Annotated in this window: 51 protein-coding genes and 1 tRNA gene (1 of these 52 running past the window's edge); 21 read left to right on the top strand and 31 right to left on the bottom strand. The window is 39.4% G+C overall.

Going from position 1 to position 57,671, the window contains the following annotated elements; translation table 11 throughout:
* The 4 genes in view from BVH02_RS18765 to BVH02_RS18750 are tightly spaced (at most 12 nt apart) and all read left to right on the top strand, a layout consistent with a single transcriptional unit that may run on beyond the window.
* Positions 1-563: the 3' end of a glycoside hydrolase family 88 protein gene (locus tag BVH02_RS18765; RefSeq protein WP_086503005.1), read on the top strand. The gene continues 817 nt to the left of window position 1, outside the view; 563 of the gene's 1,380 nt are visible here — the last part of the coding sequence; its start codon lies beyond the left edge, outside the window; it ends in the stop codon at positions 561-563.
* Positions 560-2,005 (top strand): oxidoreductase, encoded by a 1,446-nt coding sequence (locus tag BVH02_RS18760; protein WP_086503004.1) that lies wholly within the window; start codon positions 560-562, stop codon positions 2,003-2,005. The genes BVH02_RS18765 and BVH02_RS18760 overlap by 4 nt, the downstream gene beginning before the upstream one ends.
* On the top strand, positions 2,002-2,772 hold the full coding sequence (locus BVH02_RS18755) for a 3-ketoacyl-ACP reductase (protein WP_086503003.1): 771 nt from the start codon (positions 2,002-2,004) through the stop codon (positions 2,770-2,772). Before BVH02_RS18760 ends, BVH02_RS18755 begins: the two co-directional genes overlap by 4 nt.
* Before the next feature lie 12 nt (positions 2,773-2,784).
* Entirely contained in the window at positions 2,785-3,507 is a 723-nt protein-coding gene (locus tag BVH02_RS18750; RefSeq protein WP_143244251.1) for a hypothetical protein, read from the top strand.
* Positions 3,508-3,634: 127 nt separating this feature from the next.
* On the opposite strand, the gene BVH02_RS18745 is transcribed toward BVH02_RS18750, so the two are convergent.
* Complete coding sequence (locus BVH02_RS18745) at positions 3,635-3,973, bottom strand: aspartyl/asparaginyl beta-hydroxylase domain-containing protein (RefSeq protein WP_223271918.1); 339 nt, start codon at positions 3,971-3,973, stop codon at positions 3,635-3,637.
* A gap of 181 nt (positions 3,974-4,154) precedes the next feature.
* Between BVH02_RS18745 and BVH02_RS18740 the strand changes: the two genes are divergently transcribed.
* Positions 4,155-5,264 carry a Gfo/Idh/MocA family protein gene (locus tag BVH02_RS18740; RefSeq protein ID WP_086503000.1) on the top strand — a complete coding sequence of 370 codons (1,110 nt, stop codon included), beginning with the start codon at positions 4,155-4,157 and terminating at the stop codon, positions 5,262-5,264.
* A 223-nt stretch (positions 5,265-5,487) separates the two neighbouring features.
* Here BVH02_RS18740 and BVH02_RS18735 read toward each other — a convergent pair whose 3' ends face one another.
* From BVH02_RS18735 to BVH02_RS18715, 5 genes are all read right to left on the bottom strand, one after another.
* The gene (locus tag BVH02_RS18735) at positions 5,488-6,294 is read right to left on the bottom strand and encodes a 3-keto-disaccharide hydrolase (RefSeq protein WP_086502999.1); all 807 of its coding nucleotides are present in this window, start codon (positions 6,292-6,294) and stop codon (positions 5,488-5,490) included.
* A 104-nt stretch (positions 6,295-6,398) separates the two neighbouring features.
* Complete coding sequence (locus BVH02_RS18730) at positions 6,399-7,280, bottom strand: diacylglycerol/lipid kinase family protein (protein WP_086502998.1); 882 nt, start codon at positions 7,278-7,280, stop codon at positions 6,399-6,401.
* A gap of 34 nt (positions 7,281-7,314) precedes the next feature.
* Positions 7,315-8,343 (bottom strand): phosphatase domain-containing protein, encoded by a 1,029-nt coding sequence (locus tag BVH02_RS18725; protein ID WP_086502997.1) that lies wholly within the window; start codon positions 8,341-8,343, stop codon positions 7,315-7,317.
* 33 nt (positions 8,344-8,376) lie between these two features.
* On the bottom strand, positions 8,377-9,429 hold the full coding sequence (locus tag BVH02_RS18720) for a M42 family metallopeptidase (protein ID WP_086502996.1): 1,053 nt from the start codon (positions 9,427-9,429) through the stop codon (positions 8,377-8,379).
* 109 nt (positions 9,430-9,538) lie between these two features.
* Positions 9,539-11,422, bottom strand: coding sequence for an amidophosphoribosyltransferase (locus tag BVH02_RS18715; RefSeq protein ID WP_086502995.1), 1,884 nt, complete (start codon positions 11,420-11,422; stop codon positions 9,539-9,541).
* 745 nt (positions 11,423-12,167) lie between these two features.
* On the opposite strand from BVH02_RS18715, the gene BVH02_RS18710 reads away from it, so the two are divergent.
* Entirely contained in the window at positions 12,168-13,571 is a 1,404-nt protein-coding gene (locus BVH02_RS18710) for a sigma-54-dependent transcriptional regulator (protein WP_086502994.1), read from the top strand.
* On the opposite strand, the gene BVH02_RS18705 is transcribed toward BVH02_RS18710, so the two are convergent.
* The 6 genes from BVH02_RS18705 to lepA all read right to left on the bottom strand — a co-directional run bounded on the left by BVH02_RS18705 (position 13,568) and on the right by lepA (position 20,631).
* Positions 13,568-16,084 (bottom strand): hybrid sensor histidine kinase/response regulator, encoded by a 2,517-nt coding sequence (locus BVH02_RS18705; protein ID WP_086502993.1) that lies wholly within the window; start codon positions 16,082-16,084, stop codon positions 13,568-13,570. The genes BVH02_RS18710 and BVH02_RS18705 overlap by 4 nt on opposite strands.
* A 45-nt stretch (positions 16,085-16,129) precedes the next feature.
* The gene (locus BVH02_RS18700) at positions 16,130-16,672 is read right to left on the bottom strand and encodes a DsrE family protein (RefSeq protein WP_086503026.1); all 543 of its coding nucleotides are present in this window, start codon (positions 16,670-16,672) and stop codon (positions 16,130-16,132) included.
* 336 nt (positions 16,673-17,008) lie between these two features.
* Positions 17,009-17,092: transfer RNA gene (locus BVH02_RS18695), tRNA-Leu, on the bottom strand.
* 143 nt (positions 17,093-17,235) lie between these two features.
* The gene (locus BVH02_RS18690) at positions 17,236-18,117 is read right to left on the bottom strand and encodes a bifunctional 5,10-methylenetetrahydrofolate dehydrogenase/5,10-methenyltetrahydrofolate cyclohydrolase (protein WP_086502992.1); all 882 of its coding nucleotides are present in this window, start codon (positions 18,115-18,117) and stop codon (positions 17,236-17,238) included.
* Positions 18,118-18,186: 69 nt separating this feature from the next.
* Positions 18,187-18,549 (bottom strand): four helix bundle protein, encoded by a 363-nt coding sequence (locus tag BVH02_RS18685; protein WP_086502991.1) that lies wholly within the window; start codon positions 18,547-18,549, stop codon positions 18,187-18,189.
* 288 nt (positions 18,550-18,837) lie between these two features.
* Entirely contained in the window at positions 18,838-20,631 is a 1,794-nt protein-coding gene (gene lepA / locus BVH02_RS18680) for a translation elongation factor 4 (RefSeq protein ID WP_086502990.1), read from the bottom strand.
* A 456-nt stretch (positions 20,632-21,087) separates the two neighbouring features.
* On the opposite strand from lepA, the gene BVH02_RS18675 reads away from it, so the two are divergent.
* Entirely contained in the window at positions 21,088-21,627 is a 540-nt protein-coding gene (locus tag BVH02_RS18675) for a DUF4924 family protein (protein ID WP_086502989.1), read from the top strand.
* Between the two features lie 492 nt (positions 21,628-22,119).
* Positions 22,120-22,461, top strand: a complete 342-nt coding sequence (locus tag BVH02_RS21675) for an exonuclease/endonuclease/phosphatase family protein (RefSeq protein ID WP_205635759.1) — start codon at positions 22,120-22,122, stop codon at positions 22,459-22,461.
* Between the two features lie 18 nt (positions 22,462-22,479).
* On the opposite strand, the gene BVH02_RS18665 is transcribed toward BVH02_RS21675, so the two are convergent.
* Entirely contained in the window at positions 22,480-24,408 is a 1,929-nt protein-coding gene (locus BVH02_RS18665) for an AAA domain-containing protein (RefSeq protein WP_086502988.1), read from the bottom strand.
* A 62-nt stretch (positions 24,409-24,470) separates the two neighbouring features.
* On the opposite strand from BVH02_RS18665, the gene BVH02_RS18660 reads away from it, so the two are divergent.
* Positions 24,471-25,076, top strand: coding sequence for an acyl carrier protein phosphodiesterase (locus BVH02_RS18660; protein WP_086502987.1), 606 nt, complete (start codon positions 24,471-24,473; stop codon positions 25,074-25,076).
* On the top strand, positions 25,063-25,518 hold the full coding sequence (locus tag BVH02_RS18655) for a hypothetical protein (RefSeq protein WP_086502986.1): 456 nt from the start codon (positions 25,063-25,065) through the stop codon (positions 25,516-25,518). The genes BVH02_RS18660 and BVH02_RS18655 overlap by 14 nt, the downstream gene beginning before the upstream one ends.
* A gap of 252 nt (positions 25,519-25,770) precedes the next feature.
* Here BVH02_RS18655 and BVH02_RS18650 read toward each other — a convergent pair whose 3' ends face one another.
* The 5 genes from BVH02_RS18650 to BVH02_RS18630 form a co-directional block, all read right to left on the bottom strand.
* On the bottom strand, positions 25,771-26,310 hold the full coding sequence (locus BVH02_RS18650; RefSeq protein WP_086502985.1) for an inorganic diphosphatase: 540 nt from the start codon (positions 26,308-26,310) through the stop codon (positions 25,771-25,773).
* Positions 26,311-26,400: 90 nt separating this feature from the next.
* Positions 26,401-27,486: a hybrid sensor histidine kinase/response regulator gene (locus BVH02_RS18645; RefSeq protein WP_086502984.1), complete on the bottom strand. Its 1,086-nt coding sequence runs from the start codon at positions 27,484-27,486 to the stop codon at positions 26,401-26,403.
* Positions 27,479-29,572, bottom strand: a complete 2,094-nt coding sequence (locus BVH02_RS18640) for a 7TM diverse intracellular signaling domain-containing protein (protein ID WP_223271917.1) — start codon at positions 29,570-29,572, stop codon at positions 27,479-27,481. The genes BVH02_RS18645 and BVH02_RS18640 overlap by 8 nt, the downstream gene beginning before the upstream one ends.
* 53 nt (positions 29,573-29,625) lie before the next feature.
* Positions 29,626-30,324, bottom strand: a complete 699-nt coding sequence (locus tag BVH02_RS18635) for a hypothetical protein (protein WP_086502983.1) — start codon at positions 30,322-30,324, stop codon at positions 29,626-29,628.
* Positions 30,314-31,417 (bottom strand): ThiF family adenylyltransferase, encoded by a 1,104-nt coding sequence (locus BVH02_RS18630; RefSeq protein WP_086502982.1) that lies wholly within the window; start codon positions 31,415-31,417, stop codon positions 30,314-30,316. Before BVH02_RS18630 ends, BVH02_RS18635 begins: the two co-directional genes overlap by 11 nt.
* 360 nt (positions 31,418-31,777) lie before the next feature.
* Between BVH02_RS18630 and BVH02_RS18625 the strand changes: the two genes are divergently transcribed.
* Positions 31,778-32,251 carry a response regulator gene (locus BVH02_RS18625; RefSeq protein WP_086502981.1) on the top strand — a complete coding sequence of 158 codons (474 nt, stop codon included), beginning with the start codon at positions 31,778-31,780 and terminating at the stop codon, positions 32,249-32,251.
* A 1-nt stretch (position 32,252) separates the two neighbouring features.
* Here BVH02_RS18625 and BVH02_RS18620 read toward each other — a convergent pair whose 3' ends face one another.
* From BVH02_RS18620 to porX, 3 genes are read right to left on the bottom strand one after another with little or no spacing between them, the layout of a single operon-like run.
* Positions 32,253-33,464, bottom strand: a complete 1,212-nt coding sequence (locus BVH02_RS18620; protein ID WP_086502980.1) for an alanine dehydrogenase — start codon at positions 33,462-33,464, stop codon at positions 32,253-32,255.
* The gene (tsaE, locus tag BVH02_RS18615) at positions 33,454-33,885 is read right to left on the bottom strand and encodes a tRNA (adenosine(37)-N6)-threonylcarbamoyltransferase complex ATPase subunit type 1 TsaE (protein WP_086502979.1); all 432 of its coding nucleotides are present in this window, start codon (positions 33,883-33,885) and stop codon (positions 33,454-33,456) included. The genes BVH02_RS18620 and tsaE overlap by 11 nt, the downstream gene beginning before the upstream one ends.
* Positions 33,886-33,893: 8 nt before the next feature.
* Positions 33,894-35,450: a T9SS response regulator signal transducer PorX gene (gene porX / locus BVH02_RS18610; RefSeq protein WP_086502978.1), complete on the bottom strand. Its 1,557-nt coding sequence runs from the start codon at positions 35,448-35,450 to the stop codon at positions 33,894-33,896.
* 59 nt (positions 35,451-35,509) lie between these two features.
* Between porX and BVH02_RS18605 the strand changes: the two genes are divergently transcribed.
* From BVH02_RS18605 to BVH02_RS18580, 6 genes are read left to right on the top strand one after another with little or no spacing between them, the layout of a single operon-like run.
* Positions 35,510-36,742 (top strand): HD domain-containing protein, encoded by a 1,233-nt coding sequence (locus BVH02_RS18605; RefSeq protein ID WP_086503024.1) that lies wholly within the window; start codon positions 35,510-35,512, stop codon positions 36,740-36,742.
* A gap of 17 nt (positions 36,743-36,759) precedes the next feature.
* On the top strand, positions 36,760-37,782 hold the full coding sequence (gene lpxD / locus BVH02_RS18600; protein WP_086502977.1) for a UDP-3-O-(3-hydroxymyristoyl)glucosamine N-acyltransferase: 1,023 nt from the start codon (positions 36,760-36,762) through the stop codon (positions 37,780-37,782).
* 39 nt (positions 37,783-37,821) lie between these two features.
* Positions 37,822-39,216 carry a bifunctional UDP-3-O-[3-hydroxymyristoyl] N-acetylglucosamine deacetylase/3-hydroxyacyl-ACP dehydratase gene (locus BVH02_RS18595; RefSeq protein ID WP_086502976.1) on the top strand — a complete coding sequence of 465 codons (1,395 nt, stop codon included), beginning with the start codon at positions 37,822-37,824 and terminating at the stop codon, positions 39,214-39,216.
* Positions 39,213-39,992, top strand: a complete 780-nt coding sequence (gene lpxA, locus BVH02_RS18590) for an acyl-ACP--UDP-N-acetylglucosamine O-acyltransferase (RefSeq protein WP_086502975.1) — start codon at positions 39,213-39,215, stop codon at positions 39,990-39,992. Before BVH02_RS18595 ends, lpxA begins: the two co-directional genes overlap by 4 nt.
* A 2-nt stretch (positions 39,993-39,994) precedes the next feature.
* Positions 39,995-40,615: an ABC transporter ATP-binding protein gene (locus BVH02_RS18585; protein ID WP_086502974.1), complete on the top strand. Its 621-nt coding sequence runs from the start codon at positions 39,995-39,997 to the stop codon at positions 40,613-40,615.
* A gap of 59 nt (positions 40,616-40,674) precedes the next feature.
* Positions 40,675-41,160, top strand: a complete 486-nt coding sequence (locus tag BVH02_RS18580; protein WP_086502973.1) for a hypothetical protein — start codon at positions 40,675-40,677, stop codon at positions 41,158-41,160.
* A 46-nt stretch (positions 41,161-41,206) separates the two neighbouring features.
* Here the strand turns inward: BVH02_RS18580 and BVH02_RS18575 are convergent, their stop codons facing one another.
* The gene (locus BVH02_RS18575; protein ID WP_086502972.1) at positions 41,207-43,594 is read right to left on the bottom strand and encodes an endonuclease MutS2; all 2,388 of its coding nucleotides are present in this window, start codon (positions 43,592-43,594) and stop codon (positions 41,207-41,209) included.
* Positions 43,594-43,866, bottom strand: a complete 273-nt coding sequence (locus BVH02_RS18570; protein WP_240507458.1) for a DUF4296 domain-containing protein — start codon at positions 43,864-43,866, stop codon at positions 43,594-43,596. Before BVH02_RS18570 ends, BVH02_RS18575 begins: the two co-directional genes overlap by 1 nt.
* Before the next feature lie 184 nt (positions 43,867-44,050).
* Here BVH02_RS18570 and BVH02_RS18565 point away from each other — a divergent pair, with 184 nt between their 5' ends.
* The 4 genes from BVH02_RS18565 to hemN all read left to right on the top strand — a co-directional run bounded on the left by BVH02_RS18565 (position 44,051) and on the right by hemN (position 48,603).
* Entirely contained in the window at positions 44,051-44,929 is an 879-nt protein-coding gene (locus BVH02_RS18565; RefSeq protein WP_086502970.1) for a DUF58 domain-containing protein, read from the top strand.
* Positions 44,922-45,818, top strand: a complete 897-nt coding sequence (locus BVH02_RS18560; protein WP_086502969.1) for a hypothetical protein — start codon at positions 44,922-44,924, stop codon at positions 45,816-45,818. The genes BVH02_RS18565 and BVH02_RS18560 overlap by 8 nt, the downstream gene beginning before the upstream one ends.
* The gene (locus BVH02_RS18555; RefSeq protein ID WP_086502968.1) at positions 45,799-46,842 is read left to right on the top strand and encodes a vWA domain-containing protein; all 1,044 of its coding nucleotides are present in this window, start codon (positions 45,799-45,801) and stop codon (positions 46,840-46,842) included. Before BVH02_RS18560 ends, BVH02_RS18555 begins: the two co-directional genes overlap by 20 nt.
* 402 nt (positions 46,843-47,244) lie before the next feature.
* Entirely contained in the window at positions 47,245-48,603 is a 1,359-nt protein-coding gene (gene hemN / locus BVH02_RS18550; RefSeq protein ID WP_086502967.1) for an oxygen-independent coproporphyrinogen III oxidase, read from the top strand.
* Here the strand turns inward: hemN and BVH02_RS18545 are convergent.
* The 8 genes from BVH02_RS18545 to BVH02_RS18510 are packed head-to-tail and all read right to left on the bottom strand — an operon-like array spanning position 48,600 to position 57,082.
* Positions 48,600-49,301 carry a sulfite exporter TauE/SafE family protein gene (locus tag BVH02_RS18545; protein WP_086502966.1) on the bottom strand — a complete coding sequence of 234 codons (702 nt, stop codon included), beginning with the start codon at positions 49,299-49,301 and terminating at the stop codon, positions 48,600-48,602. The genes hemN and BVH02_RS18545 overlap by 4 nt on opposite strands.
* Position 49,302: 1 nt before the next feature.
* Positions 49,303-49,728, bottom strand: a complete 426-nt coding sequence (locus tag BVH02_RS18540; protein ID WP_086502965.1) for a FixH family protein — start codon at positions 49,726-49,728, stop codon at positions 49,303-49,305.
* Positions 49,729-49,752: 24 nt separating this feature from the next.
* Complete coding sequence (ccoG, locus tag BVH02_RS18535; RefSeq protein WP_086502964.1) at positions 49,753-51,165, bottom strand: cytochrome c oxidase accessory protein CcoG; 1,413 nt, start codon at positions 51,163-51,165, stop codon at positions 49,753-49,755.
* A 52-nt stretch (positions 51,166-51,217) separates the two neighbouring features.
* Positions 51,218-52,150 carry a cbb3-type cytochrome c oxidase N-terminal domain-containing protein gene (locus tag BVH02_RS18530; RefSeq protein WP_086502963.1) on the bottom strand — a complete coding sequence of 311 codons (933 nt, stop codon included), beginning with the start codon at positions 52,148-52,150 and terminating at the stop codon, positions 51,218-51,220.
* A complete protein-coding gene (locus tag BVH02_RS18525) occupies positions 52,147-52,308 on the bottom strand; it encodes a cbb3-type cytochrome c oxidase subunit 3 (protein WP_317045441.1) in 162 nt (53 codons plus the stop codon). Before BVH02_RS18525 ends, BVH02_RS18530 begins: the two co-directional genes overlap by 4 nt.
* Before the next feature lie 35 nt (positions 52,309-52,343).
* On the bottom strand, positions 52,344-54,470 hold the full coding sequence (gene ccoN / locus BVH02_RS18520) for a cytochrome-c oxidase, cbb3-type subunit I (protein WP_086502961.1): 2,127 nt from the start codon (positions 54,468-54,470) through the stop codon (positions 52,344-52,346).
* The gene (gene ccoS / locus BVH02_RS18515; protein ID WP_086502960.1) at positions 54,463-54,654 is read right to left on the bottom strand and encodes a cbb3-type cytochrome oxidase assembly protein CcoS; all 192 of its coding nucleotides are present in this window, start codon (positions 54,652-54,654) and stop codon (positions 54,463-54,465) included. Before ccoS ends, ccoN begins: the two co-directional genes overlap by 8 nt.
* A 1-nt stretch (position 54,655) precedes the next feature.
* Positions 54,656-57,082, bottom strand: coding sequence for a heavy metal translocating P-type ATPase (locus BVH02_RS18510; RefSeq protein WP_086502959.1), 2,427 nt, complete (start codon positions 57,080-57,082; stop codon positions 54,656-54,658).
* Between the last annotated feature and the right edge of the window lie 589 nt (positions 57,083-57,671).

Raw genomic sequence — 57,671 nt, 5'->3', positions numbered from 1 at the left:
TAGATCAAATCGACGAAAGCGATTATTCTGAGATCATTTCTAAAAATGACTTGATCAAAGAACTGACTGAAGCTGCAAAAGCTACAGCTGAATTTTACTTGGCAAACACTCCTACCGACGGCATTCCATATTGGGATACTGGAGCGCCAAATTTGCATAAAATGGGAGATTATCTGAACGAGAAATCTGATCCTTTCAATGCCCATGAGCCAATCGATTCTTCCGCCGCATGTATCGCTGCGCAAGGATTCATCCGAATTGGCAATTGGATGAAATCAACGGATAAAGAAGCTTCCGAGCGATATATCCAAACAGGTGTGCAGCTCGCTAACGCGTTGTTCAGCGAGCCATATTTATCCACTGATCCAAACCACCAAGGGTTGATTTTACATTCCATTTACCATCAGCCAAATGGCTGGGATCATCGCCCAGACCCTGCGAAAGCTCCATACGGAGAATCATGCATGTGGGGAGATTACCATGCGCGAGAACTAGCATTGTTGCTTCAGCGCATGCAAAAAGGAGAGAATTATTACAGCTTCTTTAACTGTGTAGGCAAATGAGCACTGGAAAATACAAACCACAATACCCACGAGTTGCCCAGCTGAAAACAGGAGAGCATCTTCGTGACCATCTTACCAAAGAAGGTATAGCGATGGGTTTTGATGAAGAGTTAAAGACTGGAGAAAACTCTCCTTTTGCGAAAGCACATACCACGCGAGCCGGCAATACCATAGGAAATGCTTTCTGTATTCTTCCAATGGAAGGATGGGATGGCACCACGGATGGCAAGCCTACCGAACTCACCAAAAGACGCTGGAAGAACTTTGCGATCAGCGGTGCCAAATTACTTTGGGGCTGCGAAGCGGTAGCGGTACAACCTTCTGGAAGAGCCAATCCTAACCAACTTATGATCAACGAGCAAAATCTCGGAGACTTTGATGAGTTGTATCAACTAGTTGAAACTGAGCACAAGGCTGCTTTTGGAAACACTGATGATCTACTCACAGGCCTGCAACTCACTCATTCAGGCAGATTTTGCAAACCGAATAGCAAAACTCAAATGGAGCCGAAGATTCTATACTCTCATCCTGTGTTGAATAAGAAATTTGGTCTGGCTGATGATTATCCACTGATGACTGATGGAGAAATATCCGAGCTGATCGACGCCTATGTGATCGCAGCAGTTCGCGCACAGAAGACGGGATACAAGTTCGTCGATATCAAGCATTGTCATGGGTACTTGGGACATGAGTTCCTGAGCGCTTACGATCGTGAAGGCATCTATGGCAAGTCACTCGAAAACAGAACCCGTTTCATCCGAGAAATAACAGCGGGAATCAGAGCAGAAGCGCCAGGATTAGAAATTGGTGTACGCATGAGCATTTTCGACTGGGTGCCATTTAAGCAAGGACCTGAAGGAACTGGAATTCCAGCTGCCGAAAGTCCTTATAAGTACGCTTTCGGAGGAAATGAATCAGGCATAGGCGAGAATCTATCGGAGTCTTTTGAGTTTCTGAAAGAACTGGAAAAACTTGATATAGAATTGCTTTGCACCACTGCAGGCAGTCCATATTACAATCCACATATTCAGCGGCCAGCACTTTTTCCTCCATCAGATGGCTACATGCCGCCAGAGGATCCTTTGCATGGAGTCGCTCGGCAGATCAATGCAGTGGCAGAAGTAAAGAAAGCATTCCCTAGTTTCTATACAGTAGGATCAGCCTATTCCTATTTGCAAGAATGGCTGCCAAATGTGGCTCAAAATGTATTAGAAACAGGAAAAGCAGATTCAATCGGCTTAGGCAGAATGGTGCTGAGCTATCCGGAATTGCCAGCGGATGTATTGGCTGGAACTCCGATGAAGCGTGCAAAAATCTGTCGCACGTTCTCCGATTGTACCACTGCTCCGAGAAACGGGATGATATCAGGCTGCTTTCCACTCGATCCTTTTTACAAAAAAATGGAAATACACGAAACACTTAAAACGATCAAAGCATCATGAGTCGAGTAGCATTAGTCACTGGCGGAAGCCGCGGAATCGGTTTGGGAATCGCAAAAAAACTCGCTGAAGAAGGCTTTAATCTGGCGATAAATGGAGTACGTGAAGAGGTGAATGTACGAGAAGCCTTGGAAGAATTGAGAGGATTTGGCGTACGGGTAGAATACCTTCAAGGGAACATTGCTTCTGCTGAGGATCGTGAGTCTATTGTTTCAGGGATGATCGCTAAGTTTGGAAAAATCGATGTACTGGTAAACAATGCGGGAGTGGCGCCGAGAACGAGATCTGATGTCTTCGATATTACTGAAGAAGATTTCGATCACTTGATGAACATCAATCAAAAGGGCACTTTCTTCCTGACTCAAGCTATCGCCAAATGGATGGCAGAACTTAAGGCAGCCACGCCTGATTCTGAAATATCAATAATCAACGTGACATCTATTTCCGCCACAGTAGCATCCAAGATCCGCGCATCTTACTGTATGTCCAAAGCTTCATTGGCTATGCTTTCTAAAGTGATGGCGGTGAAAATGGCAGAATTCGGAATCCCAGTGTATGAGATCAGACCTGGTGTGATAGAGACAGATATGATCGAGAAAGTGCGCGAAACCTACCATCAAGGAGTGAAAAACGGAATGACTCTAGAACCTAGAATGGGAGTTCCCGAGGATATCGGGAAAGTGGTTGCTGCCTTGGTGAGAGGCGATCTTCCCTACTCCACTGGACAAGTAATATGCGTGGATGGAGGAATGACTATCGCTAGGATGTAAAACTATAAGCCCATGTTGCTCAAAGCCAATTTTATAAGAAAAAAACACACCTTCTTCTTTTCGATGGCATTAATTGCGCTCATTGGAAGCATCATAGGATTTGGCAAAACTTTTTTTTACCCACTATTAGCAGGGACCTTTTCAGCTCCGATTGTAATACATCTTCATGGAGGTTTAGCTTTTCTATGGATTTTGTTTTTTGTAATGCAAAGTTTTTTGATTCGTAAGGGAAATCTTAAACTTCATAAGAATCTTGGTTTCGGAGGAATAGCACTCGCTATTCTACTATCACTTAGCATGGCGCCTGCCATCCTTCATCAAGTAACCAAAGGATTAGAAAATGGTCTTGGAGACCTGGCTTTTTCCGATATCCCAGGAACATTTACAACTACTTTGATTTTCATGAGTCTGGTTTTAGCGGGTATCAGACTACGACGTAAGTCGGAGATACACAAGCGATTACTTTTACTTGCTACACTAGTATTGATTTGGCCGGCTTGGTTTAGATTCAGACACTATTTCCCATCAGTCAGTTTCCCGGAGATTTGGTTTGCAATTGTCCTCTCAGACAGTTTTATTCTACTAGCTATTCTTAGAGATAAAATAGTACTGGGGAAAATTCATCCAGTCTATTGGCTTGGTGTAGCTATTATAATCGAGCACTGGATAGAGTATTTTTTATATACCACAATATTCTGGAATGACCTTGGAAAGTGGCTTTATAGATTCCTTTAATTCCTGGCTATTCAAATATCAAGTTAACTTAGGACGAATAAAGACTACTTGAAAAATTATGAGATTCAAAAGCCGAAATTCATTAATTACTTAATGAATGAAAATATACCTACGAAAATCTACCTATTCATTTTTCTAAATGATTTGTAGTGAGCAATTCCTGAAGCCAGTCATTCACTTTCAAGTCCATCACTAAGTGAATTCTGTCCGTTTCGCCTTCATTTATAACCCGATGCGGATCAGAAGGCCGAAGATAATAGCATTCCCCTTCCTTCATTTCCATCTTCAGATTATTCACAAAAAAGCTAACCTTTTCATTCGTAAAAATGGGTAAGTGAATCCGAACTTCTACCTCATCCAAATCATAATCCTGATGCTCTTTTATCTTTGATCCTGCCGTCAGTTTCATGAGCCGAGCAGAAACCTTATCAGTTTTGAAATTTTCAAAAAAACAGCTTGAAGGCACTATCAAATTGAAAAAGACATCATTATCCTATCTTGATTAATCATTCATAAAAAGTTTGAGTTAAGGTAATGACAGAATAAAAATAGCAGGTTAGTTTTAGAGAATAAAAAGTAAAACCCCATACTTACTTGTAAAGTCAATCCAATTTCTCGACTTTTTAGTTCTCTAACCTAACAAACCCATGAAAACCCGATTCATTATCAGTTTATTCCTTTTAGTCTTTTTAAGTACTCAATCTTTTGCGCAGCAAAAACGAACAAAAATAGGAGTCGCAGGACTTACCCACGGCCATGTAGGCTGGATTCTAAAAGCAAAGGATCGTGCAGATTTAGAGATCGTTGGCATTGCTGAACCAAATAGAGAATTAGCAAAACGCCTTACCGAGCAGCATGGTATCTCCATGGATTTGGTGTTTGACACCATGGAAGAAATGCTCGAAAAGACTAAGCCTGAAGCGCTGACAGCCTTTGGGAATATCTACGATCATCTTGCGGTAGTTAAAGCTTGCGCACCACGAGGAATACATGTGATGGTAGAAAAACCCCTAGCTGTAAGTTTAGAACATGCTCAAAAAATGAAGAAGCTAGCAGAAAAACATAACATTCACCTCATCACCAATTACGAGACAACTTGGTATCCTAGCACTTTCAAAGCTCAAGAAATTCTTCAAAGCGGCGAAGTCGGAGCTATTAGAAAAGTGATCGTTAATGATGGGCACAAAGGGCCGAAAAACATAGGAGTTAGCAAGGAGTTTCTAGATTGGCTGACTGATCCGGTGCTCAATGGCGGCGGTGCAATTATAGATTTTGGATGCTACGGTGCGAATCTGATTACTTGGTTGCAAGATGGTAAAAAACCTATTTCAGTCACCGCTGTCACCCAACAGCTTCAGCCTGAAAACAATCCTAAAGTTGATGATGAAGCAACAATTATCCTTGCTTATGATGATTCTCAGGGGATTATTCAGGCTTCATGGAATTGGCCGATTGGCAGAAAAGATATGGAGATTTTCGGAAGAACAGGCTCAATACATGCAGACAATCCATCTACAGTTCGAGTTAAAAATGGTGAGGGATATAGCGGTTATGATGAAGAGACACTTAAGCTAGAAAAGCAAAATACTCCATTCGAAGATCCATTTACGCTCTTCCTTGCGGTAATCAACGGTGACCTTGTACTCGATAAATTTGCTCTTCCATCATTAGAGAATAATATGATTGTAGTGGAAATATTATCCGCAGCGGTAGAAAGTGCGAAGACCGGAAAGACAGTTTATTTGAAGGATAGGTGAAAAAGGAAGACGGTAGACCGGAGACGGAAGTGGCCTTATATAAAGCATCCTTACAAATCAGAAGAAGATTTTATTAGTAGGTTAAAAACAGATTTTCGTAAATAAAAAAGCCGTTCGTGTCTACACGAACGGCAACAAATATTTAGCAAATTATTTTTTCTTGATTCTAGAATCTTGGCACTCGTATCTGAAATCTTGATACTTATGTCTTAATACTGGCTACTTATAAAAGCTCTTTAATCTTCAAATTCTTAAAAATCACTCCTTGCCCCTCACTTTGCAAACCAATATATCCCTGGGTTAGCGGGGTGCCATCAACTTTATATATCGGATCAAAGCCTTTTGCTACTCCTCCACCAACCTGAGGTAAGGAATATCTTAAAACTTCTACATCATTAACCATGTGAATTACCAAAGAATCACCGTAAACTATCAAATCAGCCTTTACCCATTGATCCCACTTGAAGGTCGGTGAAGTGGAATTGATGCAATGCCTGGGATCCTTTTTCCCTTCAAAATAAACATCTGTGCCTGGTGAGCACATATTACCAGTTGGACGCGCGACACCCTCTTTTTCCTCAGCCAGCATTTGCCACTCTACAGAAACTGGCCAATCCTGTTCTTTCAAAATTGTCTCTGGAGCCTGTGAGTGAAACATCACTCCGCTATTTCTATAGGTATAGCTAGCAGCATCTTTCAGCCATTGCTCAGTAAATCTATATTCCCAAGTCATGTGAAACGAAGAATACGATTGCTTATAAAACAAATGCCCATAACGATCATTAAAACCTTCATTATAATCATCGTAATTCACTTCAATGGCACCATCGACCACTCGGAATGTGTTGGCATAGTTATCACCAGATTCATGATGAAAGATCTTAGGAGTCCAATTGTCCAGATCTTTGCCGTTGAACATATCCATCCATTCAGTATTGGTGGAATCAGCGGATTGACTTACTTTCTTTTCTGAATCACAGGAAATCAAAATGCTTCCAATTATGAATGCCAGTAGAGTTTTTTTAAACATGTAATAAAAGTTGAAGTAAAAATATAAAAAGTAAGTTAAGGAAATCGGGGGTTCTATATAGCACTTTCGGATAAGTGAACTCAATTAGAGGAAGTATGGCAAGCTTAAAAGGATTTCCCTGCAAGAAACTGGAAGGCATGTTTATGAATTTTGGCAGAAATTGCTTCAGGAGAACCCATTAATTCACCGTCAATTTGAAATTCGGCACCTTCGAGATTTGAAAGCTCACACTCTTCTACGGACCAACTTTGCACACCTTCTATCTGATCCAAATCGCCTTTAATAAAAGCCATCGTCATCCGCACGTAATCTTCAGCTGTGTCTGGGTTGAAAGCGATGATTTCAAACTTTCCATCATCCATAATCCCCTGTGGATTTACAAGTGCCCCCGTACCATATCGATCACCATTGGCTAGCACAATCATTTTGGAGGTAAGATCGAAGGATTCTTCTCCTATTTTCAGGTTAAATCTCATTGCTTCAGTACCGAAGATCTCAGAAATAGAATTCTTAACGTACCCGAGCATCCCGCGTGATTCTTCCTGCTCAAACTTCTGAATGAGGTTAGCATTTATCCCAAAGTCCGCAAGATGCAAACACAACTCTCCGTTTATAACAATTGCATCGATGTTTTGTGGTTTGAATTCACGAATAGCCTCCCATGAATCCACTAAGTCATTAATTCCCATACATTTTGCCAGTCCATTTGCAGAACCTAAAGGCAAAATACACAAGGGTACATTTTTATCATTTAGGCTTTTGGCTACCTGCTTCACTGTTCCATCACCTCCACCTATCAGCACTAATTCAGGATTGCACTCTTCGTATTTTTTTGCGATTTTATCCTCGTCATTTTCGCCTGTAGTCTCCCACAGTTCTACAGCGTATTCAGGCATTCTTACCTCTGTCATTTCGAGAAGTTCGGCTTCAGTAATAGAATTATTCCCTGAAAAAGGATTAAAAATCAAGAGGCATTTTCTAGCCATATATAAGGTTGATTAAGAAGGTTGAATTAATTAATTATGGTTTTTTTTCAAGAATTTCTATTGCTTCAGTTGAAGTTTTTATAAAATGAAAATGCTCAAATCCGTGAAGCTTTTTCAATTCACTTTCTCTATCAGCATCAAGTGTACCAACAATTCTAATAAAAACATCCTTCACTCGTCCCGGATAATCCTTTATCACTTGGGCATAAATCTCTGGATCGTGCTGACCACTGTCGCCAATTAAATAAAACTGCATCTGTGGAAACATATTCATAATTAACTCAATCTTATTCGCCTTATGCGAGTGATCGCCTCCGCCAGATTTCCATATATTTCTTAGATTGATATGCTTGTCTTTCAGTAGAATTGGTCCTTCTGGTATAAGTCTAAATCTCAAAAAGTCCTGTATCAAGTCATAAAGTGACCAATCACTGCTTGAGACATAGAAAATCGGTAACCTCTTATCTTGAGTGATCTTTCTGTAAAATTCAGAAACGCCGGGCAAAGGCCTTCTTGAAAAGGCATTTTTTGAGATAGATAGCCAGAACTTTTTCCCTATGTCTGTAGAGTGAGATATGATAATCGTATCATCAATATCAGAAATAACTCCAGTTTGCCCCGAATACCTCGTCACGTCCATGTGGGCAATACTAGTTTCTTTGCTTAGTGGTTCCAAAACTTGAAAAAGGACTTGTTCTTTCTCATTTAAAATGGGCTTGGAATCCACGATATGTAACTCAAAGACCCCATCTTCATCAGTGGAAACGACATAGCTTTTATTCTGAAAAATGATTTCTACTTTGGCCAGAGGGACAGAGGATCCTGCATACCTCTTGATTGCCGAAATAATATTAGACAACCAATTTTTTCTTGAAGAAGGTCTTTGCTGGGTATAAGCCTTAATTACTCTTCCTTTGAAGAAAACTTCTGTGTTATTTCCAAAGGCTAAAAATGGCTCAACTTTTATTTTATCCTGTTTAATACTACTCATTAAGTAAACTACAAGCTGATACACCACCACAATGGCAATAATTGCGCAGCTTATTATGAGAAGCTTTTTCATATAAATACAGTATAGCTTGTTTAAATAACCGAATTAATGTTTCCAGTCATATCCATCGATTTGTTCCAGACAAGCTTTCAGCAAAGCAATCGAATCTGCTATATCTTGCTTATGCGCCATTTCGATTACTTGATGTAAATGTCTGGTAGGAATAGATATAGCTCCTGCTATTGCCCCTTGCTTCCCCATACGCTGTACTCCAGCGGTATCAGTACCTCCAGCTACGAGTATTTCCGGCTGCCAAGAAATCTTAGCTTTATCTGCAGTTTGTTTCATAAACTCCACCATTCTATAATCACAGATCGTCATGGCATCCATGATCTTGATTGCCGTTCCTTTGCCCAGTTCTGTCACTTTCTCATGTGCTTGTGCTCCTGGAACGTCAAATGCAATCGTAGTGTCCAGTGCAATGCCGAAATCAGGATTGATTCCGTGGGCAGCTACATTTGCACCTCGCAATCCTACTTCTTCCTGCACAGTAAACGTAGCATAAGTGTCGTAAGCGGGATTATCTAATTGCTTGAGTGTTTCAATGAGAATGAAAACAGCCACTCTATTATCGATAGACTTACAATTCACGCAATCACCCATTTCAATTAACTCCCTGTCTCTGGTCACTGGATCTCCTACGGTGATGTATTTGTCCACTTCCTCTTTGGACATGCCTAGATCTATGAAAAAGTCTGTTGTTTTAGGAAGCTTCGTTCGCTCCTCAGCTGACATCACATGGATAGGTTTGCTACCCATTACCCCCACGAAATCTTTTTTTCCGTGAACTATGACGCGCTGCGCAGTAAGTGTCTTCGGATCGAAGCCACCTAGTGTATGAAATCTCAGAAAACCATTCTCATCAATATGGGTGATTATAAAACCAATTTCATCCATGTGCGCCGCAATCATCACCCGCTTGCTATCTGGATTTCTCTTCCCTTTCTTGATTGCAATTACATTACCGATGTTATCTACTTTGACTTCATCCACAAGTGGAGTTACTAACTTGATTACTAAATCTCTTACTCTTTTCTCAAAACCTGGAGCTCCGGCTATTTCACAGATTTCTTTTAAGAGAGCTACGTTTATGTCCATTTTTAATATGTTTTTCTTATTAAGTGAAATTAAGAATTTGAACTTGTTTGAAAGAAAAAAGGCACAAAGAATAAATTCTCTGTGCCTTAATTAATGACTTAAAATATTATTAGTATGCTCTAACGGTTTTACCTTCCATGAAATTAGCGAAAGATTTATTTACTACTCTCATCCCACCTATAGTAGGATAATCCCCAGTGAAATACCAATCACCCAGATGCTCAGGACAGCACTTATGTAGATTCTCCACCGTCTGATAGATTATTTGTACTTCAGCTTTTATATCTTCATTGGTGACAATCTCCGATATTTTATTAGAAATTTCCTCATCCGTGAAAGCACTATAAACTCCCTTAACGAAATTCTCAGTGGAATAGGGAAGTGCTAAACATGCTTCATATACTTCATCTAAAGTATTTGAAAGTTTTCGTTCCTTCAATAATGCCAACGCCGCTCTGAAGGCAATGAAATCCTTCATCTTGGACATATCAATTCCATAGCAATCAGGATATCGAATCTGCGGCGCAGACGACACAATAATGATTCGCTTTGGATTCAACTTATCTAGGGTAGTAAGGATGCTTTTCTCAAGGGTAGTCCCTCTGACGATACTATCGTCGATCACTACAATGGTATCTATCCCTGACTTGATTACTTCGAAAGTAGTGTCATACACATTGGCTACCATGGAATCCCTAGTATCATCACTGGTAATAAAAGTTCTTAGCTTAACATCCTTACTCACGAGCTTTTCAACTCGAGGACGAAAACTTAAGAGCTCATCCAGATCACCCATAAAAGGCTTTCCATCTACAAATACTTCTCTTCGTTTTGCCGCCAAATAGTCTTCCAAACCTTCAATCATGCCCAAAAAGGCTGTTTCGGCAGTGTTTGGAATATAAGAGAATACAGTATTCTTCAGGTCAAAATCAATCGCCTTCAAAATCTGAGGGATCAACGCTCTACCTAGGTTCTTTCGCTCTTGATAGATATTTGGATCAGTTCCTCTAGAGAAATAAATACGCTCGAATGAGCACGATTTCTTTTCTCTTGCAGGCATGATTTCAGGTTCAGCATAAGAACCATCTTTGTTGATTACCAAGGCATGTCCAGGCTGGATTTCTTTGATCAAATTGAAATCAATGTTGAATGCCGATTTAATAGCTGGCTTCTCAGATGCCACTACGATCACCTCATCATCCGCATAATAAAATGCAGGACGAATACCAGTTGGATCTCTCACCACGAAGGCAGAGCCGTTTCCGACAATCCCCGCCATAGCATATCCCCCATCAAAATCTCTACAAGATCTTCTAAGGATTCTAGTCAAATCCAATTCCTCTTCAATCAACTGAGTGATCTGCTCATTGGAAAATTGGTGCTTGTATTTGTCAAAAATGCGTTGATTTTCTTCATCAAGGAAGTGACCGATTTTTTCCATCACGGTGACAGTATCGGTTTTTTCCTTTGGGTGCTGACCGATTTCTACAAGCTTACTGAATAGCTCCTCTACATTGGTCATGTTGAAGTTGCCGGCCATAACTAGGTTACGACTTCTCCAGTTATTTTGCTTCAAAAATGGATGGCAAGTCTCTATAGAGTTTTCGCCATGAGTACCATATCTAAGGTGCCCAAGCCAAACTTCTCCTGTAAAAGCAATATTCTCTTTCAACCAAGCTCCATCAGTAAGTGCATCATGCCCTCCGATTTTTTTCGCTTTTTTATATTTCCGGTTGATTTTGTCAAAGATGAAATTGACAGCTGATGGTTCCACGGATCTATATCTGCTGATATATCGTGTGCCTGGTTTCGTGTCAATTTTGACATTGGCGACACCCGCGCCATCTTGTCCTCTATTGATTTGTTTTTGCATCAGGACGTAAAGCCTGTTAGAAGCAAAAGCTGCTGTCCCGTATTTGTCAATATAATACTGGGCAGGTTTTCGCAATCTAATCATTGCTATTCCGCACTCGTGTTTGATAGCGTCACTCATAGAGTCTGGCAAATGTTATTTTGAAGATTCAAAGTTACTAGTTTTTAAAAGAGTTTTTCTTTAAAAAAGTTCGTTCTCTTGAATTAAAATTTTGTCATTGGATTCTAAACTTTCAAATCGTTTAAATAGAAGAGATAGCAGATATTTTATCTCAATTATAAATTTTATAAAAACCAAATTGAAGTTATGCCACGCTAGAATTCATTTGATTCAAATCAAAAAAACTATTAAAAAGCAGATTTCACCTATCGTGATTACACTGAGATCTATAGTTTGAGACTTCAATCAACACTATTTTGAATCTACAAGCAGGAAACTCAAGCACAGAAAAACCAATTTCGTATACCTCTACCCTAGGATTAAAAAAGACTCTAATTCTAACCCTTTAAGTCTCGGGAAAATGGAGTGAACAGCTTCATTGTATACCTGGAAATTATGTAAGTAGTCGAGCTACTTGCAAGTGGAAAGTCGAGCAGATGTCATGCGTGACTCTTTTTAAACCTCAAATCGCTTAGTGGAGATCTTTAATTTTTGCCAATTATTAAGTCTGATCAGAGCAGTCAGCTTAAGGAAAAAACACTGATTCCAACCGTCACTGTTCGGCTTAAAGAAAAAAAAACATCAAATAACATGACATATAGGAAAACTAAAGCAAAGATTAATTTATCAAAATGATGCTTTTTATACGTGATAACAGTTGTCTGGTGCTTTTTTTGTAAACTAGCTGCTTTAAAGGAAGCATTTCATGAAGAATATATTACTAGTAGAGGACGATTTGACTTATTCAAGGATTGTTAAGACATTTCTTGGGAAAAATGGATTTTCTGTTCAAACTGCCATAAAAGTCAAAGAAGCCCAGCAATTACTCAGTAACTCAACGTTTGATTTGATCATTGCAGATTTTAGACTTCCTGACGGTACTGGCATGGAGCTTCTGCAGTGGACTAAAAGCAATTATCCACAAACGCAGGTTATTTTAATCACGCATTATTCTGATATCCGAATTGCAATCAAAGCAATGAAACTAGGAGCATTCGAATACATTACCAAACCAATTAATCCAGATGAACTACTGGCTACTGTAAATGAATCTTTGTCGACCAAAGTAACTGAGACGACTTCTGCAGAAGCTACCGTGATTCGTACCGCTTCACCCAAGCAGAAGTATAAAAGCAGCTATGTCATCGGCAGCTCTACTGAGGCAGAGAAACTTGAAAAACATATTCAATTAGTAGCACCAACAGACCTGAGCGTTCTGGTCTTGGGAGAAACAGGAACAGGAAAAGAATTTGTTTCTAGAAGAATTCATGATTTATCCACTCGAAAAGACGGGCCTTTTGTAGCTATTGACTGCGGGGCTTTACCAAAAGAACTTGCCGGAAGTGAATTGTTTGGGCATGTAAAAGGGGCATTTACAGGTGCTCTGGAAAATAAAACCGGCCATTTCGAAATGGCAAATGGAGGCACCATATTCCTTGATGAAATCGGAAACCTAAGCTATGAAGTTCAAATTCAGCTTCTCCGCGCAATTCAGGAACGAACTATCAGAAGAATAGGTGGAAATAAAGAGACCCAAATTGATGTAAGGATAATAGCAGCTACAAATGACAATCTACTTTTACAGGCAGGAGATGGTCATTTCCGAGAGGATTTATATCACCGACTCAATGAGTTTACGCTAAGTGCTATTCCGCTGAGAAGAAGAAAAGAAGATTTAGAAGATTTCGCTGATCAATTTCTAGAAGAAAGTAATGAACGCCTAGACAAAAGAGTTACAGGGTTCTCACCTGAAGTTTGGGAAATCTTTCTTGGTTATGATTGGCCAGGAAATCTACGTGAACTACGAAACATTATCAAACGAGCAGTACTTCTCTCTGCAGGATCTCATGTAGAGAAAGATGCTTTGCCAGCAGATCTATACGAGCCCACTGGAAATTTAATCGGGAATAGATCTAATACATCTTCTATCTCTGGTGGCTCAGACTTGCCATCTCCGAAGGATTATAAGTCCCAATGGGTAGAACAAGAAAAGGAATTGATTCAAAAAGTATTGATGGATACAAAATTCAACAAGTCAAAAACAGCTCGTATTTTGAATATGGATCGTAAAACACTCTATAGCAAAATGGAAAAATACGGATTAGATTAATTATCTGCATTTACAGTTTTATCCATGGTCTCGGTGAGTGCTGCCAGCAAGATGCGGATTTCCTCATCTAACTGATTAAGCGTATCGCCGAGGCCATTTTTGTTTCCTATTTTCAAACTATTTTCCAGCTTCCTAGCAGTATGTCCTGCCCCACTTTTTATTTGCCCTAAGCGACTTCCTAGTTGGTGACATATTTCTAGAATTTCATCAAAATCATCATTTTTTCGGGCCCTATTTATCCTATTAAGGTCTTTTTGCGTCTCCACTACCAACTCCCGGACAATATCTTGCAAGAGCAATTCATCTCCCATACAGAATCTAGCTAAGTCTTTAAGTTGAAATAAAGAATTATCAGATTCACTCATTTTCTGATTTTGCGGAATATCTTTCACCACATGATTTGGAAAAAACTTACCTAAACACTCAATTAAAACCCGCTCTTGAAAGGGTTTGAAAATGATCTCCGTAAAGCCACTTTCGATCATTTTCTCTCGCTCTTCTACAAAAACATTTGCTGTCATAGCTAAAATAGGCATTTCGAGATATAGATCCATAGACCTCAATTTATTCACCACATCGAAACCAGAAAATTCGGGCATCTGTATGTCCAAAATCGCCAAATCAAAATCAATCGCTACGAATTCATCTCTAAAGATGGTTCCACCAGGATAGGCAATCACCGATGCTCCAAAATAACTTAAAATAGTCTCCAAATAGCGAATCCCAACCTTATCATCATCTACAAGCAGAATTTTCAATCCCGAAAGATCTAGAGACACTATTTGATCTGGATTGAACTCTACTCGTTGAGATGCAGTGGTGACCATCGGCAACTGCACCAGCATGGTAGTTCCTGCATGCTCCACGCTTGACACAAGGATCTCACCATTCATCAATGACACTAGTCGATGAACGATCGCTAATCCAAGGCCAGTTCCTCCATATTTTCTGGAAATGGATGTATCTGCCTGATCAAACTCCCGAAACACCTTATCCAGTACTTCTTGAGACATTCCAATCCCAGTGTCCTTTATTTCCACAGTTAGCAGACCATCTACCCATCGCACAACTACACAAATTGAGCCTTCTGAAGTGAATTTAAATGCATTGCTCAACAAATTATTCAAAATTTGCTTTAACCTAAGTTGATCTCCAATCAGCCAGCTATCTTCCGGAAGGTCCAATGACCATTCAAAATCAACTTTCTTTTCTGAAGCCTGCAATTCAAAGAAATTCTGCAAGGAGGAAAAAAGTGATTCCGGATCAAATGGATGTGCATCTAACTTCAATTTCCCTGCTTCCAGTTTCGAAAAGTCCAGCACTTCATCCACAATTTCCATTAATGTATCTGAAGCAAAGCCAATCATTCTTAAGTGTGATTGCTGACTGGAATCCAATTCAGATTTCTCCAAAACCGATCTATAACCTTGAATTACATGAAGTGGATTGCGAATCTCATGACTCATATTAGCCAAAAACTCTTGCTTGGACCTGGCTAACTGCTCAGATTTCTGCCTAGCAACTTCGAGGTTCTCCTGATATTTCTTGGTCACTTTGATTTCTTTCAAAATCGAGTAAACCATGATAGCAGCACCAATTACCGCCAAAACAACAATCAAAATCAAAAAGTAAGTCATGTCGTAAGTCAGTTTATAGGCAGATTCATTTTGAATGTCTGACTTCTCCAACGCACGTGCCTGAAGTGTACTCACTAGGCTTTGAATGGTATTGATAATTTTACTTTGGCTTATGGAGATATCAGCCTCCATCTTAGCAAGTTTTTGACGCTGGTTAGACTCCTCACGATTGACGCGATCAATGACGCCCTTGATATTATGTAAGACACTGTCCAAGGTCTGGCCTTCGGGCAAGTTGGTAACGCGAAGGTTTTGCTTTTGCAGATCACGTAAATACGCAATCGACTTATCATAATCCTTTGTTACTATAGTCTGCCCAACTTTAGCTTCTTGGCGTGAGGTAATTTCCTTTTGGAGATCATTAAAAAGTTGATCCTTAGGATTTACCTTCTCAATAGGCTTTTGCTCCAAACTTGCAGCTCTCCTGCGGATTCCGAGCTCCACTCTATTAAGCGCTTCTTGTGTAAAATTCCGATTGGCCAAATTGGTTTTCACCTCATACAAATTCACATAACCCACAATAAGGGTATCTAAGTTAGTTTGCACGCTATGGATATAGGAAATCTCTAATGAATCCTCCGCCAGCGAGGCCAATTCCTGCAACTTTTCCTTAAGTGAAATCGCACTAGAATCCTGAATTCTAAAGTCAGAATCTACACCAGATTGATCCATCTGGGTAATTTGGATGATATCAGACTGTACTTTATTCAGCAGGGTGAGCTTTTGACTAGGCTCAGCAAGCTCCTTCATCGTCTCTAGAAGTCGATTCTGAATATAGTAAGTCAAGCCTGCCATTCCAATCAGGAAAATAGCGGCTAGGAAAAAGCCAGTAACGACTTTGCCAGCGGTATTGGAGCTCGGGGAATTTCTTTTCATCAAAAACACATTACGCCAAGTACCAATAAGTATTCCAAGTGGGGATTAAAACTTTAAGACTGTATAGCCTTTTGGCGCGTAAGTAGTAACAGTAGTCATAGCCGAAAGTGCGACGTTAACTCCTTCGTAAAGATTTTCTTTTTTCAAATTCCTAGCTCTTAGCGATTGACCACAAACTAGTATTTCAGCGCCAGCAGCTTCTAAAGCCTTATATACGGCAATATTAGGGTTATCTACTTTAAATTGCTTCTGGTAAGCTTCATTATTCAATAAGGTAAAGATAGCTCCGCCATGTACCACCACTTTCACATGCATACGCTCCTTGGTAACACCGGCAATCCCGTGAAGATTCATCATTCGAGCGACATTATCTACCCAACGGCTAATCTCAGCATCGTCTGTAGCTGCGGTAGTCATGTCTACTAAGATATAATAATCCAAGCTTCCATCAGGCATTTCAGTTGCTTCAGGCACTTCATAAATACCTCCATACTCTTTTACGATTGGATGCTGCGCAGATTGAGCAAATGAAAACTGGGCAGTAAAAAACACAGCACAAAAGAAAGCTACTTTAACTAGTCGGTTCATATAAATCAAATTTGGCTCAAAATGTAGGGAAAAAATCGTGGAGAGAGAGGCCGTTGGTGGAAAAAAATCTTTCGCTGTTGCTGTTTCATAACTTAAACTGTATTTGTGTCCAAGCGAATATTGAAACCACAGCATCCATTTTGGTATGTGAAGATGCAAACCAAGGCGCTCGGTGATTTCCAATTCCAGCTTCTGAAGTAGCAGATCTACTTAAACTTTGCGATCTCCTCGAAAACTTTGAGTCCTCTGCAATTAAATAAACATAAAGAAATCATAGCGGTTTTGTAAACCTCTGAGGTCATAAAAAAAGCCCTGAATTACTTCAGAGCTTCTTTGTGCGCACGAGAAGATTCGAACTTCCACACTACTTAAAGCACCAGCCCCTCAAGCTGGCGTGTCTACCAGTTTCACCACGTGCGCGGTTAACAGTCTGCAAAAGTATCAGACTTGACTATTCCATGCAAACCCAATGCAAACCTTTTCCAATTATTTTCTCGGGAATTACTCTTAGCCTCTGTTCGTGCCTGCCTTGCCGGAAGGCAGGCACGAACAGAAACACATCATTACCCGTAAACTTTCTTTTCAGCCGCCAGAAGCGTATTGTAAAGCAGTGACGCAATCGTCATCGGCCCTACTCCACCCGGCACAGGTGTAATAGCGGAAGCTACTTCCGATACTTCGTCGAATTTCACATCTCCTACCAATCTAAAACCTGACTTCTTGCTAGCATCTTCGATTCTGTGAATTCCCACATCGATAACCACAGCACCTGGCTTCACCATATCCTTTGTTACGAAATGCGCTTTGCCTAAAGCGACAATTAATATGTCCGCTGATCTGGCGATTTCTTCCAAGTTCTTCGTCCGGCTATGTGTCAACGTCACGGTAGCATTTCCAGGATAGCCATTTCTAGCCATCAGGATGCTCATCGGACTTCCCACGATATGAGATCTACCGATCACCACGCAATGCTTGCCTGAGGTCTCGATCTCGTACCTTTTAAGAAGCTCTATGATCCCGTAGGGAGTAGCGGCAACGTATGCGGGCCAGTTCAAAGCCATACGACCCACGTTGGCAGGAGTAAATCCATCCACGTCTTTCTCAGGCCTAATCTTATCAGTTACTTTTTCTACGGAAATATGCTTAGGGAGCGGAAGCTGCACGATCAATCCATCAATTGCAGGATTACTGTTAATGTCCTCAACCACTTTTAAAAGTTCTTCTTCAGAGATATTGTCTTCCAACCGTACCAAAGTAGATTCAAAACCACATTCTCCACAAGACTTTACTTTCGCATTTACGTAGGTTTGACTCGCTCCATCGCTACCGACAAGAATTGCTGCGAGATGAGGGATTTTTCCTCCTTCTGCTTTTATTTCCGCTACACGAATAGCAATTTCAGATTTGATTTCAGAGGATGTTTTTTTACCGTCGATTAAGATCATGTGATTTACGAATTACGATTTTGGATTTCAAACTTCGACATTTAGACTTCGACGTTCGACATTCATTATTCAATTAATATTACGTTCAGCAGTTCCAATGCTTTTCACAAAAATGGAAATCAACTGATTACATTCATTTTGAAGACTTGCTATTTCACTAGCATCGAGATGGAGCTTGGATTTCTCTATAATTTTAATAGCCACACCACTCTCTCTCAGCTCTTTTAAGACCACTTTCATCTTATGAATAAAATCTTTTCGGGATTCACCAGATTGAGCTTCACCATAATTCAAAGCAGGAGAAGTTCCGCTACGAAGAAGCTGATTTGACATATGATTTCCAGCTTTGGTATTTATCATGGAGTCTGTAAAAGAAATAATAGCTGCAGCGAATTCAATAAGTCGCGCTTCTAGATCATATTTCCTTTCCATAAAAACCAAGTTTAATATTGAATTCTATTACTTCATTATTCGGAATTAAAACTTACAAAACTCGAAGTACGGTTGACGCCCACTTCATTATTCGAAATTCATCATTCTACATTCGATATTAATTTTGTAATGATGAATGTCCAATGCTGTATAATGAATGATGAAGTATTCGAATTCTGACAACCTCTAGAAATCCCAATATAAGATCATGTCCAAGGATATCACTGTAATGATGAATGTCCAATGATGAATGATGAATAACGAAGTTTTGGACTCCGTAATCACTTCTTAATCAAGCTTCAGCACCGCCATAAATGCCTCCTGAGGCACCTCGACGTTTCCGACTTGTCTCATTCGCTTCTTGCCTTTTTTCTGCTTTTCTAGAAGCTTTCGCTTACGGGAAATATCACCACCGTAACACTTAGCCAATACGTTTTTACGAAGGGCCTTCACTGTTTCCCTAGCAATAATCTTCTGACCAATGGCCGCCTGAATAGCAATTTCGAACATTTGACGAGGCACGAGTTCTTTCAATTTCTCACAAAGTCTTCTGCCCCAATCGTACGCTTTGTCTCTGTGAACGACTGCAGAAAGTGCATCGACAGGCTCGCCATTTAGCATTACATCAAGTCGCACCATGTGCGATACTTCGTAACCTTTCAACTCATAATCCAATGAGGCATAACCTCTGGATATGGTTTTCAATTTGTCAAAGAAGTCAAAAACAATCTCTGCCAATGGCATATCGAAAGTCAATTCTACACGCTCAGAAGTTAGGTAAACCTGATTTTTAATTTGCCCGCGCTTATCCATACAAAGCGTAATCACAGCACCCACATATTCTGCGGCAGTGATGATCGAAGCTCTCACGTAGGGTTCCTCGATATGCTTCATCTTTGTAGGATCCGGCATATCTGAAGGAGCATTGATCAACTGAACAGTATCATTTGTCAATAGCGCTTTGAACTGAACTGATGGAACTGTCGTGATCACGGTCATATTAAACTCACGCTCCAAACGCTCCTGAATAATCTCCATGTGGAGCATTCCCAAGAATCCGCAACGAAATCCAAAACCCAAAGCCATAGATGTTTCTGGTTCCCAGACAAGCGAAGCGTCATTCAACTGGAGTTTTTCCATAGAATAACGAAGCTCCTCATAGTCGGTAGTTTCTACTGGATAAATACCAGCAAAAACCATAGGTTTTACGTTTTCAAAACCTTGGATAGCTTTATCACATGGTCTTTTCACGTGCGTGATTGTATCACCCACTTTAATTTCTTTGGCGACTTTCACCCCAGAGATAAGGTAACCTACGTTACCGGCACTCATGGTTTTCTGAGGAATTTGATTCAAACCCAAAATCCCAATTTCATCCGCCTCATATTCTTTTCCAGTATTGACAAATTTGATCTTATCGCCTTTGCTGAACGTACCATTGAAAATTCTAAAAATCACTTCTACTCCTCGGAATGAATTGTACACCGAGTCAAAAATCATCGCTTGAAGTGGTGCTTCAGGATCTCCGGTCGGAGCTGGAATTCTATTGATTACAGCTTTCAGGATATCTCCAATACCAACACCTGTTTTGCCGGAGGCCAAAATAATATCTTCTCTATCGCAACCGATCAAGTCAATTACCTCATCGGCAACAGCTTCGGGATCGGCTCCAGGAAGGTCAATTTTATTGAGTACAGGAATGATTTCCAGATCGTGACCTAATGCCAAATACAAATTGGAAATCGTCTGAGCCTCGATCCCCTGGGAAGCATCCACGATCAGCAAAGCGCCTTCGCAGGCAGCAATTGATCTAGAGACTTCATAGGAAAAATCTACGTGACCAGGCGTATCAATCAGGTTGAGCGTGTATTCCTCACCCTCATGGGTGTATTTCATTTGGATTGCATGAGACTTGATCGTGATACCACGCTCCCGCTCAAGATCCATATTGTCCAACAACTGATTCTGCATGTCACGATCGGCTATCGTATCCGTTTCCTGCAGTAACCTATCCGCCAATGTACTCTTCCCATGATCAATGTGGGCGATGATACAGAAATTCCTTATATTTTTCATATTCATTTCGGGCGCAAAAATAGTAAATAACTAGCAGAAATTAGAATGTAGGATTCCGTCATTGCGAAGGAGGCACTTACAAAGCAATCTTTTTTTTTGCATTAATAGATTAATGCATAGCTCTTCTGGCACAAGTCTCTTGACTTGTACCCTAAATATTACAGTCTTCAATCTTCTGTATAGAAACCAAGTTAACTTATTGATCGTGCCATTGGCACTCATGAAAAATCGTATAATTTGTTTTACCCTGCGCTGTATTCGGGGCTGATCCCGGTCTTGCCGTTGGCAAGAGTTCACAATTTAAAATCCCTATTAGCGGATGTCTAGAATTAGCGGTTCAGAGTACGTCATTGCGATGGATCCACGTGCGAAGCAATCTCTTAGCTTTTATAGATTGCTTCCGTCACTCTTTCCTTCCAACGATTAGTATTTCTTACTTTTGCGTCAACAAACATTAATACCATGCAGTCAGTAGCCGAAAACAAGAAGTCTAATAATATTGCCGAATACATCATCTACATGTATCAAATGGAGGATTTGATCCGATCCTACCAAGGAAATCGAGAAGAAATCAAAATATTTGTGGTAGAGAAATACCCAGTTTCGGATGAAGATAAAGATAAAATAGCTGACTGGTATTTGGCTCTTTTAGATCAGATGGAAACTCAGGGTATTTTGGAAAAAGGTCATTTGAGCGAATTAAACTCTTTGGTTTACGAACTTGCTCAAATCCATTGGAACCAACTTAAAACCGATCCTAAGTATTTTATGGCTTACGGCAAAGCCAAGCCATTTATCCTAGAGGCAGTGATGCAAGCGGGTGGTCAGGATCTGGGTAATGAAATTCAAATCTGCCTGAATGGCGTGTATGGCTTATTACTTTGCAGACTGCTGGGCAGAAAAGTATCCGAAGAGCAATTGAAGTCCGCGGAAGCTTACGGCGATATTCTAAGCACGCTGAGCTATCATTATCAGGTGAAGGATTCGATTTCGAAAAACTGATGAGAATTATCAATTCTCAATGTTCAATAGTCAATATTCAAAAATCTGTGACTCCATCAATTTAATGGGAAGAATTAGGTTGAAATAACTTGTCCGCCATGGCGGATTGAAAGATTGAAAAATTTGAAGGTTGTCACATTGAATTAAAATGGCGCTTTTAGGAGAAAATTCAACTTTATAGATGAATTTGATGCTGATATCTTTGTAATTCAAGAATGCGAGGATCCCTTAGAAACTGGCCATCTAGACTATATAGAATAGGCGAAAAGTCACCTCTGGGTTGGAAATAGCAAACATAAAGGGCTTGGAATTTTCGCGAGAGGTGGCATAAAACTAGAAAAAATTGAGTGGTCTACTATTTACAAAGACCATTCAGTAAAGCATTTTTTACCCTGTCTCATAAATGAGAACACACAATTTATCGGCGTTTGGGCTCATTCTAACAAATCACCGAATTTTGGCTACATAGGTCAATTTTGGAAATTCATCCAATTGCACAAATCAAAATTCAATGAGATTGTTATTGCTGGAGATTTTAACAGCAATGTAAAATGGGATCAATGGGATCGCTGGTGGAATCATTCAGATGTTATTCGAGAACTGAAGGAGACTAACATTGAAAGTTTATATCATACCTACTTTAAAGTACTACAGGGGAGCGAATTACAACCCACATTTTTCCTTCAGAAAAATCTAAACAAACCCTACCAAATTGATTACATTTTTGGTAGTTCAGGATTCAGAAACAACCTGGAAAAAATAGAGATAGGCAAAGTTGAGGACTGGATTAGGCTGAGTGACCACCTTCCCATGATTGCCGAATTTTCAAGCTAGAATTTTTCAATTTTCAAATCATCCCAAAAACTCCCACACGCTTCTATACCCGTCCTGCGCCTCAAAGTATCTCAGCAATTCATCAAAGAAAGGGTTTTGAGTAAGTGTACCAGAATCACCTATTAGCACCAATTTACGCTTCGCCCGGGTCAGGGCTACATTCATTCGACGAGTATCAGCGAGGAAACCTATCTCCCCTTTCTCATTGGATCGCGTGAGGGAAATCATCATCAAATCCCGCTCCTGACCTTGGAAACCATCTACTGTATCGATGGTGATTTGCTCTTTTACAGACAGCAAACTTGGATAATCCTCCGAATCAAAAATCAATTGGCGCAATCTCCGCACTTGTGCTCCATAAGGTGCGATCAGACCAATCGTCCAATCATTTTGCAGGAAATTGTCTGACCCAATTCTCTCCACAAGATCATTCAGGTATTTCGCCGCGAAGTATGCTTCCTCAGGATTGAAGGTACTCAAGCTCTCCGCTTCCTTCTGATCCGAATAGCCAGCGCCCGCGGTATCTATCCATTCTATGACTGATTCTTCTGAAGGAAATACATGGGTTTTCGTACGCTCATCCGCGATCAATTTCCCCTGATAAAACTGCTCATTGGAAAAACCCATAATTACTTCAGGCATCCTGTATTGCACTTGCAGCATTTGCGCGGCATGGGGTTTACGAGCGATCACTTTCTCAAAAAGTGTCTCTGCAAGTCCATCCTTTCCTGCCTGATAGGATTTGATCGTTGGTGGGAGCTGGCAGTGATCTCCTGCAAACACCACCTTCTTACCCTTCAAAATCGGAATCCAAGTTGCTGCTTCCAATCCCTGCGCTGCTTCGTCAATAAACACCACATCAAACTCCATCCCTTTCAGGTTGTAAGAAGATGCGCCAACAAGTGTGCAGGCAAAGACTTTTGTCTTCTGATAAATATCGTATTGTATGTATTCCTCCAGCGACTTGGAAGCTTCACGAAGCCGGGAAACTTCCGCAAACATCATCTTGCGCTGGACACGCTCATTGTGCCCAAAATTACGCTTGTATTGCTTGGCAATTTTCAGCTGCTGGTCAGTTTCTTTCCGAAGCTTCTTCAGATCTCTGTAGCTGGCATGAAAAGCTGTTTTGGCATCCAAGGTTTGATTCAAAATCTTCTCCTCCACACGTGCTGGATGTCCAAATCGCAGGGTTTCTATTCCTCGATCGATCAGTTTTTCTACCAATAGATCAACAGCAGCATTACTTGGCGCACATACCAAAATCGATTCGCCAGCGATTAGCGAATCCTGGATCGCCTCGATCAGCGTAGTGGTCTTTCCAGTACCTGGAGGTCCATGTACGACTGCTACATCCTTTGCATTGGCGATCAGTTCACAGGCTTGGTTTTGGGAGAAATTGAGATTGGATTTAGAAGCAAGTTGCTTTTTAAAAATCTGAGGGGCTTTTTCGCCCAGTAGAATATCTTTCAATTCATCCACCCGCTTGTTTTCAGCCGAAATTACTTTTTTCAGCGCAAACTCCATTTCTCTATAACTCGCCTCATCAAAAAGTAAATCCACTCCTAGCTTGCTTCCATGCATCCATTCCGGCAGCTCATCCGCCTGCAAGGTGATCGTCATGGTGTTTTGCTTTACAAAATTGATCACTCCATTCACGCGATCCTCGGAAGAATTATAAGAATCATGGGTACTGAAAAATGACACGGACTTGCCAGAGTTAAATGCAGAGGCATGGTTGGAATCCGAGCGCTCCACTTCTACCAAAAGCCGCTCTCCCATCCCGATTTTGCTCTTTTTGAGTTGTACGGGATGCCAAGTGATGCCTGCTTTTTTCTTTTCGGCAAGTGAGGTATTCAGAAACTTCTGCTTGTATTGAGCGAGATCTTCCTGCCATTCAATTTTCAGCAGTTTTAATCCATTCTTTAATTCTTCCGTGATATTGGGCATCAATCCGTATTTTAGACGAAACTAATCAAAACCTCCCGAGTTTTCCCAACTCGATCACTTCTATGAACTACCTCGCGCACGCTTATCTTTCTTTTGGTCAAGACGAAGTGCTTGTGGGAAATTTTATTGGAGACTTTGTAAAGGGAAAAATGATGAACACCTTTCCGGAGGAAGTCCAGCATGGTATCAAACTCCACCGAGAAATAGACAAATTCACAGATACACATCCTTTGGTTCGTGCTGGACAGAGTTATTTGCGACCGAAGTACCGACTCTACTCTACCGTAATCACGGACATCTATTTTGACTATTTTCTTGCCAAAAATTGGGGCAGATATTCAGATATTCCTTTGGAAGAATTTATCCAAAATACTTTTAGCACATTGAAACACAACCGTCAACTGTTTCCGGAACGCTTCCTAAATATGTTTCAGTGGATGGTTCAGGAGAATTGGCTTATACAATATCGGGAGATCGAAGGAATTCATAAAACACTCTCAGGAATGTCCCGTAGAACCCGTTTTCCATCCAAGATGGAAATGGCACATCTAGACCTAATGGAAAAAGAACAGGAATTTCAAGTGATATTTTTCGCTTTCTTCGCGGATTTAGAGACTTTTGCACGAGAGAAATTACTAGAAATCCAAAACACTAATGCTGGTCATTAAACCAAAAATATCCACTTACATTTCCTTAAGTCTTGTTCTGCTCTTCCTCATTTCGGGATTGGTATTTATTCTACGAGATTTTGCCTATACAGGCAGTTTCGGGATTTATTTTTATCTGATAGCCTGTACCATCATCACGCTAGTGATTTTAATGCTTTTGGTGAAGATGCTTGCTGGATATAGATTCATAACTGCCGGTCGAGATCAGATCATCGTCAAGCTACCCTTGAGAGGTTACACCAAAACTTATCCAGTTTCTCAGATTTTAGCTTGGGAAGAGGAAATAGTCAAGGCAAACAAGAAGGAATTTCGTCAGGTGACGATTGCTTTTTCAGATCAGCAATCTATCTCCGTATCTAATCATGAGCATGAAGCCTACAAAGAGCTGGTGGTCTATTTAGCTAAAAAAGCTGGAAAGCAGCAGGTGAAGGGGAAGAAGTAAGGTGATGTCCAATGCCGATGTTGCTGAAATTGAAAATGAAGTAAGTGGTAAAAGGTGAAAAGTGGGAAGTCTTCACAAACGTTCGTATCTCACGACTGGTCATGGACAGTCCAGCTTCTGGAGAAGCAGGATAACAATTGAAGTAGGAAAACGGGTTATACTTATAAACTACGCTCTCCGCGTAACCTTTGTGTGCTTTGCGGTAAAATCATTATAAGCAAAAAAGCCTGAGATCGATCTCAGGCTTTTCTCTTATTTTCTTGTTCTAAAGTTCTGATCGTAAAGATTAACACTTTCACGGATTATGCGCATCGCATCTTCTTTGCCAAGGAAATCTTCTACTTTTACTTCCTTATTTTCGAGCTTCTTATAATCTTCAAAGAATCTATGGACTTCCTTCATCAGGTGAGGAGGAAGATCATCAATATCTTCAATGTAATTTACAGATTGATCTCCAGCAGCTACGGCGATGATCTTATCATCTGCTTCTCCTCCGTCAATCATTCTCATCACACCTATCACTTTAGCTTCTACAAGACACATAGAAGGAATATCGATTTGCGAAATAATGAGAATATCCAGTGGATCATGATCTTCGCAGAAAGTCTGTGGAATAAAGCCGTAATTGGCAGGATAATGAACCGCAGAAAAGAGTACTCGGTCTAGCATCAGCATTCCGGTCTTCTTGTCCAGTTCATACTTTCCTTTGCTACCCTTTGGTATTTCTATTACCCCCGTTACTACTTCTGGGGCGTTTTTACCGATGTTGACGTCATGCCAAGGATTAATCATAATATCTTATATTAGTTGATAAAAAGTGAAGCTTTTTCTAGAGCTCGTGCAAAGATACAGTTTAGCAGGAAAATGCCCAGAAACGATTTGTTATTTCATGCTTGGCAAGGTGACTTTAAAAGTCGCGCCTTCTCCAAACACAGATTCCAAATGAATTTTTCCTCCCATTTGCTCTACAGCTTCTTTCACCATATAAAGCCCGAGACCAGTTCCTACATTTTTTTGAGTTGCCCTCGTAAACAGGTTAAAAACATCAGGAAGATGCTTTTCTTCTATACCGATTCCATTATCCATCAAAGTGATCGTAGCCTCAGATTCTGCTACCTCCACGGTCAAGCTTATCTTATTCTCACTTTGATCTTCATTCTGAAATTGAACAGAGTTACTGAAAAGGTTATTGAGTATTACTCTAATTTTTGATTCGTCGGAGTAGAAAGAATGTTCTTGCCTGATCTGTATTGATATTTGAATGTGATTAATATCAAACTTAGAATTATAGGCTTCCAATTGCTGATCGACTATATCTCTAAAAGATATTTCGGATATTTTGTTGTCAATTTTGGTAGATCTGTAGAAGTCAAGCATTTTATAGATATAATCATCTAATTTACCTGTAGCGCTATCTATCATGTCAAAATACTCCCATGCTTCCGGATCTTTCAGCTCCATTTTAGCCAACTTTGACACACCTGAAATACTCATTAGCGGCCCACGCAATTCATGAGACAAACTGTAAACGAATTGATTCATTTCAGAATGTAGCTTTTTGAGTTTTAAACTCTTATCCTTCAATTCACGCCGCATATAATAAATATCTGCTGCATTTTTGATAGAGTTTTTAATCTGCTCAATATTCCAAGGCTTATCGATAAATCGATATACTTCACCTTTATTTATCGCATCTATTACCGAAGCAATATCTGAGTAGCCTGTAAGCAAAATTCGGATTGGATCTGGATTGAACTTCATCAGTTCTTCAAAAAACTCAGTTCCAGTCATTCCCGGCATTCTCTGATCTGCTATCACCACATGAACATCCTCTTCCCGGGCAATTTTCAGTCCTTCTTCAGCATTAATTGCTGTAAAAATTTTAAAGTCTTTCCTTAAGGTAGCTCTGAAAGATTTTAGGTTATTATCTTCATCGTCTATATAGAGGACATGAATTTTATCATTCATAGCGTTCAGTACTTTGATATATGGGAAGCGTAATTTTAAAGGTAGTTCCCTGGCTCTCTTCCGAATTTACCTCCAGCTTGCCTTTGTGATTTTCAATAATAGAATAAACTATTGAAAGTCCCAAGCCCGTGCCCTTTCCTACGGCTTTTGTAGTGAAAAAAGGTTCAAATATTCGTTGCTTAACACATTCAGGCATCCCTGGTCCATTGTCAATAATTTCGATCGTAACAGCATCTACTAAAGACTTGGTACGAATTAGAATATGAGGATCCACAATAGTATTAATATGATCAGCTAATGCATGAATAGCATTATTAATGATATTCATAAATACCTGATTGATCTTACCTGCCAGGCACTCTACCAGAGGCAACTCATCGTAATCAAGATTGACACGAATTTTGGTAGGCATGGTGCTATTTAACAAAATAAGTGTGCTGTTAATCCCATCATGAAGATCGACACTTTTCATATCCTGTTCATCTACGCGAGAGAATAGCCTTAGACCCTTCACAATTTCTACCGTTCTCCTAGCACCATCATCCATTCCTTTCAGCAGGTGCTCCACTTCATCGAGAACATAATCAAGCTCCAAATCTTCTTCTAGTTGCTTAGCTTCCTTCTGAGAATCAGGTGTAAACTCCATGGCTCCTCTACTTCTATAAAATTCGATCACCTCCATGATATCCTTAATATCTCGCTTCAACGGCATGATATTGGAACTTACGAAGTTAATTGGATTATTGATTTCATGAGCAATTCCAGCAGTCAACTGTCCAAGGGACGCCATTTTTTCCTGATTGACAAGTTGACTTTGGGTATTCTGTAGATTTCGAATTGCTTGTTCCAATTCATCAGTTCTGATTTTGACCTTATCTTCAAGCATCACATTTTGCTCTCTAACGAGATGCTCATTCTTTGCAAGGGCTATTAAACGTTCAGCCTGTTCTTTTTCCTTTTCTTTCTTAAGTAAATTGATCTTATCTGCCAAAGCAAAAGACAAGAGAAGGGCTTCAAATGCTGTACCAACCAACATGGCGAGATTAGGATAGAATCCAAGATCCAATAGTCCCTGAGTTTGCATGATATACACTAAAATTCCTATCAAGAAAAATGTCCATGCCCCGAGAAAAAAGTAAGCTGATCGTATTCCTCTACGAGCTAAAACAATGGCAGTATAAAAAACTAATATAACTACTAAAAGACCGTTAATGTCAGTAAGCATATAGCTTAGACTAACTGCACCAAACAATCTTAAAATAAAAGTCACTAAATAAGACATCATCAATAGTCCCAACAACTTATTTACTAATGGCAAACGCTCTTTTGTGTGTAGAAAAACTTTTACAAAATAAAGACCTAACAATCCCGCCAATGAAGTAAAACCAATAATGCTTAATTCAAATAGTTTCGGGTTCTGATAAAGAAAATAGTAATAGGAATGCCCCGAAATAGAAAGTTGTGCCAATGCAATAAACAGAACGTACATACTGTATGACAGATAAAGCACATCCAGTCCTGAAAAATATAAAAACAAATTATAAAAAAACAGAGCGAGCATAATACCAACATAGATATTAATAAAAATTGTTCTCTTATTGAAATTGGAGTAATAAGAAGCTTCCGATGAAATAACAGCATTAAATCTAACTGGTTCAAATGAACTAATTTTTAAAATGACATAAGGCAGCCAATCTTTTGAATCTGTAAGTTTAAAGGTAGGATTGGGATTGCCATACTTATTAGATAGCATATATTGAATCCCATCTTTTCCGAGGAAAACTACTTCTCCTTTAGCATTAACTCTAAAGATCTCAACGCTTCTAAATGAGGGATTGATAATTTCAAGAAATTTTGGATCCCCATTCAATTTCAAATAGGGGCTTATATCTAACCCTATGATTACCGTATCTTCTTGGAATCCTAAATCAATCTGACCTCCTTTTAGGTCAAATGGATTGACAAAAAGTCCTTCCTTCCAATTATTAGTTTCCCAAGAACTCTCCGTACAGATATAATAATTTGTCACCCCCTCTCTATCTTCACCTCCAAATATTCCTAGATATCGAGATAAAGGAAATATCACCAATAAAAAAATTGGAACAAAGTAAATAAAACTTACAAAAACCGATTTCTTCACTAATTTCTTGAATTAAAATTTACCTCGAAACTAATCATCATTTCTCCCTTCGGCCCTTTTTCAAGTGTTTTATTAACTTTATTACTTCTTAAATCAAAAATAAATTGTCGCTCAATATCGACTGCCGTAGGAATATTATCAAGATCGTTGATTTGCAATAGTGTTGCTATTAGTCCTTCTTTTGGATAAAAAAACGTACCGTTCTGTCCCAAACTTTCTACTATCTCCATCCCCACTTTCATAGTCAACTTAACAGTTGCTGGTGAGCAGAGTGCCATTAGTTTTTTCATTTTAAACTGCCCAGCAATAGCAACTCCTACTTTCATCAGGTATATACTTCCTATTCCATAGCCTGCAACTTCGCGACTATTCCACAATCCACAGTATTCAGCTACTTCCAAGTCATCAAATTGTTCCATATAACCTACAATAGAAGGGTCTATTTCGGCTATAGCTTCCTCCAAAGGAAGAGGGAACCCTTTGCTTCTTAACTGTATGCGTCCTCCCCCCAGAACCCTAAAATCATCCATTGATTCAAATAAGATCAGGTAAGTGTTCGGATTAGCAGTCCATGATCTGTCCGCAGATGTAACTTTAGTTACTCCGTAAGATTCAAGTACTTTCAAATGACCTGCAATATATTTTTCAGTAGCCTCAAGGTCGTCATTAACTTTTATTACCCTAACTCTAACTTCCATGGCTAAGATTTGCTATCCTTTCTAAATCAACATAATATCTATCAGAGCGAATTCCCTTTCCAAGAAGTATCATTCTTGAAAAATAACCGGATGCTCCTCCTCCCAAAATCACAGAAGAGGCCAATTGAGGCCAAGAAGTAATAGTCTTTCCAATTTCAGCAATACTTTCTTTAGCTCGAGCTGATAGTTTATTAAAGTCCAAAAGTGCCATTAAAATCTCCGTATTCTGATTCAGATTTTTTGCCAATAGGCCAGATTCTTCTCCAAACTGCTGGAGCAATCCATGAAGTATAGGACGCTCAGGTTCTAAATCAAACCTTTCTACATCGATCATACCTCTATCGCTGGTGTCCATAAGTACAGGGATTTGGAGCTGCTTAGCTTTAATTCTACTTTTGACTTTCACTTCTAAACTGTCGCACTCCTCAATTAATAAATCCAAATTACCTCCTTGGGTGAAAAAATCATCAATATTAGTATCCTGAACACCTTCGTTATAAAGCACAACTTTAAGATATGGGTCTATTTCACCTATTTCTCGAGCTGCAATTACCGACTTCTTTACCCCCAAATTATGAACACCGGACCGAATCCTATTTAGATTACTAAGCTCCAATGTATCGAAATCAGCTAGTCTAAGTTCTCCACATCCTCGCTCCAAAGCTAATGTTAAAGCTACGCTCTGACCAACTGATAGCCCTATAATCCCGACTTTTTTGCTTGCTAAGGTCATCTGTTCTTCCTCAGTGATGACATATCTATTTCTAATCGTACGAACAGCAATAAACTCAGGCTCCGGAAGTAGATGAACAAGACAATTTCTCCATGGATAATATACCCAATTCCCATAATTCGAAGGAGATTGACTTCCAAAGAATTCTACAACTGCATCATTCAATTCATCTGAACTGAATTTTATTTGAGGATTTCTTAGTTTGATTAGGTCGCCTACTTGCGTATTAATCTCATCGTATATAAGTAAAGTTGAGTCTCTTTTAAGCTTCTGTAGAGTACTTTTTGATTTTTCTTCGGAAGCACTTATTATCAATGGCCTATACACTTCCATAGAAGAAGCATCCATTATTTTTGACATCGAAATTGACCTTAAAGGTTTTTATTAGGGGGTGAGTAATAAATAACTAAAATTCAATAAATCAAGAACTTATACATGAATTAGTTTGGTATTCTTCATATAGTCATCTTTGCAATATAAGCTAGATTTCGGATTCTGATTTGCATTCGGTTTGTGGTATTTAACTTTATTTCAATAAGGTATTGCAAACAGCAAAATTAGTAATCAAAATGCTACTCCTATGATAAATTATTTAATATAATTTTTTTTTAGTATAAAAAATCATTATAATTTACTTTGGTGACAGAATTGAAACATTGACAAATTGGAAAATGAAGGATAAATCCTTTAAAATTGAAGTTTATTTTAGACTTTTGCATCATGCACGATACGCCTCAAGAAAAAATTAGAATTCTCTATGTTGATGATGAAGAAAATAACTTACAAGCTTTCAAAGCTACATTTAGACGAGATTACAAAATCTTTATAGCTATATCTGCTAGTGATGGTCGTGAGATTCTAAAGAATGAAGAAGTAGATATTGTCGTCACAGATCAAAGAATGCCTCATGAGTCTGGTGTGGAATTTCTGGAATCAATAATACCTTTACATCCAAACCCCATTCGAATTTTACTTACAGGATATACAGACATCCAAGCAGTGATAGATGCAATTAATAAAGGGCAAGTATATCATTACTTGACAAAACCTTGGGAAGAAGACTACCTTCGAACAGTCATCAAAAATGCCTATGAAATCCACCAGCTTCGAATGGAAAATGATAAACTCACAAAAGCATTGATCAAATCAAACGACCAACTTGAATTTTTGCTTCGTCAAAATTTACTTTCTTAACCTAATATCTCGCTGCTAACAATAGTTGCAATTCCTTGTGACTAATACCAAATTTTCTACCCATATACGCATTAGTCAGACTCCCCCGATAGGTATAAACTCCGCGTAAAAACCATTTGTAATTAAAAATCATTTCTTCAGCACCCCCTAGATCTGCCATTTGAAGAATTATTGGAGTGAAAATATTGCTTAACGAATACGACGCAGTTCTTGCTACTCGCGAAGCAATATTAGGCACGCAGTAATGCGTAATGTCATGCACTTTGTACACAGGCTTATCATGCGAGGTCATCCTACCAGTTTCGATACACCCTCCTTGATCGATAGCCACATCAATTATGATACTGCCATGCATCATATTTGCAACCATCTCTTCAGAGACCACAATTTTATTTCTACCCTTTTCAGCACGCAAAGCTCCGATCACCACATCAGCTTCAGAAAGCGCTTGGTTCAAGGTGAAATTATCAATGGTTGAAGTGTAAACTTGCTGTCCTAATAATTGCTTTAATCTGCGTAATTTGTAGATATGATTGTCAAAAATTTTAATATTCGCACCTAATCCCAATGCAGTTCTGGCCGCATATTCAGCTACTGTACCAGCCCCAATAATCACAACCTGAGTGGGCGGAACTCCTGTCACTCCCCCCATCATTAAGCCCTTCCCATCGTTTTCACTAGAAAGATATTCTGAAGCAATTAACATCACTGTGCTTCCTGCGATCTCTGACATCGCTCGAACTACAGGCATCCCCCCAACTTTATCCTCCAAGTATTCAAAGGCAACAGCGGTGATTTTCTTTTGATTTAATGTTTGTATAAACTCCTGACTTTGTCTTTCCAGCTGCAGTGCCGACATCAAACAGCTCCCCGTAGTCATATAGTTAAGTTCTTCCTCTGTAGGTGGATCAATCTTCAGAACTACTTCTGACTCAAAAACCTCCTTTTTTGAACTTGTGACTTTTGCGCCAGCATCAGAAAAATCTTGATCTGAGAATTTCGATTGCAAACCTGCTCCCGCTTCCACCACAACACTTATACCGTTATTTGAAAGCAAACCCACGGATTCTGGTGTGATTACTACACGCTTCTCCTGAGGAGAGACTTCTTTAGGCAATCCTATTACTAGAGAATGGTCTCTTTTTCTCACTTTTGATGGCGAGTCTTTTGGGATCAGTCCCACTGCAGTAAGTTGATCGATTTCAGCTGGCATCTTCGATGTGTTGTAAGTTCAGTGTTCGCTTTGTTTCGGAATCACTGCTGATCCGAATAAGGAAAAATTTCTCAGGCAAAAATGCAACAATTTTTTCAGCCCATTCTAACCAACAATAGTTTCCGCTATAAAAATACTCTTCTATTCCGATATCCAAAGCTTCTGTGGGATCATCCATTCTGTAAAAATCAAAGTGGTAAAAAATCTCACCACTTTGATTTTCATAATGATTTACGATCCCAAAGGTAGGGCTGCTTACTTGGTCTGTAACTGAAAACGCTTTGGACAAGGCTTTAATAAGTGTGGTTTTTCCAGCACCCATATCGCCTTGAAATACCCACACTTTTTCATTGGAAGCTGCTTCTATTACTGCCTGAGCAGCATTATCTAGCTGATTTAGCTCGTATGTAAACTGGATCAAATGCTCAATTATTTTGGTGACAAATGAACGATCGGTATAATCATTTCCTCCAAAGATACACCACCATGCTGAAAGGTATCTCTATAGAAGTTTACATAATAATTGTAATTATTGGGGTATGCAAAGAAATAATCCTCCACAGCAAACACATAGGTAGAAGATACATTCAACCTTGGCAACTTAGCATCTTCAGGTTTTTTGATCTCAAAAACTTTTCCTTGCTCAAAGTTCAAGTTTTTTCCTTGCTTATATCGAAGGTTCGTAGTCACGTTCTTATCACCAATAATCCTATAAGGTCTATTCACTCGCTTGGTGCCATGGTCTGTCGTGATAATAACTTCAGATCCAGCATCATGAATCTTTTTCAATAACTCAAATAAAGAAGAATGCTCAAACCAACTTGTAGTCAGCGATCTGTATGCCGACTCATCTGGAGCCAATTCACGGATCATTTTCATGTCCGTACGGGCATGCGACACCATATCTACAAAATTATATACTAATACATTTAAATCATTTTGAAGAAATGTATGAAACTGCTCCAATACAGCTTTTCCCTGATGTGCTTGGATGATTTTATTATAGCTGGTCTTGATTGAATGTCGGTTTTTGTCCAAGTTTATTTTCAGCCATTCTTCTTCATAATTATTTTTCCCCTCTTCGGTATCTTCATCTTCCCAAAATTGTGGATACAATCTAGCCATATCCATTGGCATCATACCGCTGAAGAGTGCATTCCGAGCAAAAGCTGTGGTGGTAGGTAGAATACTATAATAAGTATCCTTGTCTTTAATATTAAAATATGGCGCGATGATCGATTCTATATCTTCCCATTGATCTAGTCGGAAATTATCAATAACTATGAAAAACAGGGGCTTTTTTTCTTTGAGCTGGGGGAATACTTTTTTCTTCATCACCTGATGAGAAAGCAGTGGCTTAGCTGTATTTTTTTCCTGCATCCAGTCTAAGTAATTCTCCTTTATGAATTTACAAAAATTGGCATTAGCTTCTATTTTCTGCGATTCCAGTACAGGAAGCATGTTTTTATTTTCCGTATCATCGATCTGCATTTCCCAATACGTCAGCTTTCTATAAATATCAGCCCAGTCTTGGTGATCTTCTGCATCGCCAAAAGCCATGCTGATATTCATGAAATCCTGTTGATAACTTTGGGTTGTTCGCTCGTCGATCAGCTGCTTATTTTGTAGGAGCTTTTTCACCGATAGCCATATTTGACTAGGGTTAATTGGCTTGATAAGATAATCTGCGATTTTCCCTCCAATCGCATCATCCATAATATGCTCTTCCTCACTTTTGGTGATCATCACCACTGGCACCTGAGGTTTTATCTGTTTGATTTGCTGAAGTGTTTCCAAACCAGTCATTCCCGGCATCATTTCATCAAGGAATATAACATCAAAGTTTTTTTGCTCTACCTCTTCGATTGCATCCACGCCTGAGTTGACAGTGGTAATAGCACATCCTTTTTGTTCAAGAAAAAGAATGTGGGGCTTAAGCAGATCGATTTCATCGTCTGCCCAGAGTATGTTGAATTTTTGAGACATTTCAGGTTCCGTTTCTTTTAAAATTATAATTACTTTTGAGTCAAACAAAAAAGGCCTCCTTGAAAAGCCAGAAGATACTTAACGACCCGGTTTACGGATTTATCACGATCCCTAGCGAGTTGATTTTTACAATTATCGACCATCCCTATTTCCAACGATTGCGGAGAATAAAACAACTGGGTCTGACTGATTTTGTCTATCCCGGAGCGCTACACACCCGATTTCATCACGCAATTGGGGCAATGCACTTAATGAGCATTACGCTAGACAATCTACGCATAAAAGGCACTGAAATCACAGATGAGGAATATGAGGCTGCACTTATTGCTATTCTTTTACATGACATTGGACATGGACCTTTTTCACATGCCTTAGAATACAGCTTACTCAAGGGCATACCCCATGAAGAGCTATCTCTTATGACTATTGAACTCCTCAATCAGGAGTTTGGAGGCAAATTGGACCTAGCTTTAAGAATATTTAAGAATCAATACGGGCGAAAATTCTTTCATCAGCTGGTTTCCAGTCAGTTGGACATAGATAGATTAGACTACCTTCAGCGCGATTGTTTTTTTACAGGCGTATCAGAAGGAACTATCGGAGCAGACCGTATCATAAAAATGATGGATGTGAAAAACGATCAGGTAGTCATCGAGGAAAAAGGAATTTATTCTATCGAAAATTTCCTTAGTGCACGTCGGTTGATGTATTGGCAGGTTTATCTCCACAAAACGACCGTTAGTGCAGAGAAAATGCTTATAAAGCTTATTGATCGTGCAAGATTTCTACGACAATCGGGAACTAATTTCACCATAACTCAGGAGTTTGATTTCTTTCTGAACCAGAATTTATCATTAGCAGACTTCCAGACTGATCCTGATTACCTACGCATGTTCTTAGAAATGGACGATTTTGATATCTGGGGAGCTGTGAAGCTTTGGAAAAATCATCCTGATTATGTGCTGCGAAATATATCTCAGATGTTTTTGACACGTAACCTCTACAAAATCTCACTAACTAATGAGCCATTTTCAGATGAGGAAATAAAACAACTGAAAGAGAAAACAATCAAGAAACTCAAAATACCTAGAGAAGATTTGGACTATTTCTTTTCCCAAGGAGCAGTGAGTAACTATGGCTATTTGGTAAAGGACAGAATTAATATTCTCACCAAAAAGGGAAAGGTAATTGATGTAGCCCAAGCGGCTGACTTACCAAATATAAAAGTGATGAGTAAAATCGTAGAGAAATACTACGTATGTAAGGCCAAAAGCTTAAATTTAAATTATTAACTCCGTTTATATTGTTTATGGAATTCACCCTCGGACAAGTAGCTGCCATTCTTAATGGAAAAGTAGTAGGCGACGAAAACCAAAAAGTATCCCGTCTGGACAAAATTCAGGAAGGGAAGCGAGGTGGCATTAGTTTTTTGTCAAATGAAAAATACACCTCATTTATCTACGAAACTGAAGCTACAGCAGTCATTGTATCAAATAATTTCACTCCCATAAAGGAAGTAAAAACCAATCTAATTCGTGTTGAAGACGCTTACACTGGCTTTACTCAACTTTTAGAGGCTTACGCCATGATGATGAAAAACAGCATGGTGGGAATAGAAGAACCTTCCTACATAGACGCGAGTTCTCAGATAGGTGAGCAAGCCTACCGTGGAGCTTTTTCTTATATCGGCAAAAATTGCAAAATTGGAGAAGCTGTCAAAATCTACAGTCATGCTCATATCGGAAATCGTGTGCAAATTGGCAATAATGTCATCATCCATACCGGAGCGAAGATTTGCGCTGATACGGTGATTGGAAATAACTGCGAAATCCACCCTGGAGCTGTTATCGGATCGGATGGATTTGGTTTTGCTCCTCAGCCAGATGGCACTTACAAGACGATACCACAAATCGGAAATGTAATTTTAGAAGACAATGTAAGTGTAGGAGCTAATAGTACGATTGATTGTGCGACTATGGGATCTACCATAATTAAAAAAGGCGCTAAAATAGACAACATGGTGCAGATTGCCCATAATGTGATCATTGGTGAGAATACAGTAATCGCTTCGCAAACTGGCATTTCCGGCTCTACAGAGATAGGTAAAAACTGTGTTATTGCGGGTAAAGCAGGAATTGTAGGCCACATAAAAATAGCCGATAATACTACTATTGGTGCAAATACAGGCATAAGCAAGTCAATACTAAAATCAGGTACTACCTTGTTTGGCTACATAGCCATGGACATGAAGAAATTTTTGAAATCATATACAATCTTCAAAAAGCTAGATTCAATAGAAGACCGCATAAGAGAACTAGAAAAAAAGCAGTAAATTTGCAGCCTTTAGCATGCTGAACGGTTCAAAAATCAGATGAAAGTAAAACAACACACGATTAAAAAGCAGGTAGAATTGTCCGGAGTGGGACTACACACTGGAGTCATTTCAAACATGACATTTCTACCTGCTCCCCCAAATCACGGGTATAAATTTCAGAGAATAGATCTAGAAGGCAGACCCACTGTTGATGCAGATTGCGACTTGGTTGTAGATGTATCCAGAGGCACTACTCTTGAGCAAAATGGCGCACGAGTTTACACAGTAGAACACGTTCTAGCTGCGCTTGTAGGCTTAGAGATCGACAATGTACTCATCCAACTAGATGGTCCTGAGCCTCCAATTATGGATGGATCATCCATTCAATTCATAGAAGTATTAGAGGATGCAGGGCTCGAGGAGCAAAATGCGCTAAGAAGATTTTATGAAGTTCAAGAAAGTATCCAATACAAAGATTCTGCTCGCGAAGTAGAGATGGTAGCTTTGCCTACCGACAACTATCGTGTGACAGTAATGGTGGATTATAACTCCCCCGTTTTAGGCAGTCAACATGCTTCAATCACAGATATCAGTCAATTTAGATCAGAAATAGCCTCGTGTCGAACTTTTTGCTTTTTGCATGAACTAGAAATGCTCTACAACTCGAACCTTATCAAAGGAGGTGACCTGAACAACGCAATAGTAGTGGTGGACAGGATTGTGGAAGAAGCAGAATTAGTTAATTTGGCCAAAATGTTTAACAAGCCAAAAGTAGAAGTAAAGAAAGAAGGCATATTAAATAATGTGGACTTGCGCTATCGCAATGAGCCAGCAAGACATAAATTATTAGATGTAGTTGGGGATTTGGCCTTGGTAGGCCGGCCTCTAAAAGCACAGATTATGGCAGCGAGACCTGGTCATGCAGCCAATGTAGCTTTTGCTAAAAAAATTAAGCGTGCTATGGAGAAGTCTTCTTCTTCCCATATACCCTATTACGACCCGAGACTTCCTCCGGTAATGGACATCAATCAAATTAGCAGCATCTTACCGCATAGATATCCATTCCAGCTGCTTGACAAAATCATCTATCTGGACAGTACAGTAGTTGCAGGGGTGAAAAACGTCACAATCAACGAACCATTTTTTATGGGGCATTTTCCTAACAACCCCGTAATGCCAGGAGTTTTGCAGGTAGAAGCGATGGCCCAGACAGGTGGAATATTAGTATTGAGTACCGTGGATGATCCGGAAAACTATTGGACTTATTTTCTGGGAATTGAAAATTGTAAGTTTAGAAAAATGGTTCTTCCTGGTGATACTCTGATTTTCAAGTGTGAACTTTTGGCCCCGATAAGAAGAGGTATAGCTAAAATGCGTGGTGAAGCTTATGTTGGAAATACGCTAGTATGTGAGGCCGTAATGACAGCAAGCATAACCCGAAAAGAATCATGATTAGTCCTTTAGCACATGTAGATCCCACCGCAACCATCGGAGAAAACGTTCAAATTGATCCGTTCACGATGATTGGGGCGAATGTCACAATAGGTGAAAATACATGGATCGGTCCAAACGTTACTATTTTTTCTGGAGCAACTATTGGGAAAAACTGTAAAGTTTTCCCCGGTGCCGTGATTGCAGGTATTCCGCAGGATTTGAAATTTCAAGGTGAAGATTCCACCGTTATTATCGGTGACAATACAACTATTAGAGAGTGTGTTACGATAAGCAGAGGAACTGTAGAAAAGCAAACCACAGTCATAGGTAGCGACTGCCTATTAATGGCATATGTACATGTGGCCCACGACTGTGTAATTGGAAGTCATGTGATCATTGCAAATTCCGTACAAATTGCCGGGCACGTATCCATTGATGACTGGGCGATTGTAGGTGGATCCAGTGCTGTTCACCAATTCGTGAAAATTGGTATGCATGCAATGGTTTCTGGTGGTTCTTTGGTCAGAAAAGATGTGCCTCCTTTCACTAAAGCTGCACGTGAGCCACTTTCTTACGCAGGTGTAAACTCTCTGGGATTACGAAGAAGAGGATTCTCAAGTGAATCAATTTCCCATATACAGGAAGTTTATCGCTATCTTTTCCTCAACAGCATGAACAATAGCCGTGCGTTAGAAGAGATCGAAGTAAATCTTCCCGCTACAAAAGAAAGAGATGAAATCTTGAATTTCATTCGCTCTTCTGAGCGTGGTGTGATGAAAGGTTATATCAATTAACTATGTTTAAAATCCAACTAGAGGAAGCTTCAAAACGCTTCCAATACGAATGGATTTTTAAAAATCTAAGCCTTGAATTATCACAAGGTAATTCCCTAGCTATAACTGGAAGTAACGGATCAGGAAAATCAACTTTACTTAAATGTTTAAGTGGCGCTATTCCGATCACTTCAGGGAAAATAGATTATATCCTTGATGAAAAATCCATCTCAGATGCAGATTGGTTTCCTTTTTTGACTATTTCTGCTCCCTATATGGAGCTTCCCGAGGAGTTTACTTTAGAAGAATTGCTTAAATTTCATTTCAAATTCAAAAAACCGCTAAACAATATTTCGCCCAGAGAAATCATAGAACAACTCTACCTTACGCAGCATACCTCCAAACCTGTAGGCCAATTTTCCTCAGGAATGAAGCAGCGGCTAAAGTTGGGACTTGCACTATTTTCTGATGTCCCTTTGGTATTTCTAGATGAGCCTACTTCTAATCTGGATAGAAAAGGTATCGATTGGTATCAGGAAATGGTCTCTCTTTATAGGAAAAACAGGATTCTGGTTATTTGCTCTAATGAGCCAAGAGAGTATGAATTTTGTGAGCAAAAAATAGTTCTTGAAGACTTTAAGTAAACTGTTCCTTTAAACTTAAATTCCTACCTTTAAAATAATAGGCATTAATTGGAAAGCATATGAGATCACTTTTTTTTAGATTAATTCTACTTTCTTTTGTGACAATAGCTATTCAAAGCTGTGGCGGAGATGACCCGGAGCCTACAACACCAAAAAGTGCAGAGGCAATTGCAACCGAAGCTTTAACCGGAACTGGATCTCAAACTTGGGGAATTGATGGTGGTGGATCTGTGGAACGAGATGGTATAGCTGTGACCAATTTATATACAGGATTTGAATTGATGATGAAATCAGGTTCAGCCAAAACTTACTCTTCCAAAAACAACAATGACCTTTTCGATGCTGCTGGCACTTGGAGTTTTGCAGGAGCCAATTTCGATAAGTTCATACTTACTGGCAGCAAACCAGCTGCAGGCAGAGAAATCTCTTTCACTCAAACTAACAATAATTTAAAGCTCACTTTTTCTATTCCAGCTCCAGGAGCCAGAGTTAACGGTGTTATGGCTGTAGCAGGGAACTACACATTCAACCTTCTTAAGAAATAGCTTTTAAAAATAAAAAAGGGAAACGATATCGTTTCCCTTTTTTATTCTATTTCAACGTCACCAGCGTAACTCCTGCTCCGCCGCGGTCTGCATGCTCATCTTCCATGTGCCGAACTTGACTCATGTCTCTCAGGAAATTTCGCGTCAAATCCCTCAGAATCCCATTCCCCTTACCGTGAACAATTCTCAGATCTTTCAAACCGAGCATGTACCCTTCATCTACAAATGATTGGATCAAAAACAGTATCTCTTCACCACGCATTCCTCTTAGGTCAAGATTAGGTGAGTAATCCATCATCTTTTCGTTGGTATTATAGCCGCTTCTGGAGATAGCTGCTTTCTTCTCTTTTTTGACTTCTCCTTGGGAGATTTTCTCTAGTCGAGAAAGCTTCACTTTTGATTTGAGCTCACCGATAGATATTTCTAACTCGTTTCCTTTAAGCTGGAGCACCTCCGCTATAGCTCCATTATCTTTTACTCTTACCCAATCACCGATAGCAATCTTCCCACCCAATACCTTAATTTCAGGGCTTTTAATGATATTTTTTTCAGGCTTAACCTTCTCCTTAAATTCCTCCAAATCTTTTCGAACAAGCTTAGTAGCTTCTTTCTCCGCTTTCCCCTCCTTAATTTCACGAATTGCGGATTCTATCTTCTTATTAGCCTGATCTAGCAATTGCTTAGCCTCTAGCTTGGCTTCTTGGAGATAGCGCTTTTTGGTGGACTCCATCGTTTCCTTCAATTCATTGTATTCCTGAAGGCGAGTTTTTAGAAGTCTCTCTTTAGCTTTTACATCTGCCAATAATGTCGCGTATTGGTTTTTCTCATTTTCTACTTGTGTGAGGAGTCTATCGTAGCGCACTCGTTCTTCTCCAATCTGCCCTTTAGCATACTCCAGGATCTCTTTTGGGATGCCGATTTTCGAAGCTATCTCCAATGCAAATGAAGAACCAGGCTTGCCTATTTCAAGCTGATAAAGAGGCTCTAGTTTATCCACATCATAGCGCATAGCCCCATTCACCATTCCCTGATTTTTATTAGCGATTTGCTTCAGGTTGCCATAGTGAGTGGTGATTACACCGTAGGCTCCCAGTTTGTTCAGTGCCAATAGAATAGATTCGGCAATAGCACCTCCGAATTGCGGCTCCGTTCCGGTACCGAATTCGTCTATGAATAGAATGGTTTTCTTATTGGCAAAAAGTGAGAAATGCTTCATGCTCATCAAATGTGAGCTATAGGTACTTAGGTCATTTTCTAAGTTTTGCTCATCGCCTATATCGATAAAGAAATTATCAAAAAGCGAGCTCTTGGAATCAGGGTGAACAGGGATTAATATTCCGCATTGAAGCATGTACTGCAGCAGAGCCACTGTCTTCAAGGTAACTGACTTCCCACCGGCATTTGGCCCAGAGATAACTAGCAATCTCTCATGTCCGCTAAGTTTGACATCTAGCGGTACAATTTTTTTTCCTTGGGACTTAAGCGCAATATCCAGAATCGGATGTCTAGCCTTTGTCCAAGTTAGTTGTCTTTCCTTGGTGATTTCTGGTCTACAACTATCCGTCTTTTGTGCAAACTTTGCTTTGGCACGAATAAAGTCCATCAAGCCGAGAAAATTGGTTGCCTTTCGTAGAGCTGGTATGGCGGGTCTGATCCGATCTGTTAATTGTGTCAGAATCTTAATGATCTCCCTACGCTCCATGTATTCAAGGTCACGGATCTCATTATTGATATCCAATGCTTCTTCAGGCTCCATGAATACCGTCTGTCCAGTCGCAGATTCATCGTGAATAAACCCACGAAGTTTACGTTTATTCTCAGCAGCGATGGGTATCACCAATCTCCCAGAGCGAACAGTGATCGCAGAGTCTTCTGTAGTAAGTCCCTTTGCACGGGCTTCTTTGAACACGCGATCCATGACTTTGCGCAAGCGCCCTTCTTCGTAAATAATCTGACTACGGATGAGTTGTAGATCCTTGCTTGCATTACTTCGCATCTTACCCTTTTCATCGATAATCAGCTCAATTGATTTGAGCAAACTCATATCAAGATCCATCAACAAACCAAGTAATTGACTCAGAACAGGATAGTCCTCTCCTCTTTTCTGAAAAAAAGAAATACAACTTCTCAGCGTGTCCAGCGAAAGTTTAATTTCATAGAAATCCTCTACATCAAGAAAGGAGTTCTCAAGTTTGGCTTTCTCTAAATACGGATTGAGGTTTGTAAAATTGGATGAGGGAAAAAGCTCACCAGAAATTAGAATCTGACGAAACTCTTCTGTCTGATCAAGTAATTTGGTCACCAAATTAAAATCAGAAGAAAATGCTAGACGATCGACATACTGCATTCCAAGGAGAGAAGTACACTCTACTTTAAGCAGTTCTTTGATCTTTATGAAATTTATTTTTTGTTCGAGATTGCTTGGGTACAGCATTAGAATTGGTCTAAAGTTCCGCCAGAGGACTCTCTAACCATGAGAGAATCGACTACACGAGAATAAATCTGCTCCATTTCGGCAGGATCGCGGAGGTAATACAACATGCTTTGAGTAAAAACTGAATCACTCACTTCATGTTTAAGAAAAACGTCTTTTTCAAGCAAACTATATAGCACCCGAGAAGAATCGTAGGCAACAGGCATAGCACTCGTAAGTCCTTCAGTAAGATGGATATCTATCAGAACTTCTACCATTTTGTCTTCTGCCAATAAACCGGATGGTTTATTGGCAGAATTACAACTAGCAAAAGAAAGCAAGCAAAAACTTAGTAGCAGAAATATTTTCACAGGTCAAAATTAGGTTTTTTTAACGGAAATTCTTCCCACTCTTCATGTAACTGAAATTTTATAATTCAGCTTAGAAGCATAACTTAGGCCGTTCAAATCATCCTTCATGAACGAATTATTCAAAAAGCTTAGAAAATACGAAGTTATGATCCGAAAGGTGGCCAACAATCACCTTCAGGGAGAATATCAGTCGCTTTTCAAAGGATCAGGGCTGGAGTTTGATGATCTACGCCCCTACCAGTATGGAGATGACATTCGTACGATTGAGTGGAAAGTATCTGCTAAAGGACACGGGACTTTTGTCAAAACGTTTCGTGAAGAAAAAGAACAGTCAGTTTTTTTTCTTCTAGACATCAGCGGAAGCCAGGATATTGGTCAGCCAGGAAATAAGAAAATAGATCAAGGAAAAATTATCGCTGGAGTTTTAATCCTTGCGGCAGTATTTGATGGAAGTCAGGTAGGATTAATTAGCTATTCTGATCAAAAAGAAAAACTTATTCTACCCTCAAAAGGCAGTAAGCAAGGAGTGAAAATGATCCGAGGAATTTTCGATCATCAGAATAATTCTTTAAAAACCGATCTTAACGCCCTGTTCATGTTTGCCCTGAACCTCATTAAGAGGCGGGCCGTGATTGTAATCATTTCGGATTTCATAGACGAAGGATACGAGCGTCCTTTCAGAGCGCTTGCAGAGCGTCATGATGTGGTTGCTATCCAACTCACCGACCCACGCGAATCAGCGCTTCCTTCTTTGGGAATTATCCCGGTTTTTGATAAAGAAAAAGGTAAAACTACCTGGGTAAACACCGCCTTTGGAAGCTTTTCTAAAAAAATAGCAGATACCTTTACCTCCGAGCGAGAGCATCTAAAAGATGTTTGTAAAAAGAATCAAATAAACTATCTCACTATCGATACCACCCAAGATATCGTAGGCCCACTCCTTGAGCTATTTAAATACCGAAACAAAAGCATGAAACGTGGCTAAGACGCTCAAACTCTTTTTATTAGTATTCATTCCCTTTCTGAGCAATGCGCAGCAGATCACTGTGAATGGATATTTTATGCAGGATTCCGCAAAACTAGGTGAGCGCGTAGGCTATGTGCTCAAAGCATCGTATCCTGAATCCAAGCAGCTTGTGTTCCCGGATTCTACCTTTGATTTCTCCCCATTGGTATTACTGGAAAAGAAAACATTCATTTCATTCACCAAAGACAGTGTCACACAGGATAGCACGATCTATTACTTATCCAATTTCTCACTAGACCCAAGTTCATTCTTGACCTTGCCCGTTTATGAGTTGGCGCGATACGACAGCGTAGTGCATTATCCTTTGGAAGCCGAACTAAAGCTGGAACTTACCTTAGACAGTATTCCTGAGGAGTTGGTGTTTCAGGAAAATAACATTTACCAGCCAATTGAAAAGTCGCTCAACTGGATAATCTTGGGCATAATACTCGGCGGAGTATTACTTTTACTTGGTACACTCTACTTGCTTTTTGCCAAAAGAATTCAAGAGTTTTGGAAGGAAAGAAGAGAAAAAAGACGATGGGAATTATTCGAAAAAAGATGGAAAACCCAAACTGCACTTCTCACAGAGAACCCAACCATTGAATCAGCTGATGAAGTTATTGGCCTATGGAAAGGGTATATGGAAAGCATCACCGCTATGCCTGTGAAAGAATGGACTTCTAGTGAAATAGGTGAACAAATGGAAGATCTTGAGATCTTTAAAGCGCTACGCACGATCGACATGATTATCTATGCAGGAAAATCATCGAAAAGTGAAGAAGCTACATCTTATCTACTAGAGGTAGCGAAACGCAATTATCAGGAAAAACAAACCAAAATCACACATGAGAGAGCAGCTGTCTGAATTCTTTAGCTGGTCGTGGTTTTTACCTGAGACCTTCAAAACTTATGAATGGGATAACCCGATCTTATTGAACTTGATCTGGTTAATACCACTTCTCATACTTTTCAGATTTTTTGTGAAATTTCTGAAAAACCCGGTTCTGGAACTTTCCCTACCAAATCGAATAGCAAATAATAATCCATGGACGTATCTACGTCTTTTGCCAGCAGGTTTTTTCTATCTCTTTTTGATCCTAATGGTTGTAGCCTTAGCGCGCCCGCAACGGAGTAATGAGCGTGTAGAACAATTCACAGAGGGTATTGATATTATGCTTGTATTGGATATCTCCGAATCCATGGACCTACAAGACTTCACTCCTAACCGCCTCGAAGCTGCAAAGGAAACAGCCATTGAATTCATAAATGGACGCGTGGGAGACCGCATAGGAATGGTTGTATTCGCCGGTGAAGCTTATTCCTTAGCTCCTCTAACCAACGATTATGAATTACTCACAGATCTTGTGAAAGAGATTTCATTTAGTATGATGGAAGCAAAAGGAACTGCGATAGGCTCGGCATTGGCTGCAGGAACCAACCGAATGAAAGAATCTGAATCAACCTCTAAAGTGATGATCTTGTTAAGTGATGGTGAGAGCAATGCTGGAAATGTTGACCCGCTTTTTGCAGCGAACCTTGCTTCCGCACTGGACATTAAGATCTACACAATTGCTATGGGCAAAGACGGTCTAGTTCCTTATGGAACAGATTTTTTTGGAAGACCTCAAATGGTAGAAAGTTACCTAGATGAATCAACACTGCGCGAAATTGCTAAAATCGGTAACGGTGAGTTTTTCAGAGCGGCAGACGGTGGGACGCTGGCATCGATTTTTGAAAGAATTGACACCCTTGAGAAAACAGAGGTAATCGAAAACCGCTATAAGGAAACTGCTGATTACTATCGTGTCTATATGTTTTGGGGATTGATGCTCTTCTTTATTTGGTTAGGGTTGAAAAGTAGTTTTCTCAATAACTTCTTGCTCGACTAGCCCAGTATTAGACCTTCACTTTTCCCAAGTCGCTAAACCTAAAATAAACGTAACATCTTGTTATCAACATAATTAATGCTTAGGTCTGCACCAATTTAATCGCTTTTTGACCTAGTTGATCATAAACATTTATCCTTACGCTGCCTGTAATCAATGCAACTCTACCTAAAAATTCTAGCCATTTTCAGGTAGAAATGTGCGTAACACCAATCAAGTTAATTCTGCAAATCAAATAGTTTACTAGTTGTCCTTTTCCCAGTCAATTTGAGATCAGGATTTGAATTCTAATACTAATCCAATTTTCTATTTTCTAGACCAAAAATGATTTTTGTCAGATTCCTGAATGGCTTGTATCATCCATCCTTTCTTAAATAGTTTCGACTTTTGGGTAAAGAAAAATTTATGTCTGATACTAGCTCTTTGATCCAGAAATACAACATTCCTGCTCCTAGATATACATCTTATCCTACAGTTCCTCTCTGGGAAAACAACTTGGAGAACTTTCAATGGCATGATCTTGTAAGCAAGGCATTCCAGGATTTCGGTAAGGAAGAAGGAATTTCCATTTACATACATTTGCCCTTTTGCGAAAGCTTATGCACCTATTGTGGCTGCAACAAAAGGATTACCAAAAACAACGCCGTTAAAGACCCATACATTCAGGCGCTGTTAGCTGAATGGGCTCAATACAAAGAGATTTTCAATGGAAGTCCAAAGATTGCTGGGATTCATCTCGGGGGAGGCACACCGACATTTTTTGAGCCATCTTATCTCAAGTATTTGATAGAAACGATCCTTGAGGATGCAGAAATAAACCCTAATGCTGAGTTTAGCTTTGAAGGGCATCCTAACAATACAACTTATGAGCATCTTAAAACCCTAAATGATTTGGGTTTTAATCGGGTGAGTTATGGTATTCAGGATTTTGATGTTCAAGTACAAACTGCCATTCATCGTATTCAGCCTTTTGAAAAAGTCAAATACGCCACCGATTCTGCACGTATATTGGGCTATACTTCTATCAATTATGATCTGATCTTTGGGCTACCACATCAAACTCTGCAGACCATGGAAGCTACCTTCAGAAAGGTGCAAGAATTAAGACCAGAACGTATTGCATTTTATAGCTATGCGCATTTGCCTAGTGCGTTTCCTTCACAGAAGAGCTTCGAGAGTTTTCTTCCCACTGCAACAGAGAAAACTGAATTATATGAATTTGGACGAGCTCTTTTGGTAGAAATGGGTTATGAGGAAGTGGGGATGGATCACTTTGCTCTCCCAAATGATGCTCTTACTTTAGCCAAAAATGATGGAGTCCTGCACAGAAATTTTATGGGCTACACCACTTTGCCTTCAAAAATCCTCATAGGACTAGGTGCGAGCAGTATCAATGATATCTATTATGCCTATGCTCAAAATGAAAAAAGTATAGGAAAATATGAGGCATTGGTCAATCAAAATATTTTTGCTATTCAAAAAGGTCATGTACTTACCGAATTGGATATTTCTACACGACAGGTAATCTTGGATCTAATCTGCAAAAAACAAGCAGTGATCCCTTTAGAAATTTCTGAGAAATTATCAGAAAATCAGATCGATTCTTTGAAAGAAATGGAGAAAGACGGGTTAATTACCACCACAAAAAACCAAATTCTAGTTTCTGAAATTGGCATGAAAGTCATTAGGAACGTATGTTCTCAGCTTGATCTAAGGCTGGGAAATAATGAAGCAAAAAAATCACTATTCAGTAAGACTATCTAGCGGCACATAGTGATTTCTACCTGCTCGCTGCCATAATCAAAAACCACTAACTCGGGGCTGTAAAACATGCCTAAGCCTAATCCTCGGAAAATAAATAATAAGCCAATAAATGCTCCCAAATAAGGGATCGCTTTTTGGAATTTCTGTCTTACTGATACAGGAATCAAATTACCTGAATACATCAGTGTAAGTAATAAAGGAATGGTCCCTATTCCAAAAAAGAACATATAAGTAGCGCCAAGAATAGGGCTTTGTAGTGCTAAAGCTGCAACCAGCGCCATGTATACCATGCCACATGGCAGTAATCCATTAGCTAGACCAGTTGCGAAAAAAGCAAAAGATCCTCCGGCCTTTAAAAATCGGCTAAGCTGTCTTTTCACCCAAATTACAATGCCAGAAAGTGCTGGAATAGCCAGGAATTGATCTGCTCGCTTATACATAAGCGCAAAGATCAAAATCATTACACCCATGGCAATTGAAAGCCCTTGCTGAACGCCTGCCAGTGATAATGAAAACCCGATACTTCCTACGATTAGACCCAGCAAAGCATAGGTGACACTTCTGCCCAAATTATAGAGAATCTTATTGGAAAAATAAGATCTATTCCCATTCCCTCCTACAGCCAATGCAATCGGACCACACATTCCTACGCAATGGAATGACCCTAGAAACCCCAACAAAAAGGCTGTCCATAACATTTTAAATGGTGATTTTTTTCTCCTGATAATGACTGACTCCGTTTTCAAACCAATTGAGTTGAATCTTCCAATAACCACTTTTCAAGTCTTTCAAAGCTACTTCTGTCTTCCCCGAATGAGTGACATCAACCTTTATTAGCTGATCCAAAGAAGAGTCAGAAGGTCTGAAAAGTTGCAAAGAACCTACTGTTCCAAAAGGAAGATCCAATGCTATCATCTTGGAAGGCGCATCATATGAAATCACCTCTCTATTAAGTTCTATCGCAGAATTGGACTGATCAATTCTGTTTTGATACTTAATCTCTTCCTCATAATAATTCTCTGTAACCAGTTCAATACCATCCATCCGAACCGATATTACAACCAATGTCATAATCAACGTAACAAAGGCTATAATTGTAAGTAGTATTCCCTTTCCCCAATCCATAATTTCTTTAGTTAAATACTCAACTTACTTAATTGGTGCCGTAAAATTAGTGCTGATATGATCTATTTCCTCTCCTAAATGAAGAACAGATAGTTCTACCTTTTCTTGATTGACTTTGATTTCGTCTTGTTTCCTGACAAGAAAGAATCTTCCCTCAAATTTAGTCTGAGGTTCTAGCACCCAGTTTTGCTCCCCGAGGATTTCCACGCTCATTCCTTCTGCTAGTGACTTCAGAGAAACCTCCTGTGGTTCATATGTTTTATTGATCAAGGTAATCTGATAAAGATTAGTTACCATACCATCTTCTCTTTCTTGATAAGTCATTCCAGGGAATCTCGTAACGGTAGCTGTTATATCCTCACGTGTGGCTAATAGCGCAATAAATGCAGCTACCAACAAAGTAAGTATTACCATATAAATCTTCACTCTTTTGGTAAGCAGTTTTTCAAAACCTTGTTTGATACTATTTTCTGATGCATATCGAATCAAACCTACAGGTCTATCGACTTTGATCATTACCTCATCGCAAGCATCTATACATGCTGTACAGTTCACACATTCCATCTGAATCCCGTTGCGAATATCTATCCCTGTAGGACATACCTGAACACAAAGATTACAATCTACACAGTCACCTTTATCCACATTTTCTACGGGACTTTTTCGAATCGGAGCACGAGGCTCGCCTCGAACATAATCGTACATTACATTGATGGAATTATTATCCAACATCACTCCCTGAAGTCGACCATACGGACAAACTACCAGGCATGCTTGCTCACGAAACCAGGTGAATATAAACATGAAAATACCTGAAAACGCTATAAGCCCCACGAAGCCAGTCAAATGAGCAGACGGTGGCGAAGAGACGATCTTTATCACTTCATCTATTCCGATCAAATAAGCCATGACCAAATGCCCGATCATAAGCGATATCAGAGCGAAAATGGTAATCTTAGCTGTTTTCTTTATGATCTTTTCCTGATTCCAAGGTTGTGCATCCAAAGCTCTTTGTTGATTAGCATCCCCTTCTATCGCATATTCAATTTTTCTAAAAACCATCTCCATAAACAGTGTCTGAGGGCAAGCCCAGCCACACCAGACCCTACCAAAAGCTACAGTAAAGAGTATGATAAAGACAAAGAAGATTAGTAACAGGAAAATGAGCAGATAGGTATCCTGGGGCCAGAATACGGCTCCAAAAATGATGAATTTCCGCTCGAAAATATTAAACAAAAGCCAAGGCCTTCCATCGACTTTAATGAATGGACCAGCAAATAATATGGCTAATAAAATCCACGAAAAGTAAGTTCTGTATTTGTAAAAATAACCCTTTACCTTCTTGGGATAAACCCAGTTCCGCTTCCCATCGTCTTGAACAGTGGCAAGTGCATCTCTGAATGAATCAGGACTTAAATGTGGATTTTTCTTGGCCATTATAGAAGACTATTTTTCTGCCGAGAATATTGAAATTCTCGGCAGAGTTAATTTATTCAGCAATTACTTTGGTAACAGCTGTACTGTCCGCTGGCTCAACCGATTCTACCGATGGCGCAGCCTCACTTTTTCCTGTATACAACTCACCTTGGGCTTCCTTAGCGACTGCAGGAGTTGTCCCTTGCATACTAAGGATATAGCTTGAGACATCCTGGATTTCCGTTGGACTCAGCTGATCTTCCCATGGAACCATACCTTTGGCAATCACACCATATTTCACAACTGTGAACACGTCCTTAATATCTCCCCCGTGTAGCCAATATTGATCTGTGAGATTTGGCCCAATTCCACCACCCAAATCGGCAGCATGACACGCTGCGCAATTAGAATCGTAAATGGTTTTGCCAGTGCTAATAGCTGCAGCAGAATTATCTAACTCTACATTCGTTTCATCAATTGATGCTAAAGAACTTACTCCACGTGCTTCCGCCTCTACAGCAGCAATTCGAATCTCTTCTTCATATTCTTCTATACCAGTCATACCAAAGCCTAAAACAGTATAATAGCCGAAATAAACAACAGCAATAATAATTGTCCCTGAGAAAACATACTGTAGCCAGGGAGGCATAAAGTTGTCGAGTTCTTGGATCCCATCATAGGAATGGTCTTCCATCAGCTTACCTGATGACTGTTCTTCTTCAATATCTCCCGTTACAAAGCGTTCTTTGAAAGAATCCCACCAACTTGGCTCATCAGCCAATTCAGGATTTTCTTTACGAAAAACTGCTGAAATAAATGACATCAAATAAATAATAAGTATTAAGAGAAGTACAATTACACCTATTACGACTCCTATGATTATTAAAAGGGCCAATTGATTTGAGTCCAAAGCTCCTAATCCTTCCGTCACAGAATCAGTCTGTCCCAGAACTGGAGTTGAAAACAAAAGACCACATAACGCTAAGAAGGTTAAGTATTTTTTCATGGCTGGTTTTCTGTTAATTCGTTGTCATCATCCATAGGCAATGCGCTCATATGATCCACATATTCCTTTGATGCTCTCATTGCCCAAATCGTAATCCCTATAAAAAACAGGATAAATATAATTAAAGAGATAATCGGGAATATCTCTACGTTTTCCATTGACCTTAATACATCTTTGTACATGATTTTTCCGATTAATTAGTGGATGAAACTTTAATATCAGTACCTAAACGCTGAAGATAGGCGATCAACGCAACTATTTCTGTTTCAGGCATAACTGCAATTCCAGCATCCTTCAAGTTATCAGCAATCTTAACTGCCTGCGCTTTCAAGTCAGCCGATGCTTGCTCGTCATATCCCTCAGGATAGGGAACTCCTAACTTTTGCATTGTTCTGATTTTAGCTGGCAAATCAGAATAGTCTAGTTCAGTTGTTGTCAGCCACGGATATGGTGGCATCAGTGAGCCTGGAGACATACTTCGAGGATCTTCCATATGGAAATAATGCCAGCTATCCGGGTACTTTCCGCCTACTCGATGAAGGTCTGGACCTGTTCTCTTAGATCCCCACAGGAATGGACGATCATAAACAAATTCTCCAGCTTTGGAGTACTCTCCATATCGCTCCGTCTCAAATCTGAACGGGCGAATCATCTGAGAGTGACAGCCTACACAACCATTATTTATGTAAATATCTCGTCCTTCAAGCTCCAATGCTGTATAAGGTTTTACCGAGCTGATAGTCGGTACATTTGACTTCACCAAAATAGTCGGTACTATTTCTACGACACCACCTATTAAAATAGCTACTGTAGCCAATATGGAGAAGAAAACAGGTTTTCTTTCCCATGCCCTATGCCAGAATTCGCCTTTAGGATTGTAATTCTTTGCTAATGCAGGAGCAGAGTCCTCCTCAGTAGCTACGAAAGTACCTTGCTGTGCTGTTTTATACATGTTGTACATCATCAGGATCGCACCACTTAGGTACATCAATCCACCTAATGCTCTTAACATATACATGGGTACTAATTCTACTACCGTCTGTAGGAAGTTACCATAAGCTAATTTCCCCATCTCATCAAATTCCCTCAACATCAAGAACTGTGTCAATGCAGCTACATACATTGGCAATGCATAGAATATTATTCCCATCACTCCAAGCCAGAAGTGCGTGTTAGCAAGTTTGGTAGAAAAGATGGTTGTTTTAAATAATCTTGGCCACATCCAATACAGCATTCCAAAGGTCAAGAAGCCGTTCCAACCCAATCCACCTATGTGTACGTGAGCAATAATCCAGTCGGTATAGTGAGCAATTGCGCTGACATTCTTAAATGAAAGCATAGGGCCTTCGAAAGTAGCCATACCATATGCGGTGATTGCTACTACCATAAATTTCAATACAGGATCATTCGTTACTTTATCCCAAGCTCCGCGCAAAGTCAACAAACCGTTTACCATACCACCCCATGATGGAGCCAAAAGCATCACCGAGAAAACCGTCCCAAGTACTTGAGCCCATTCTGGAAGTGAGGTGTAAAGCAAGTGGTGAGGCCCTGCCCACATGTAAAGAAAAATCAGAGACCAAAAGTGAACTATTGAAAGTTTATAAGAATACACAGGTCTATTGGCAGCTTTTGGAAGGAAATAGTACATCAATCCCAAGAAAGGTGTAGTCAAGAAAAATGCTACTGCATTATGACCATACCACCATTGTACTAATGCATCCTGAACACCTGCATAAGCAGAGTAACTTTTAAACAATGAAACTGGTAAACCCAACGAATTCACAATATGCAAGACAGCTACCGTGATAAATGATGCCAGGTAAAACCAAATAGCTACATACATGTGACGTTCTCTACGTGTGAGAATAGTACCAATCATGTTTACTCCAAATGCTACCCAGACAATCGCTATGGCAATATCAATAGGCCATTCTAATTCCGCATATTCCTTAGAAGAAGTGAAGCCCAAAGGCAAAGTCACTACTGCCGCTATGATAATCAATTGCCAGCCATAAAAATGGAACCAACTGAGTGATTTATTCCACATTGGTGCCTTCAGCAACCTAGGCATAGAATAATACACCCCTGCAAAAATGGCATTACCTACAAATGCAAAAATTACAGCATTTGTATGGAGTGGTCTTATTCGCCCAAATGTTGTATAGGGGTTACCTAAATTGGCTTCAGGTAAGAAAAGCTGTGTGGCCGCGAGCAAGCCGACTAGCATCCCTATTACGCCCCAGATAATAGTAGCAGCTCCAAAATATTTGACAATTTTGTTGTCATATTGGAACCTCTCCAGAGTAGTGTCATTCATAGGATTTCGGTTTGGTTGGTTGATTTTTTTTAGTTGATTTTTTCGTAGAATTCTCAAAAAGAATCCTGACTGAAGGTGTATAATTATCGTCAAATTGACCGCTTTTCATCGCTTTGAAGAATAAAAACAGAAAGGAACCTGCCAATAAAAGACTGATTGCGATTAATAGAAATATTACTTCCATACTAAATTAGTTTTGAAGTGAACAAGCCTTTTTTCCAGGCAATAAAATTGGTGCTCAGTGTAGTAAAAATAACCACGGACACACTACTTAGTGGCATTAGAATAGCACATATTACTGGACTTAACAGCCCTTGAACTGCAAGCGTAATTCCAACAACATTGTACATCAAACTCAAGACAAAACTTACTTTAATAATAAGCCGACTAGATTTCGCAAAACTTAAAAAATTAGGAATCATTCCAAATACTTCTGAATCCAAAATGGCATCACTAGCTGGAGAGAAATGACTAACTCGATCTGAAATAGCAACACCAACTTCACTCTCTAATAAAGCTCCAGCATCATTTAATCCATCTCCAATCATCATAGTATGTCGAGTAGTGTTCAAACCCTTTAAATAAGCCAGCTTATCACTTGGACTTTGTTTGAAGTTATACTTGATACTAGCTCCTAGCTTTTCCTCCAAATAAAATTGCTCATGAGAAAAATCACCAGACAAGATATGTAGATCATAATCCGCATTAAGTTGGGATACAACTTCCGTGGCCTTTTCCCGAAGTCCAGATTCGATTAGGAAATATCCAAGTTCCTGACCTTCTACTGTCAAGCAGACTACATTACCATTTAAGTTTTTAATGATACCTGTAAAACCGGTAAACTCACTAGACCCTAATCTGAATTGTTGATTTTTGAAAACAGCTTGGATCCCTGCTCCTTTTAGCTCTTCTATTTGATCAATAACTGCGCTTGTTTGATTTTGCAGCCATTGATTGATTCTATTGCTTAGTGGGTGAGTGGATCTTTCAACCATGGATTTTAAAATTGCCCGAGTTTCATCTGAAAGGACCTCTCCATAGTAGCTGATCATCGCATTCGCGGGGTCTGTCAACGTACCTGTTTTGTCAAAAACAACTGTATCTATCAATGCAAGCCGTTCTACAACAGTAACGTTCTTTAAGTAAAAACGACTCTTGCCAAAGATTCGTAGTGTGTTTCCCAAAGTAAATGGTGTGGACATAGCAAGAGCACAAGGACAAGCCACAATAAGTACAGTGGCAAACACTTTAATAGCTATAGACAAATCTGTGATTGCCCAAAATAAAAATCCAGCCACGGCAATAATTAGCACAGACCAAGTAAAGACAGCACTGATTTTAGTAGATAATGGCTGAAGTAAACGATCTTTACTTTTTTCAGAAGAGTCATTGTTCCACAAATCAGTAAGATATCCCTGAGAAGGAGACTTTTGAATAGTTACTAAAATTGCATCACCTTTCTGTCGTCCACCAGCATAGATCAATTCTCCTTTTTGCCTAGGTACAGGGACTTCCTCTCCAGTAACGAAACTGTAATCAATATTAGCTTTAGAACTTAGTAAAATAGAGTCTGCAGGTATCAATTCCTCATCTCTTACTTTAATAACATCGCCAACTTGGAGTTTCGCAAGTGGAATAACATCTTCATGATTCTTAACTATTTTAGTGACAGCAATTGGGAAATACGATTTATAATCCCGATCAAACTCCAGTGTAGAGAAAGTTTTTTGTTGATAAATTTTACCTAAAAGCAAGAAAAACAAAAGTCCCCCTAGACTATCCATGTAGCCTGAGCGCTGAAAAGCAAATATTTCCCAAAGTGAATAAACAAAAAGTGCGATGATGCCGAGTACAATCGGAACATCCATGTTGATTTTTTTCTGCGCTAATGAATTCCATGCAGAACGATAATAGTCACTAGCTGAGTAAACGACTACTGGAAATGCAAGAATTACATTTAAATAACTGAATAAGCCACGAAAGGAAGAATCTATTAACTCAGCTTCAGAGAAATATTCAGGAATGCTGAACATCATCATATTTCCAAAGCAAAATCCAGCTACTGCGAGTCGTTGGATTAAGCGCTTGTCCAGCCCTGGACTTTGTTTTTTATCAAGATCAGATAGACTAATATTAGGCTCATACCCTATGGCAGCAAGTAGACTGACTAATTCTTTTATGCTAAGCTTATCATTAAGAATTTTAATCTGAACCTTCTTTTTGATAAAATCTACGCGACTATAAAAAACTCCAGAATGCATCTGATGAAGATTTTCAAGAAGCCATATACAAGAGGCGCAATGAATTATAGGGATATAAAAGGTAAGATGACTTTCAGTGTCATCTCGAAAATCAACCAAACGAAGTGCAGTTTCTGCATCATCTAGGTAATTGAATCTATTTTCAGGACGTTTATTGGTTTTTAGACTTTCTCCAGGATGATTAGAAATTTCATAGTAATTACAAAGTTCATTTTCCGTAAGGACCTCATAAACGAGCCTACATCCATGACAGCAAAAGTTTTGCTCATCTATTATGATCTCCACGTCTTCACAATCCTCACCACAGTGAAAACAAGTAATAACCTTATATGCTGATAGACCTGAATTCATTAATATTAATCTTACTATCCTTATTAATCACAATGAAAACAATGTTTAAATCGTAATTAAGAGGGAATTATAGGGCACAGAACATAACTAGTTTCGCAGTTTTATTTTTAGTAATTAACGATACTTTAATGACAGTTCCCTCTCATTTGAATACTCAAAACTACATGAGGAAAACTTGTTAGTAATTGAGATAAATCTTAGATAAAACTGACAAAAATCATGTTTTAAATACAAAATTAACTTTTGCAACTATTGTGCAGAAGGCATTACTATGAAATACTAGCATATTGAAAAATAACTATGAATATAAATAAACTAAAGACTCTAAAAATACACTATTGCCTATTAACTGATAAGCCACTACGAACAACAATGGTGTAAACAAGTAGCAATAGGAACTTTCTTCTACCATGGTCAATTGCCTGGTTGAATTAATATTTCCAATAAACTATTAATCTTCCAGTGATGAGATATTCCCATTATCCTATCAGTAACCTAGAAAGTAATGTTTAATATGCGTATAAAAAGTCATAAAACCGAAAGCATGTAGGTATCAAGGCTTTATTGGGTGATGTAGAACAGTTCCTGG

This window comes from Algoriphagus ratkowskyi (assembly GCF_002150505.1).
GTDB classification, from domain to species: domain Bacteria; phylum Bacteroidota; class Bacteroidia; order Cytophagales; family Cyclobacteriaceae; genus Algoriphagus; species Algoriphagus ratkowskyi.
The sequence above is the reverse complement of the archived record's forward strand: the minus strand, read 5'-3'. Positions and strand labels throughout refer to the sequence as shown.

Bases quoted from the DNA above. Each gene is read 5' to 3' on its own strand.
- BVH02_RS18565 (WP_086502970.1), top strand. From the start codon at position 44,051: ATGAACGAATTATTCAAAAAGCTTAGAAAATACGAAGTTATGATCCGA.
- BVH02_RS18660 (WP_086502987.1), top strand. From the start codon at position 24,471: ATGAACTACCTCGCGCACGCTTATCTTTCTTTTGGTCAAGACGAAGTG.
- BVH02_RS18685 (WP_086502991.1), bottom strand. From the start codon at position 18,549: ATGGAAAGGAAATATGATCTAGAAGCGCGACTTATTGAATTCGCTGCA.
- lepA (WP_086502990.1), bottom strand. From the start codon at position 20,631: ATGAATATGAAAAATATAAGGAATTTCTGTATCATCGCCCACATTGAT.
- BVH02_RS18690 (WP_086502992.1), bottom strand. From the start codon at position 18,117: ATGATCTTAATCGACGGTAAAAAAACATCCTCTGAAATCAAATCTGAA.
- BVH02_RS18545 (WP_086502966.1), bottom strand. From the start codon at position 49,301: ATGTTATGGACAGCCTTTTTGTTGGGGTTTCTAGGGTCATTCCATTGC.
- BVH02_RS18625 (WP_086502981.1), top strand. From the start codon at position 31,778: ATGCACGATACGCCTCAAGAAAAAATTAGAATTCTCTATGTTGATGAT.
- ccoS (WP_086502960.1), bottom strand. From the start codon at position 54,654: ATGGAAGTAATATTTCTATTAATCGCAATCAGTCTTTTATTGGCAGGT.
- BVH02_RS18665 (WP_086502988.1), bottom strand. From the start codon at position 24,408: ATGCCCAATATCACGGAAGAATTAAAGAATGGATTAAAACTGCTGAAA.
- BVH02_RS18750 (WP_143244251.1), top strand. From the start codon at position 2,785: ATGTTGCTCAAAGCCAATTTTATAAGAAAAAAACACACCTTCTTCTTT.
- BVH02_RS18720 (WP_086502996.1), bottom strand. From the start codon at position 9,429: ATGGACATAAACGTAGCTCTCTTAAAAGAAATCTGTGAAATAGCCGGA.
- BVH02_RS18645 (WP_086502984.1), bottom strand. From the start codon at position 27,486: ATGAATGATAAAATTCATGTCCTCTATATAGACGATGAAGATAATAAC.
- lpxA (WP_086502975.1), top strand. From the start codon at position 39,213: ATGATTAGTCCTTTAGCACATGTAGATCCCACCGCAACCATCGGAGAA.
- BVH02_RS18585 (WP_086502974.1), top strand. From the start codon at position 39,995: ATGTTTAAAATCCAACTAGAGGAAGCTTCAAAACGCTTCCAATACGAA.
- porX (WP_086502978.1), bottom strand. From the start codon at position 35,450: ATGTCTCAAAAATTCAACATACTCTGGGCAGACGATGAAATCGATCTG.
- BVH02_RS18705 (WP_086502993.1), bottom strand. From the start codon at position 16,084: ATGAAAAGAAATTCCCCGAGCTCCAATACCGCTGGCAAAGTCGTTACT.
- BVH02_RS18730 (WP_086502998.1), bottom strand. From the start codon at position 7,280: ATGGCTAGAAAATGCCTCTTGATTTTTAATCCTTTTTCAGGGAATAAT.
- BVH02_RS18700 (WP_086503026.1), bottom strand. From the start codon at position 16,672: ATGAACCGACTAGTTAAAGTAGCTTTCTTTTGTGCTGTGTTTTTTACT.
- BVH02_RS18635 (WP_086502983.1), bottom strand. From the start codon at position 30,324: ATGGAAGTTAGAGTTAGGGTAATAAAAGTTAATGACGACCTTGAGGCT.
- BVH02_RS18650 (WP_086502985.1), bottom strand. From the start codon at position 26,310: ATGATTAATCCTTGGCATGACGTCAACATCGGTAAAAACGCCCCAGAA.
- BVH02_RS18630 (WP_086502982.1), bottom strand. From the start codon at position 31,417: ATGTCAAAAATAATGGATGCTTCTTCTATGGAAGTGTATAGGCCATTG.
- BVH02_RS18715 (WP_086502995.1), bottom strand. From the start codon at position 11,422: ATGAGTGACGCTATCAAACACGAGTGCGGAATAGCAATGATTAGATTG.
- hemN (WP_086502967.1), top strand. From the start codon at position 47,245: ATGTCTGATACTAGCTCTTTGATCCAGAAATACAACATTCCTGCTCCT.
- BVH02_RS18675 (WP_086502989.1), top strand. From the start codon at position 21,088: ATGCAGTCAGTAGCCGAAAACAAGAAGTCTAATAATATTGCCGAATAC.
- BVH02_RS18595 (WP_086502976.1), top strand. From the start codon at position 37,822: ATGAAAGTAAAACAACACACGATTAAAAAGCAGGTAGAATTGTCCGGA.
- lpxD (WP_086502977.1), top strand. From the start codon at position 36,760: ATGGAATTCACCCTCGGACAAGTAGCTGCCATTCTTAATGGAAAAGTA.
- BVH02_RS18540 (WP_086502965.1), bottom strand. From the start codon at position 49,728: ATGGATTGGGGAAAGGGAATACTACTTACAATTATAGCCTTTGTTACG.
- BVH02_RS18525 (WP_317045441.1), bottom strand. From the start codon at position 52,308: ATGGAAAACGTAGAGATATTCCCGATTATCTCTTTAATTATATTTATC.
- BVH02_RS18530 (WP_086502963.1), bottom strand. From the start codon at position 52,150: ATGAAAAAATACTTAACCTTCTTAGCGTTATGTGGTCTTTTGTTTTCA.
- BVH02_RS18555 (WP_086502968.1), top strand. From the start codon at position 45,799: ATGAGAGAGCAGCTGTCTGAATTCTTTAGCTGGTCGTGGTTTTTACCT.
- BVH02_RS18575 (WP_086502972.1), bottom strand. From the start codon at position 43,594: ATGCTGTACCCAAGCAATCTCGAACAAAAAATAAATTTCATAAAGATC.
- BVH02_RS18620 (WP_086502980.1), bottom strand. From the start codon at position 33,464: ATGCCAGCTGAAATCGATCAACTTACTGCAGTGGGACTGATCCCAAAA.
- ccoN (WP_086502961.1), bottom strand. From the start codon at position 54,470: ATGAATGACACTACTCTGGAGAGGTTCCAATATGACAACAAAATTGTC.
- BVH02_RS18710 (WP_086502994.1), top strand. From the start codon at position 12,168: ATGAAGAATATATTACTAGTAGAGGACGATTTGACTTATTCAAGGATT.
- BVH02_RS18735 (WP_086502999.1), bottom strand. From the start codon at position 6,294: ATGTTTAAAAAAACTCTACTGGCATTCATAATTGGAAGCATTTTGATT.
- BVH02_RS18725 (WP_086502997.1), bottom strand. From the start codon at position 8,343: ATGAAAAAGCTTCTCATAATAAGCTGCGCAATTATTGCCATTGTGGTG.
- BVH02_RS18580 (WP_086502973.1), top strand. From the start codon at position 40,675: ATGAGATCACTTTTTTTTAGATTAATTCTACTTTCTTTTGTGACAATA.
- BVH02_RS18740 (WP_086503000.1), top strand. From the start codon at position 4,155: ATGAAAACCCGATTCATTATCAGTTTATTCCTTTTAGTCTTTTTAAGT.
- ccoG (WP_086502964.1), bottom strand. From the start codon at position 51,165: ATGGCCAAGAAAAATCCACATTTAAGTCCTGATTCATTCAGAGATGCA.
- BVH02_RS18755 (WP_086503003.1), top strand. From the start codon at position 2,002: ATGAGTCGAGTAGCATTAGTCACTGGCGGAAGCCGCGGAATCGGTTTG.
- BVH02_RS18655 (WP_086502986.1), top strand. From the start codon at position 25,063: ATGCTGGTCATTAAACCAAAAATATCCACTTACATTTCCTTAAGTCTT.
- BVH02_RS18760 (WP_086503004.1), top strand. From the start codon at position 560: ATGAGCACTGGAAAATACAAACCACAATACCCACGAGTTGCCCAGCTG.
- BVH02_RS18510 (WP_086502959.1), bottom strand. From the start codon at position 57,082: ATGAATTCAGGTCTATCAGCATATAAGGTTATTACTTGTTTTCACTGT.